This window comes from Rhizobium sp. CECT 9324 (assembly GCF_918741265.1).
GTDB lineage: Bacteria > Pseudomonadota > Alphaproteobacteria > Rhizobiales > Rhizobiaceae > Allorhizobium.
Genome location: NZ_CAKKMZ010000001.1, coordinates 3,822,129 through 3,879,799, shown reverse-complemented (window position 1 = coordinate 3,879,799; position 57,671 = coordinate 3,822,129). Strand labels below are relative to the sequence as shown.

The 57,671-nt window shown below is 60.0% G+C and carries 49 protein-coding genes, 1 pseudogene and 1 riboswitch (2 of these 51 cut by a window edge); of the genes and pseudogenes, 25 read left to right on the top strand and 25 right to left on the bottom strand.

The window, feature by feature from the left end:
- The 5 genes from LQ231_RS18810 to LQ231_RS18790 all read left to right on the top strand — a co-directional run.
- Positions 1–846: the 3' portion of an L-idonate 5-dehydrogenase gene (locus LQ231_RS18810; protein WP_230172930.1), read on the top strand. It extends 198 nt beyond the left edge of the window; 846 of the gene's 1,044 nt are visible here — the last part of the coding sequence; the start codon falls outside the window, past its left edge; it ends in the stop codon at positions 844–846.
- A gap of 11 nt (positions 847–857) precedes the next feature.
- Entirely contained in the window at positions 858–2,054 is a 1,197-nt protein-coding gene (gene uxuA / locus LQ231_RS18805) for a mannonate dehydratase (protein WP_230172929.1), read from the top strand.
- A 2-nt stretch (positions 2,055–2,056) separates the two neighbouring features.
- Positions 2,057–3,466 carry a mannitol dehydrogenase family protein gene (locus LQ231_RS18800; RefSeq protein ID WP_230172928.1) on the top strand — a complete coding sequence of 470 codons (1,410 nt, stop codon included), beginning with the start codon at positions 2,057–2,059 and terminating at the stop codon, positions 3,464–3,466.
- 220 nt (positions 3,467–3,686) lie between these two features.
- On the top strand, positions 3,687–4,163 hold the full coding sequence (locus LQ231_RS18795; protein WP_230172927.1) for a chemotaxis protein CheW: 477 nt from the start codon (positions 3,687–3,689) through the stop codon (positions 4,161–4,163).
- A gap of 223 nt (positions 4,164–4,386) precedes the next feature.
- Positions 4,387–4,596 (top strand): hypothetical protein, encoded by a 210-nt coding sequence (locus LQ231_RS18790; protein ID WP_230172926.1) that lies wholly within the window; start codon positions 4,387–4,389, stop codon positions 4,594–4,596.
- A gap of 11 nt (positions 4,597–4,607) precedes the next feature.
- Here LQ231_RS18790 and LQ231_RS18785 read toward each other — a convergent pair whose 3' ends face one another.
- From LQ231_RS18785 to LQ231_RS18725, 13 genes are all read right to left on the bottom strand, one after another.
- Positions 4,608–5,696 (bottom strand): alginate lyase family protein, encoded by a 1,089-nt coding sequence (locus LQ231_RS18785; protein WP_230172925.1) that lies wholly within the window; start codon positions 5,694–5,696, stop codon positions 4,608–4,610.
- Between the two features lie 4 nt (positions 5,697–5,700).
- A complete protein-coding gene (locus LQ231_RS18780) occupies positions 5,701–8,448 on the bottom strand; it encodes a sel1 repeat family protein (protein ID WP_230172924.1) in 2,748 nt (915 codons plus the stop codon).
- A 27-nt stretch (positions 8,449–8,475) separates the two neighbouring features.
- Positions 8,476–9,111, bottom strand: coding sequence for an alginate O-acetyltransferase AlgF (locus LQ231_RS18775; protein WP_230172919.1), 636 nt, complete (start codon positions 9,109–9,111; stop codon positions 8,476–8,478).
- Complete coding sequence (locus LQ231_RS18770; protein WP_230172917.1) at positions 9,108–10,472, bottom strand: alginate biosynthesis protein; 1,365 nt, start codon at positions 10,470–10,472, stop codon at positions 9,108–9,110. The genes LQ231_RS18775 and LQ231_RS18770 overlap by 4 nt, the downstream gene beginning before the upstream one ends.
- The gene (locus tag LQ231_RS18765; RefSeq protein ID WP_230172915.1) at positions 10,469–11,242 is read right to left on the bottom strand and encodes a hypothetical protein; all 774 of its coding nucleotides are present in this window, start codon (positions 11,240–11,242) and stop codon (positions 10,469–10,471) included. Before LQ231_RS18765 ends, LQ231_RS18770 begins: the two co-directional genes overlap by 4 nt.
- On the bottom strand, positions 11,235–12,383 hold the full coding sequence (locus LQ231_RS18760) for an alginate O-acetyltransferase (RefSeq protein ID WP_230172913.1): 1,149 nt from the start codon (positions 12,381–12,383) through the stop codon (positions 11,235–11,237). Before LQ231_RS18760 ends, LQ231_RS18765 begins: the two co-directional genes overlap by 8 nt.
- Before the next feature lie 13 nt (positions 12,384–12,396).
- A complete protein-coding gene (locus LQ231_RS18755) occupies positions 12,397–13,845 on the bottom strand; it encodes an MBOAT family protein (RefSeq protein WP_230172911.1) in 1,449 nt (482 codons plus the stop codon).
- A 4-nt stretch (positions 13,846–13,849) separates the two neighbouring features.
- Positions 13,850–15,355, bottom strand: coding sequence for a right-handed parallel beta-helix repeat-containing protein (locus tag LQ231_RS18750; protein ID WP_230172909.1), 1,506 nt, complete (start codon positions 15,353–15,355; stop codon positions 13,850–13,852).
- A 10-nt stretch (positions 15,356–15,365) separates the two neighbouring features.
- The gene (locus LQ231_RS18745) at positions 15,366–16,781 is read right to left on the bottom strand and encodes a sugar phosphate nucleotidyltransferase (RefSeq protein ID WP_230172907.1); all 1,416 of its coding nucleotides are present in this window, start codon (positions 16,779–16,781) and stop codon (positions 15,366–15,368) included.
- A gap of 59 nt (positions 16,782–16,840) precedes the next feature.
- Positions 16,841–17,962, bottom strand: coding sequence for a pilus assembly protein PilZ (locus LQ231_RS18740; protein WP_230172905.1), 1,122 nt, complete (start codon positions 17,960–17,962; stop codon positions 16,841–16,843).
- Between the two features lie 51 nt (positions 17,963–18,013).
- Positions 18,014–19,492 carry a glycosyltransferase gene (locus LQ231_RS18735; RefSeq protein WP_230172896.1) on the bottom strand — a complete coding sequence of 493 codons (1,479 nt, stop codon included), beginning with the start codon at positions 19,490–19,492 and terminating at the stop codon, positions 18,014–18,016.
- Positions 19,493–19,505: 13 nt separating this feature from the next.
- Complete coding sequence (locus LQ231_RS18730; protein WP_113142421.1) at positions 19,506–20,825, bottom strand: nucleotide sugar dehydrogenase; 1,320 nt, start codon at positions 20,823–20,825, stop codon at positions 19,506–19,508.
- Between the two features lie 241 nt (positions 20,826–21,066).
- The gene (locus LQ231_RS18725; protein WP_230172894.1) at positions 21,067–21,720 is read right to left on the bottom strand and encodes a response regulator transcription factor; all 654 of its coding nucleotides are present in this window, start codon (positions 21,718–21,720) and stop codon (positions 21,067–21,069) included.
- Positions 21,721–22,569: 849 nt separating this feature from the next.
- Between LQ231_RS18725 and LQ231_RS18720 the strand changes: the two genes are divergently transcribed.
- The gene (locus LQ231_RS18720) at positions 22,570–24,264 is read left to right on the top strand and encodes a chemotaxis protein (RefSeq protein WP_230172892.1); all 1,695 of its coding nucleotides are present in this window, start codon (positions 22,570–22,572) and stop codon (positions 24,262–24,264) included.
- A gap of 11 nt (positions 24,265–24,275) precedes the next feature.
- Here the strand turns inward: LQ231_RS18720 and LQ231_RS18715 are convergent, their stop codons facing one another.
- The 11 genes from LQ231_RS18715 to LQ231_RS18665 all read right to left on the bottom strand — a co-directional run bounded on the left by LQ231_RS18715 (position 24,276) and on the right by LQ231_RS18665 (position 35,631).
- Positions 24,276–25,001, bottom strand: coding sequence for a ParA family protein (locus LQ231_RS18715; protein WP_230172890.1), 726 nt, complete (start codon positions 24,999–25,001; stop codon positions 24,276–24,278).
- 154 nt (positions 25,002–25,155) lie between these two features.
- Complete coding sequence (locus tag LQ231_RS18710; protein ID WP_113142417.1) at positions 25,156–26,241, bottom strand: chemotaxis response regulator protein-glutamate methylesterase; 1,086 nt, start codon at positions 26,239–26,241, stop codon at positions 25,156–25,158.
- Positions 26,242–26,248: 7 nt separating this feature from the next.
- The gene (locus LQ231_RS18705; RefSeq protein ID WP_113142416.1) at positions 26,249–27,100 is read right to left on the bottom strand and encodes a CheR family methyltransferase; all 852 of its coding nucleotides are present in this window, start codon (positions 27,098–27,100) and stop codon (positions 26,249–26,251) included.
- Positions 27,101–27,111: 11 nt separating this feature from the next.
- Complete coding sequence (locus LQ231_RS18700; RefSeq protein ID WP_230172882.1) at positions 27,112–27,612, bottom strand: chemotaxis protein CheW; 501 nt, start codon at positions 27,610–27,612, stop codon at positions 27,112–27,114.
- Positions 27,609–29,420, bottom strand: a complete 1,812-nt coding sequence (locus LQ231_RS18695; protein ID WP_230172880.1) for a methyl-accepting chemotaxis protein — start codon at positions 29,418–29,420, stop codon at positions 27,609–27,611. The genes LQ231_RS18700 and LQ231_RS18695 overlap by 4 nt, the downstream gene beginning before the upstream one ends.
- Before the next feature lie 158 nt (positions 29,421–29,578).
- Complete coding sequence (locus LQ231_RS18690; RefSeq protein ID WP_230172878.1) at positions 29,579–31,279, bottom strand: methyl-accepting chemotaxis protein; 1,701 nt, start codon at positions 31,277–31,279, stop codon at positions 29,579–29,581.
- A gap of 21 nt (positions 31,280–31,300) precedes the next feature.
- Positions 31,301–31,816, bottom strand: a complete 516-nt coding sequence (locus tag LQ231_RS18685; RefSeq protein WP_113142412.1) for a chemotaxis protein CheW — start codon at positions 31,814–31,816, stop codon at positions 31,301–31,303.
- Positions 31,813–33,825: a chemotaxis protein CheA gene (locus LQ231_RS18680; RefSeq protein WP_230172877.1), complete on the bottom strand. Its 2,013-nt coding sequence runs from the start codon at positions 33,823–33,825 to the stop codon at positions 31,813–31,815. Before LQ231_RS18680 ends, LQ231_RS18685 begins: the two co-directional genes overlap by 4 nt.
- A complete protein-coding gene (locus LQ231_RS18675; RefSeq protein WP_113142410.1) occupies positions 33,822–34,190 on the bottom strand; it encodes a response regulator in 369 nt (122 codons plus the stop codon). The genes LQ231_RS18680 and LQ231_RS18675 overlap by 4 nt, the downstream gene beginning before the upstream one ends.
- Positions 34,187–34,501, bottom strand: a complete 315-nt coding sequence (locus LQ231_RS18670) for an STAS domain-containing protein (protein ID WP_230172875.1) — start codon at positions 34,499–34,501, stop codon at positions 34,187–34,189. Before LQ231_RS18670 ends, LQ231_RS18675 begins: the two co-directional genes overlap by 4 nt.
- An 8-nt stretch (positions 34,502–34,509) precedes the next feature.
- Positions 34,510–35,631 (bottom strand): HD domain-containing phosphohydrolase, encoded by a 1,122-nt coding sequence (locus LQ231_RS18665; RefSeq protein ID WP_230172874.1) that lies wholly within the window; start codon positions 35,629–35,631, stop codon positions 34,510–34,512.
- Between the two features lie 713 nt (positions 35,632–36,344).
- Between LQ231_RS18665 and LQ231_RS18660 the strand changes: the two genes are divergently transcribed.
- The 7 genes from LQ231_RS18660 (at position 36,345) to LQ231_RS18630 (ending at position 43,873) form a co-directional block, all read left to right on the top strand.
- Entirely contained in the window at positions 36,345–37,418 is a 1,074-nt protein-coding gene (locus LQ231_RS18660; RefSeq protein WP_230172872.1) for a LacI family DNA-binding transcriptional regulator, read from the top strand.
- Positions 37,418–38,440: an ABC transporter substrate-binding protein gene (locus LQ231_RS18655; protein ID WP_113142562.1), complete on the top strand. Its 1,023-nt coding sequence runs from the start codon at positions 37,418–37,420 to the stop codon at positions 38,438–38,440. Before LQ231_RS18660 ends, LQ231_RS18655 begins: the two co-directional genes overlap by 1 nt.
- A gap of 104 nt (positions 38,441–38,544) precedes the next feature.
- Positions 38,545–39,372, top strand: a complete 828-nt coding sequence (locus LQ231_RS18650; protein WP_113142407.1) for an ABC transporter permease — start codon at positions 38,545–38,547, stop codon at positions 39,370–39,372.
- Positions 39,369–40,148: an ABC transporter permease gene (locus tag LQ231_RS18645; protein ID WP_113142406.1), complete on the top strand. Its 780-nt coding sequence runs from the start codon at positions 39,369–39,371 to the stop codon at positions 40,146–40,148. Before LQ231_RS18650 ends, LQ231_RS18645 begins: the two co-directional genes overlap by 4 nt.
- Entirely contained in the window at positions 40,141–41,166 is a 1,026-nt protein-coding gene (locus LQ231_RS18640; RefSeq protein ID WP_230172870.1) for an ABC transporter ATP-binding protein, read from the top strand. The genes LQ231_RS18645 and LQ231_RS18640 overlap by 8 nt, the downstream gene beginning before the upstream one ends.
- A gap of 2 nt (positions 41,167–41,168) precedes the next feature.
- Positions 41,169–42,092: a nucleoside hydrolase gene (locus LQ231_RS18635; protein WP_230172868.1), complete on the top strand. Its 924-nt coding sequence runs from the start codon at positions 41,169–41,171 to the stop codon at positions 42,090–42,092.
- A complete protein-coding gene (locus tag LQ231_RS18630; RefSeq protein ID WP_230172866.1) occupies positions 42,089–43,873 on the top strand; it encodes an adenine deaminase C-terminal domain-containing protein in 1,785 nt (594 codons plus the stop codon). The genes LQ231_RS18635 and LQ231_RS18630 overlap by 4 nt, the downstream gene beginning before the upstream one ends.
- On the opposite strand, the gene LQ231_RS18625 is transcribed toward LQ231_RS18630, so the two are convergent.
- Positions 43,870–45,042, bottom strand: coding sequence for a M20 aminoacylase family protein (locus LQ231_RS18625; protein WP_230172864.1), 1,173 nt, complete (start codon positions 45,040–45,042; stop codon positions 43,870–43,872). The genes LQ231_RS18630 and LQ231_RS18625 overlap by 4 nt on opposite strands.
- A 164-nt stretch (positions 45,043–45,206) precedes the next feature.
- On the opposite strand from LQ231_RS18625, the gene LQ231_RS18620 reads away from it, so the two are divergent.
- From LQ231_RS18620 to LQ231_RS27305, 12 genes and pseudogenes are all read left to right on the top strand, one after another.
- Entirely contained in the window at positions 45,207–45,890 is a 684-nt protein-coding gene (locus tag LQ231_RS18620) for a phosphoribosyltransferase (RefSeq protein WP_230172862.1), read from the top strand.
- Between the two features lie 235 nt (positions 45,891–46,125).
- Positions 46,126–47,088, top strand: a complete 963-nt coding sequence (ytfQ, locus tag LQ231_RS18615; protein WP_113142401.1) for a galactofuranose ABC transporter, galactofuranose-binding protein YtfQ — start codon at positions 46,126–46,128, stop codon at positions 47,086–47,088.
- Positions 47,089–47,197: 109 nt separating this feature from the next.
- A complete protein-coding gene (locus tag LQ231_RS18610; protein WP_230172860.1) occupies positions 47,198–48,718 on the top strand; it encodes a sugar ABC transporter ATP-binding protein in 1,521 nt (506 codons plus the stop codon).
- Entirely contained in the window at positions 48,715–49,722 is a 1,008-nt protein-coding gene (locus LQ231_RS18605) for an ABC transporter permease (protein WP_113142399.1), read from the top strand. The genes LQ231_RS18610 and LQ231_RS18605 overlap by 4 nt, the downstream gene beginning before the upstream one ends.
- Positions 49,719–50,699 carry a galactofuranose ABC transporter, permease protein YjfF gene (gene yjfF, locus LQ231_RS18600; RefSeq protein WP_230172858.1) on the top strand — a complete coding sequence of 327 codons (981 nt, stop codon included), beginning with the start codon at positions 49,719–49,721 and terminating at the stop codon, positions 50,697–50,699. Before LQ231_RS18605 ends, yjfF begins: the two co-directional genes overlap by 4 nt.
- Positions 50,696–51,430, top strand: coding sequence for a FadR/GntR family transcriptional regulator (locus tag LQ231_RS18595; protein WP_230172856.1), 735 nt, complete (start codon positions 50,696–50,698; stop codon positions 51,428–51,430). The genes yjfF and LQ231_RS18595 overlap by 4 nt, the downstream gene beginning before the upstream one ends.
- A gap of 174 nt (positions 51,431–51,604) precedes the next feature.
- Positions 51,605–51,713, top strand: a riboswitch (guanidine-I (ykkC/yxkD leader).
- A 73-nt stretch (positions 51,714–51,786) separates the two neighbouring features.
- A complete protein-coding gene (locus tag LQ231_RS18590) occupies positions 51,787–52,860 on the top strand; it encodes a putative urea ABC transporter substrate-binding protein (RefSeq protein ID WP_230172849.1) in 1,074 nt (357 codons plus the stop codon).
- 61 nt (positions 52,861–52,921) lie between these two features.
- A complete protein-coding gene (locus tag LQ231_RS18585; protein WP_230172844.1) occupies positions 52,922–53,740 on the top strand; it encodes an ABC transporter permease subunit in 819 nt (272 codons plus the stop codon).
- A complete protein-coding gene (locus LQ231_RS18580; RefSeq protein ID WP_230172842.1) occupies positions 53,737–54,525 on the top strand; it encodes an ABC transporter ATP-binding protein in 789 nt (262 codons plus the stop codon). Before LQ231_RS18585 ends, LQ231_RS18580 begins: the two co-directional genes overlap by 4 nt.
- Positions 54,526–54,563: 38 nt before the next feature.
- Positions 54,564–55,391 (top strand): urea amidolyase associated protein UAAP1, encoded by an 828-nt coding sequence (locus LQ231_RS18575; RefSeq protein ID WP_230172840.1) that lies wholly within the window; start codon positions 54,564–54,566, stop codon positions 55,389–55,391.
- A 14-nt stretch (positions 55,392–55,405) separates the two neighbouring features.
- Positions 55,406–56,059, top strand: a complete 654-nt coding sequence (locus LQ231_RS18570) for an urea amidolyase associated protein UAAP2 (protein ID WP_230172838.1) — start codon at positions 55,406–55,408, stop codon at positions 56,057–56,059.
- A pseudogene (locus LQ231_RS27305) lies at positions 56,059–57,671 on the top strand (5-oxoprolinase/urea amidolyase family protein); its annotated part runs 622 nt beyond the window's last position; the annotation flags it as partial. The gene LQ231_RS18570 and the pseudogene LQ231_RS27305, both read left to right, overlap by 1 nt.

Here is a 57,671-nt window from a genome sequence, read left to right as displayed (position 1 = left end):
TCAGGCTATGTTTCTGCCCTCGGCGCCGGTGTCTCGGGTCTGGCAATCGGCGATCTGGTCGCGATCAATCCCAGCCAGCCCTGCGGCCACTGCCGCTTTTGCGCTGCGGGCACGCCCATTCACTGCCTCAACATGCAGTTCATGGGCAGTGCGATGCGCCTGCCCCATGCGCAGGGCATGTTTCGCGACTGGATGATCGTTCCGTCGCTTCAATGCTTCCCGGCAGGCTCCCTGGTCACAGCCGGAGAAGCCGCCTGCGCCGAGCCGCTTGCAGTTTGTCTGCACGCGGTGGCGCAGGCTGGCAATCTCACCGGTTGCTCGGTGCTTGTCACTGGCGCCGGCCCGATCGGAGCGCTCGTCGTGGCGGCAGTTCGTCACGCTGGCGCTGCCGAGGTGGTTGTTACCGATCTTGCCGATGCCGCGCTTGAAAGGGCAGCGGCGATGGGAGCCACCCGGACGATCAATATTCGCCAGGACCCGGGTGCGCTTGCACCCTTTGAGGTGGACAAGGGACAGTTCGATACCGTCTTCGAATGCTCGGCCGCGGAACCGGCGCTGAGAGCCGCGATTGCAACGGTGCGGCCGCGCGGGCTGATCGTGCAGGTCGGGGTCACCGGCGATATCAGGCTTCCGCTCAATGCATTGGTCGGCAAGGAACTGCGCCTCGTCGGGTCGCAACGTTTCGACACCGAGTTTGCCGAGGCCGTTCGCCTGATAGCCGATCGCCGCATCGATGTTCGGCCGATCATCTCCCACAGTTTTCCGATCGATCAGGCGGTTGCGGCCTTCGATCAGGCCGGTGACCGTTCGGTTGCCTGCAAGGTGCAGCTCAGTTTTCTTCGCTGAAGGAGTTTTCCATGCGACATACATGGCGTTGGTTCGGGCCCGTGGATAGGGTCAGCGTGCAGGATGCAGCCCAGGCCGGCGCGCTTGGCATTGTCAGCGCTCTGCATCACATCCCCACCGGCGATGTCTGGCCGGTCGAGGAGATCGCAAAGCGGCAGGCGGAGATCGCGGCCGGCGGACTGCATTGGGATGTCGTTGAGAGCATTCCGGTTTCCGAAAGCATCAAGACCCAGACCGGTGCATGGCGCGAGCACGTGGCCAACTGGCAGGAAACTTTGCGTCGCCTGTCGGCCGTGGGTATCAAGACGGTCTGCTACAATTTCATGCCGGTGCTCGACTGGACACGCACAGATCTGCGCTGGACGGCGCGCCACGGCGCCAAGGCTATGCGCTTCGACCGGATTGATTTTGTCGCCTTCGACATTCACCTGCTGGAACGGCCAGCGGCACCGGCAGACTATGACCCCGAAACGCGTGACCGGGCGTTGCAGCGCTTTCGCGCGATGAGCGATGAGCGCAAGCTCAGCCTTTCGCGCAATGTCGGCGCTGGCCTTCCGGGATCTGCCGACGGTTACAGCCTGCCGCAGCTTCGTGCGCATCTGGAAACCTATGCCGGCATCGATCGGGACAGGCTGAAGCGACACCTTTTCGATTTCCTCTCGGAGGTGACGCCTGTCGCCGAAGAGGTCGGGATCAATATCTGCGCTCATCCGGACGATCCGCCATGGGCTTTGCTTGGCCTGCCGCGTGTGCTGTCGACGGCCGACGACTATGCCGACATGCTGGCTGCTGTGGATCGTCCCGCCAATGGCATGACCTTCTGCACGGGTTCGCTCGGGGCGCTTGCTGCCAATGACTTGCCCGCCATGGTGCGCCAGTTTGGCCCCCGCATCCATTTCGTCCATCTGCGCAATGTCCGGCGCGAGGAGGATCGCACGCCATGCTCGTTCTATGAGGATGAACATCTCGAAGGGGACACCGATATGGTCGCGGTGATTGCCGGACTTGTTGCGGAAGAAAAACGCCGGAAGACCGAGGGCCGCCCGGATCACCAGATTCCGATGCGCCCCGACCACGGGCAAGAAATCCTCGATGACCTGACGCGCGGCGCCCAACCCGGCTATCCGGCAATCGGACGCCTAAAGGGTCTTGCCGAATTGCGCGGTATCGAACGTGCTTTGTCACATCTCACTTACGGATTGTCCTGATCATGCAGCTGTCTTCATCCTCCACATTGGCCGGCGGTGTTCTCATGCCGCGCTACGATCGCACCAAGCTCAAACCCGGCATCGTCCATATTGGCTTTGGCGCCTTTCACCGGGCGCACCAGGCGGTCTACACCGACAGTGCGCTCGCTGCTTCTTTCGGCGACTGGGGTATTGTCGGGGTGAGCCTGCGCTCGATCGAGCCGATCCGGGATTTGAAGATGCAGGATCATCTGTTTTCCGTGATCGCACGCGACGCATCGGGGGCCGAGCCGCGCGTCGTCGGCTCGTTCATTGGCGGCATCTCGGCTGCCAGCGACCGAGATGGGCTGCTGGATCTGCTTGCCGATCCGGCAATCCGTATCGTTTCGCTGACGGTGACGGAAAAGGCCTATGGTTTCGATCCCGCGTCGGGAGGGCTTGATCGTCACCATCCAGCCGTGGCTGTCGATCTTGTGACGCCCGGTTCACCGGTGGGTGTGATCGGTTTTCTGGTGGAAGGGCTTTCGCGGCGCAAGCAGGCTGGGGTGCCGCCCTATACCGTGTTGTGTTGCGACAACCTGCCGACCAATGGGCGGGTGGTCGAACGTCTGGTGCTGGAAATGGCCGAGGCCCATGATCCGGCACTTGCCAGCTGGATCGCGGCGGAAGGTGCGTTTCCATGCACGATGGTGGACCGCATCGTTCCGGCAGCAACGGATGAAACCCGCCAGCGCGCGGCCGATCTCCTCGGTGTCGAGGACAAGCTGGCTCTGGATACCGAACCCTTCATGCAATGGGTGATCGAGGATCGTTTCGTTTCCGGTCGACCGGAATGGGACCGTGCGGGCGCTCTGTTCGTCGCCGATGTCGAGCCGTATGAGAAGATGAAACTCCGGATGCTGAACGGCCCGCATTCGATGATTGCCTATCTCGGCCAGCTCAAGGGGCTTGAATATGTCAAGGATGTCATGGCCGTGCCGGAATATGCCGAACGCGTGCGCCGGCATATGTCAGCAGCGGCTATGACGCTGGATCCGGTGCCGGGCATCGATCTTGGACAGTACCGGGAGCAATTGATCGAGCGGTTTTCCAACCCGACAATTGCGCACCGCACGAAGCAGATTGCGATGGATGGAAGCCAGAAGCTGCCGCAGCGTATATTCGCCGCGGCTGTCGACGATCTTGCAGCCGGGCGTGACGCAGCCGCCTTTGCCGAAGCGACTGCCTTGTGGATAGCCTACGTTATGCAGACGCCCCAGATCGAGGATCCCCGGGCTCATGAATTGCGGCAAGCGTCCGGTGTTGTGGATCCTGCCGATCCATCCGCCAACTTCTTTGCTTTGCCCGGTTTGTTTCCTCCGCGGCTGATTGGCGATCGCGACTGGCGTGATCGGGTCAATGCAGCGCTGGACCTTGTGCTGGCGGGGACGTAGAGGCGCTGGAGTGCCGGTGCCCGGCGTATTCGACGCGGGCATTAATGGCTTATCAATGGATTTATCATTTACTAATCCTAATAGACCGATTCGTTCTGCGGTCTCGACTGAACAAGGGTTTCTGCCAAAGGCGGCAGAAACGATCTTGGCTCGAGAATGCTCAATGAGCCGGCATTTCGGTCGCGGCTGCAGGTCGGCAGCACCTTGGGAGGACATGCACATGAATTTGACTTCGAACTCGAACGCTGCGGACTCGCTTGAGATCATCGCGTTTCGTCTGCATGAACAAGAATTTTGCGTGAAGACGACATCCATCCGGGAAATTCGTGGCTGGGCTCCGGTCACTCCTATTCCGCATTCGCCCTATGAAGTGCTTGGCGTCATGAACCTGCGCGGCACGGTGATCCCGATCGTCGATCTGGCGGTCAAGCTCGGTATGCCGGCAGCGCAGGCGACAGAGCGGAGCGCCGTTGTCGTGACCGAAGTCAATGGCATGACCGTCGGCCTTCTGGTCGATGGCGTCTCGGATATCCTGACCGTTGCCGGCAGCACGTTGCAGCCGCTTCCGGCCGCCACGGGCCCGAGTTCGGCCTTCTCGGACGGCATTATCGCGCATGACAAGAGCATGATCTGCTTCCTCAGCCTTGAGCGCATGTTCGGTGAAGACGACCCTTCCGGCTGGGGCATGGCGGCTTAAAACGCCTTCCTTCACGTCTTTCCTGTGCCAGCTTGATGCGGCGTGCATGATCGTGTGTGCGCTGGTTAGGTTTTGTTTGCCATCTTGGCAAATATGGTTGCACACCTCCCGCGCCACTCACGAAGAATTGCGACTTTTTTAAGTGTTCAAGGCCATCGTTGGCTTCTGAACGCTGGAAAAACACCCATCTTTGGCGCATGATGTTTTCGGAGGAGCCCGAAAGGTGACGCAGTCTATTCATACCGAAGCCGAAGATCTGATTGGTCGTCTGCAAGAAGCACTTGCAGGCACCCATGGCCGTGACTTTTCAGTCGCCGCAGTACGTTCGCTCGTCTCCATGGAAGTTGGAGAGTGGAACAGCGAACGCGACCCGCAGCCGATCAAGCAGGACTTTCCGCTGATCAGCCACAAAATCCGTCTCACCTCCGAATAAACCAATTTCCCCTAGCGAATGGCTGATATCACGCAGCTAATGCGTCTGTTGCCGTATAGCTCTGTAACATTGCCGCCGAGCTTCGAGTTCGACAGCGGCCTGAGGTCGGCAAACTCGCTTTCCAACTTCTTGTCATTGCTCAACGAGACATAGGGTTCGAGCCAACCGAGCGATGACGTGTTGTCCTTCAGTCCCGGTTTCACCGTCTGCTTGATGCCGGTAATCTTATGGACGATGGTCGGATCCTTGACCGCATCGAACGAGAATTTTGCCATGGTGGCCAGTTTCGCCAGGTCGGCGCCGCCCTTTCCATAACCCGCATCGCATAGCCGCGCGATCGAGGTGACCAGTGGCGACATGGCATGCAACTGATAGTGCAGCGCATATTGCTTGCGGTTCATTTCGAGAGGAAGGCTGCCATCGACCGATGCGCCGGCGATCATGGTCCTGTTGCTCAGAATGGCCCAATCGGTCAACGGCTTGTCCTCGTTGAGGATACCAACCTCGCCGACGGCAAGGCTTGCCCAGGCGCGCAGGTTGTTGCGGGCCGCACCCTTCGTCGCGTCATTGTCGAAGAAATCAACCGTTGCACGGCCCCGCTCCAGCAGCCATTTCTCAATGACACGCTGCCTGTCGGAAACGCCGCTGACCTGATTGCGGCTTTGGGCGTAGGCAATGGCAATGCCGCCGACGCGGGAGGGAACGGAGAGCTTGGCATTGTCCGTCCTCATGTCGCTGAGTGCGTTTGCCGCAGCCCATTGATAGACGGCATCAATCACACAGCGCTGATATTCCTTGCGAGTTGCCGGATCGGTCTCTTTCCCCGCCTTGGTCACTTGTTTGGCAAGGTTTTGAATGAACTGATCGATCGGCTTCAGCGCCTTGGTCACGGCAGCATCAGACTCTTCGTCAATGTCGGACCGTGTCGCGGAGGCTGTTTCGTAGCGGCTGCCGAAACCGAGGCTGACGACAGGGGTCGGTACGGTGAAGCAGGTTTCCTCCGCGGCATTGGCGGGGGATGGCACGCTGCTCAATGCGATCAGGGTGAATATTGATATAGCAGCCAGACTGCCTATTTTTACGATGGTGAAATCGGTCAAAGGCTCAGCCCTCCGTTCCAGCTTTGGTCAACATCAAGACATGGGCGGCTTCGGGATAGCCAGCCTCGGCTGACTTCGCCATCCAGTATTGGGCGGCATCGAGCGCCGGCCTGGTCCCCGTGCCGAAGGCATAAGACTGCGACAGCAGATACATCGCTTCGGCATCGCCGGCTTCGGCGGCCTTCTTCAGCCAGACAAAGCCATCGACGACCGCCCGGCTTTCCTTCGGATCATTGCGCAGGAGCTTGCCCAGTTCCCGCATCGCGACCGGCTGACCGGTGTCGGCAGACCGCTGGTAGAGATCCCTGACATTGATCCTGAGGTTCACCTGACGCCTGATTTCGGGCTTCATGTTGGCCAGCATGAGGAGTTTTTCGGGCATGCTGTTGAGGTCCGAGCGCTGCACGAGATCGACGAAGATTTCGCTCGCCGCTTTCGGATCATAGGCGTCGCCGGCATTGTTGGCGTAATATTTCACCAGTCGGTAGAAGGCAGCCGGTTCACCGCCGCTACGAGCCTCGGCATATAAATCAAGCGCCGTCTTTTTGGTGTCCGGCGTATTCAGTTCCATATACATGTCGGCGATCTTGACCTTGCGCCATGCATCGTCAGTGGCAATGTGGCTTGCGATCGCCAGCCAGCGCTTGGCGTCTTCTCTGTTGTGACGCATGGCGAATTCGGCCAGCGACATGCTGTCGTCGTAGTCGCAGCGCTGCGAGCCTATGGCGCGCTGATAGAATAGCTGGCGGTTTTCGTCGTCAGGCGCTTTCTCGGCAAGCAATAGTTGGGCCGCCATATCGCCTTTCTGCTTCATCACGTCGCCATAGTAGCTGACGGGCGAAGAAAGCGGGTCGATGCTTTCTCCCTCCAACTCTTCCAACAACCGGATGGCACGGCCATAGCCACTTTCAGCCAGGGGCTTGAGGATTTCCTTGGCAAGCTGGACGCTATCTTGGTCATCGGCATAGTTCTCGATCAGGAACCGGGCGAAGCTCAGGCCGGCATCGACGCTCATCGCCTCACTGGTCAGTCGAATGCTCTGCTTGGCCTCCGCAATGCGCCCTTTTTCGACATTCTGTTTGAAGTCGAGCAAGACGGCCTCGACGGTTGCACCCCGGCGCACCTCGGCGCGCGCCTCCCAGAATTTGAGAACCTGATCCGAATAGCCGGCGCTCTTCAGATAGCGTTGATAAAGAGCAAGCGCGCTGGCGCGACCGTATAGCGCCTGCGTCTGGATTGCCGCGATCACCAGCGGATCCTTCAGGGCAGGCAACTGGTCGATTTGGTCGGCTTTTAGATTGAGCGTCTTGTTACCGGCGCCCGCTTCGATATCCGACCAGTATGCCGCGGCCTCAAGGTCGGGTCCTTTCGGGTCGATGCAGAGGAAGACACGCTGCAGCTTGGCGATGGCATTGATCTCGCCATTGCTCTGAATGGCTTGGCTTAGGAGGTCGGTGGAGCGTGCCAAGGTGGTGGCGCTGGGGCTCTGCCTGACAAGAAGCTCTGCGAGGTCGATACCGCCCTCGATATCACCACGCTTGACCGCCTCTTCCAGCAATGGCCTCACATTTTCTGCCGATTGCCAGATCCCTTCGCGGTCCTGGATGAGGCGCGCAAGACGTGTAAAGGCCCATGGTGGCGGGTCTGCGCGTTCGATCAGCTGACGAAGTGTGTTTTCGTATGCGGACGCGTCGGCAGGCGATGTATCCTTGCTCTGTTCATAGAGCTGGGCCTGCTTGACCAAACCCGCCTGATTGCCCGCTTTTTCCGCTATGGCGTAGTAGTGAAGCGCTTTTTCCCGATCTCGCTCGACGATTGCACCTTCGGCATATAGACGACCGATTTCGAGGATTGCGGCCATGTTACCGCCGTCTGCGGCCATCTTCAGATATTTGACCAGAACATCATTGTCCTTGACGATCTTTTCGCTGAGCAGATTGTATTCGGCCACTTCCCAGGCGGCGGCCGTGTCGCCGAGATCACCGGCAAACCGGTACCATGCGAGGCTGACATTGGGATCATTCTTGACGATCTCGCCACCATCATATTCGCGTGCGACGCGGCCGATGCGGTCGCAAATTCCTTCGTCGAGAACGCCGACAAGCGAACCGAATGCCATGTTGACGGCCAGTTCGGGTTCGATTTCCCAGTTCTCGATCTTTTCGCCGTTTTTCGTCATGCGTGCCAGATCGAGGATCGCATCGGCGTTGCCACCATAGGCGGCCTGGACCTTAAGCTTCAGACCGCTGGCGCGATCCGTTTCGACGCCTTTGCCGTCGATCAGGTAGTCGGCGAGCGTGTTCAGCGATCCCGCTGGATGGTCCTTGTTCTCCAGGAGCTTGGTGACAAGGCCCTGTTCACGGACCTTGTCACCCTCGCTCATGGCAAGCATCAGCTTGACCTTGTCGAACAAGGCATCCTTCTCGCTGTAGTCCGACTTGATGGTCGGCAGCAGCTCCTGCATGCGGGTGAGGATCGGCTCGAAACGTCGAGCATCGATATCGCGCAAACGGTTCATGTCGCGGGTGATGGAATAGGTCTCCCGCTTGGGCAGGGCCTTGCGGTCCCATGCCGTCCAATCGGCAATCATGTCTTCGTCGCGGATGCGCGGCGTGCAGACTGCTGATTTGGGGACATCGATGTCCGGCGGTAAAAACCGGACATCGATGGGCTCGCTTCGTCCCGGAGTTCCGGTGGCAACCGTCATCACACCTGCCATGAGCAGCGATTTAACCAGTTTTCCAATCGTCATGATAAACCTCCGGAGCTCTTTCAGGAATTAACGCGCAATGGTGCTGGGAACGGCGACTGCGGTGACGTCATCGCCCGTGCCGGTGACAACGATTGTCACACCGGCAAGCCGCTTGAATTCGACAGCGTCGATCTTGGCGATTTCCTTTTCGCCATCGCGGACCACGAGATCGACTTTTAGCGGAGCGCGCAGGGCAACCGACTTCGATGCACCGCTGTCGACATCCGAGACGGCATCCGACCCTGCCTGTGGAACGAAGAGGTCGAGTGCCGCCTTTTCCGTCAGGTTGTAGAGGGTCAACGTGGCCTTGGATGGATTCTTCGTCATGTCGTCTTCGACCGTGACAACGCCATCCTGGGTAATGACGGCCGAGTAGAACTTGCCGGCCGCCGCCTCGACATTTGCCTGGCGGAAGCTGGATGACACCGCAATGTCGCCGGGTGCCACCGCCACATAAGGCGAGACGCCGTCGTTCAGCTGGCTGAACGAGCTGTTCTTGACCGAGGCAATCGATGAACCCGGTGCGATGACCCTGACAAAGGCCGAGTTCGGATCGAGTGGCTTTTCATACAGACCGCCGTCGTCGGCAAGCGATGGCAGTGCGAAGGCAAGCGTTGTTGCCATCGATACCAAAGCGAGGTTGAAGTGGGTTTTCGTCATCATGACTCTTCTCCGAGTTTCGTCTTGCAGACAGAGAGGGAGGTGTCTTCGCCGACAGGAGCATCGAACGAGACGGCGACCTTGCTGAACGATCCGGCAGGAAAGCCGCCCAGCGAGAAGTAGTAGCGACCGGTGGAGCGCAGGCGGTCGCCGCGATCCATGGCGCGAGTGCGTGTCTGGCCATCCGCACCGGTGAACTTGAACGTAACGTTGCGGCTGGTGTCTGAGCCGATGTCGGCGAGCAGAACGTCATTTCCACTCAGCTTGATCTGGGCAAGATCCGCTTCGACGGTCTTGCCATCAGCCGATGCCGTCGTCAGTGGCGGGCTGCATTCGCCGAGGGACGCCGCAATGATTTCTTTCCAGGGTGCGGCGCCGAATTGGCCGAGATTGTTGTAGATCGGATTTTCCCAGATCAGGAAGCGTGGACGCTGCTCCTGGAACTCTCGCGACGTGATGTAGGAAAGGATCGAGCCGAACTGGTTGCCGCCCGAGATCGAATAATTGTCCACCGGGACTTGGGTCCAGTGTTCGAGATAACCGGAGAAATTGCTGATCGGCTTGTCGGAGTAACTTGTGCCGATCAACGCTATGGTGGCTTCATCACCGCCGCCGAAAATGTCCATGGAAGCACCGTCGGTGGACGCTTCCTCGGCGCGCACTGCACGGTAGGCATGTGCGGTGACCGTTGGAACATTCGAGATGCAGTGTTTTTGCAGAAGCTCGCGCATGCTCGAATATTCGGGATCCGGCTTGACCTCTTCCATGTTGAACTGCACGGGCGTTACATCGCCAAAGGCAGGCAATTGTTTCATGCGGTCGGCGATAGCCTTTGCCGCAACGCTCGCACCATGGGCCGTCCAGTGAAAGTCCGACTGAAAGAAGGAATGTTCGCCGAAACCGTTGATGTTGTCCTCGCGCATGGGCGAGGCAATGTCGACCGCCGCCACGCCTCTTTCGCTCAGGCGACGAATGACATCGCTGTAGATCTGCACCGCGATATCGGCATCAAATCCATAGAGTGCCGCCCTTGCGGGTACGAGCTCAGGCAGAACCTGGGATTTCGTCGGCAGTGGCACATAGATCAGTGTCGTGCCCTTCTGCTCGAGCGCCTTAGCCATGGCCGCCAGATTGTCGGCGGTCTGATCGGTAAATGCGTGCTGCAGGCGCAGATCCGCGAGAATGCGGAAGAACATGCCGTCCTTGCCCTCGATCATCTGCAGCTCTGAAATCTCTTCAAGATTGCGGCAGCCATAGGCGGATGAAGGCTCTGCGCTGGCCTGCGCCCATGCGGCCGAGGTGCTGCACAAGGTGAGTGCGGCGAGCACGCCGCCCAGATGGCCGTAGTGTTGTCGGGTGGTCATGGTTGTACCTCCGCGTGTTCTTCCGAGGGTGGGTTCTTGAGCGTCGCCAGTATGTTGCCAGCGGCGGCCTTGATGCCGATGCTGCCGCTGTTCTTGGCGATGGTGAGGTAGCGGCCCGCCTGGGCGGTCTGCTCGGGCGTGCGTTTATTGTTGGAAAGCAGCAGCACGGCGAGCTTGAACGCCGTTTGGCCGTTCTTTTCGCCTGCCCCAGACGAGAGCAGCGCCTCAAGTTCGTCGCGCTTTTCGCCGAAGGGATGGCCTTGGCTGTAGAAGCGGACAAGCGCGTCGACAGCCTTGTCATTGCCCTTTTTGGCCTGCGCGCGCAGGACGGCTTCTGCACTTTTCAGATGGGCGGGCCGGAATTGCGCGTCTGGCTTTTCCAGCAGATCGAGGATGTGACGCACCGCATAGCCGCGCCCCTCGAAAGCGGCGATGGTGAAATAATGCAGCGCATCTGTCGTGAATTTCGGGTCGCCATCCTTGGTGATCCTCTCGGCGAGCCTGAAGGCACCGATGCCGTCACCGGCATCGGCGAGCGCCTGCAATTGCCGGTAGCTGATGCGCTTGCCGGCGAGCAGGTCCTTGCGGACAGCCTGCAATTCAAGGGGCAGTTTTGACGCAGGTCCGGTTGGGGCCGGTTTTGGCACGACCACCGCGTCTTCCGCCTTCGGTCGCGGGAAGAACGGCTTGACGCGTGCGATACTCGGCTGGGCCGCCAACGCGCCGGCACACAGGACGAGAACCGCGAGCGGGTAAAGTTGCTTAGACATTGCCTTCTCCAACCGGGCCGTGATGTCCGCCTGCGCCGGAATTGTTCTTGCGCTTCCACAGGGTGTCCGTGCCGAGATAACGGACCGGGAATTCCCAGACGATCACGCTTGGCGGCGTCTCGGCCAGTACCTGACCCTCGAGCAGGTCCATCATCGGCACGCCGGGGCCAAGGCCTTCCTTGGCGACGTTGACGACATCGGAAGACAGCGTCTGTCGGAGGAAATCGGCGAAGGACCAGTTTTCGTTGGCGCTGTAGCTGGTGCCGACCAGCATGACCGGAACGGATGCCTCACCACCGAAAATGTCGCTGCCTCCTTCCGCTGGCGCTACCGAGGTTCGATAGATCGGAATGCTCTCGGGCTTCAGGCCGACGCGTGGCGCATAGTCGGGCGAGGTGATGTATTTGGTCAGGTCGCCCCAGACGTCGACCGGGGCCTGCCAGGCGGCCGTGACCTGCTCGGAGGCGAGCAGGATACCGCTCTGCTGGAATGTGCTTTGTACCGCTTCCGCTGTCACCTTGGCACCGGCAGGCGTCCAGTGAGTGTCGGACTTCAGGAACATCTCGTCCTGCGGCTTGGCTGCGAGCATGGCGGTGCGTGTATCAACGACTGTCATGCCGGCCTGTTTCAGCGCGGTCGAGAAGTCGCCATAGGCTGTCGCCATGGCGTCATTGCGCATCATGTCGGGCAGGTGTTCTGTATAGATGTCGGACTTGGCCGGCAGTGGGACCATGACCAGTTCGATCCCTGCATCGGCCAGTCTCTTGCGTACTTCAACAATCTGGCTGACAGCATCATCGATTTCCGTAGCCTTGACGCGCCGGAATTCCTCGCCGGTGAAGAACCAGCCGTCTTCGCCGACGATGACGCCCTTGCGGCCTGAGCCGAGCAAGGCAAAGCGGGCATTGCCGATAACGCCGACGGCGGCGTCGCGGTGTGGCAGTTCGTTCTTGTAGAGCGCATCGAGATCGCGGGTGGCTTCACCGTCGATGACATAGGAGAGCGAAAGGTCGTTGACCTGAGCGGCCTCCGCTTCGCTGCCAGCGGCAGCGAAGAGCATGGTTGAATTGGCATAGATCGCGTAACCGAAGAAGACGGTCGGAAGAAGCAATGTCGCGGCATGTCGGCGAATGCTGGCCATGTCTTATCTCCTGTCAGAACTGGAAGTAGAGGAAGGGCGAAACCGACTGTTCCGACAGGCGCGCCACGGTCACGACCAGCAGCAGGCTCATGGCAATCGGATAGGCGAGCGAGGGAATGGCTACGGCCGTTCCATTCGGAGAAACAGAGAAGCCATGCGCTTCGATGCCGTTCTCGGCATCGGTCAGTTTCTTGAAATAGGGTTCGGCGAAGACTGCACCGATGGCGAGTGCGAGGAAGAGCAGGTTTTCCCGCGTGACATTAGCGAGGAACTCGATGCTCGGGTTGATGCCGTTGAGGCCGATCATGCCGCCATAGACGGTGAAGGCGTCACCGACATTGGCAGCCCGGAACATGACCCAGCCGATCAGGACGAGAACGAGGGTGACGGGAAGGGCGATGGCGCGGCTCGGGACGTTCCTGGCCCAGCCGGTGTAGCGTTCGCAGGCAAGCCATGCGCCGTGCCAGGCACCCCAGAGGACATAGGTCCAGGCCGCGCCATGCCACAGGCCGCCCAGCAGCATGACGAGGAACAGGTTGATATAGGTGCGGGCCGAGCCTTTGCGGTTTCCGCCGAGCGGGATGTAGAGATAGTCACGCAGCCAGGTGGACAGGCTGATGTGCCAGCGCTGCCAGAACTCGGTGATCGACAGGCTGAGATAAGGGGTGTTGAAATTCTGCTTGAAGCGGAAGCCCATCATCAGCGCCAGGCCGATCGCCATGTCCGAATAGCCGGAGAAGTCGAAATAGAGCTGCAGCATGTAGGCGATGGCGCCGAGCCAGGATTCCACCATGGTCGGATTGGCCATGGCAAAGGTCTGGTCGGCAATCGGGGCGACGGTGTCGGCGATCAGGACCTTCTTCGACAGGCCGATGGTGAAGATATAGAGGCCGGAGGTGAAGATCGGCAGGCTGTGTTCGCGCTTGATGAACTGATCGGTCAGGTCGCGGAAACGCAGGACCGGGCCGGCGATCATGTGCGGGAAAAGGGCCATGAAGGCGGCGAAATCGACGAAGCTGCGGGTCGCGGGTGTATCCTTGCGGAAGACATCGACGATGTAGCCGATGGCATGGAAGACATAGAAAGACACGCCGATCGGCAGGATCAGCTGCCAATGATAGCCGAGATTCTCCGGCGTCGTGCCGATGAGGGCGGCGAAGCTGTCCATGAAGAAATTGAGATACTTGAAGATGCCGAGCACGATCAGGCATCCGATGATGCCGATGATCATGGTGGTCTTGGCTCTGGCTTCGCCTTCCCATCTGGCGATCAACAGGCCGCAGCCATAGGCCCAGGCGGTGACGGCGATGAACAACAGCAGGAAGTCGGCGCGCCACCAGCAGTAGAAGATGTAGGAACCGATCAGGATGGTCCAGGACCGCAGGCGATCCGGCGTCAGATAATAGGCCACCAGGAAGAGCGGTAGAAACAGGAACAGAAATGTCTCGGATGAAAAGACCATCGGTTTAGCTCCCTGACTGGCAGTCCGTCCGCGGGGACGACTGTTCATTGGCGTGGATGATGAGGGGTTGGGCAGCATGATCTGCGGTCGAGACGCGCAGGAGTTGCGGCACGTAGCTGGCAAATTCGCCGTCGAGCAGGATGGGGGACTGGCCGGCGAAATCATTGCGGGCCAGAGCCACTTCGCTTGCGGAGCCGCCGTGAAGGCCGGATTTGTTGGCAATAAAGTGATTGTCGCTGATTGTCAGTGTGGCTTGGGGACCCTGCTCGGTCACAGAGATGCCGGGTCCGGAATTGTTGATCAGCTCGTTTTGCGACAGCGCTAGCCGATCGCTGGTGCGGACCTTGATGCCGACCTGGCGATTGCCGATGACAATATTGCCGGCCAGATCGATGCAGGTGCCGCGCACGACCGAGATGCCGCCACGACCATTGCCCGAGAGCAGGTTGGCCGACACAGTGATGTCGCGCACACCGTTGGCAAGAAAGATGCCGCTGCCGCGATTGTCGAGTATGACGTTGTGCGCCACTTCGATATCAGAACTGCGATTTTGAACATTGATGCCCTGGCCCTGGCGAGAGCCAGTCACGATATTGGACAGAACACGCCCGTTGGTGACGCCTTTCATTGCAATCGCCGGGCCGGCCGCGTCACGAAACTGGTTTCCGGCGATCAGTATATTGTGCGTGTTCAGCAGGCTGACGCTGCTGACCTTGTCGAAATGGCTGTCGACAAAGAAGGATTGCATCCTGGCAGGCATAAGAGCCGCGCCGATGATCGAGATACCACTTGTCGACCCCGCGCCTTGAAAACCAAGATTGCTGAACGTGGCCTGTTTGGCCTGCAATGCGCCGCTCATTGCGGTGACGACAAATGGTTTGAAGTCGGTGAGACCGGCATTGCTTTCGGCTGAGCCGGATATTGCAGCATTGTCGAGTTGCAGGAGCCCGGCATTCAGCATGAAGGCACCAGCGCTGGTTGAGAGTTCCAGCCGGTTGCCGTCGTCAAGGATCAGACCGGAGTCCGACCAGATGATGATCGGCCAATTGGCCGTATAGGTGTCGCCGTTCTTTTCGAGTGCACCTGGAAACTGCGCTGCCGCATCCTGGGCGAGCTGTTTCAGCGTGATGGCGCCACCGCGGATGAACAGGGCGGGGGCGTTGGCGTTGGTGAGTGCCTTGCCCACGTCTGCATTGAAGCGTGCGCCTGTCTGAAGGCGAAGCTGCGCCAGCATGAAGTCGACGGGGATGGTGTGCAGGCCGGCCTTGTTTTCGATGGTGGCGAAAGCGGGCGCCTGAAGCGGAGTGGACGCCGCGATGCCGTTCAGCCTCTCCGTCAGCAGGGGTTCGAGGAACTGGACGCTCGCTCCGTCAGACTGAGCCTTGTTCTCGATGAGGCTGATCTGCCGGGTCAGCCTGGCAAGAGCCGCATGATCGAGATTTTCGGCACTTGCGCCGAAAGCGGTCGATGCGAGCAGTCCGGCGAACAGAAGGGAGAGGCTTCTTCGCATCGAGCCGTCCTCAGCTGTTCACGAGCTGGCGGCTGCCGGCCTGGGGTTCCAGTTTTGCGATGACCACTTCGCAGACGACTTCGACGAGCTGCATCTCCGCTTCCGGTCCGCAATAGATGACGGTGGCTTCACCCGGCGGCACTTCGAAATTATCACCAACATGGAGCGCGCGGGTGATCACTCCGGTTTTCAGCAGGCCGGAACCGCTGGTCACTGTCAGCATGCGGTGGGAAGTCAGATCTTCCAGCATCGGCAACATCGTGCCGACGCGCAGCGTCATCATGCGCAGTTCGTAGCCGGGGCCGCTCTGCACGCGGCGGATTTCGCCCCAGGCCATCTGGTTGCGGGCATGTTCGGCCAGTTCGCGGCGTTTGATGGTTTCGAGCTTTTTCACGATCTGCTTCACCTGTTGAGCCTGGTCGCGGGTGGTGATCAGCAGGGCATCGTCGGTATCGACGACAACCACGTCCTGCATGCCGATCACGGCGACGAGCTTGTTTGTCGAGCGGATGTAGGAGTTGGTGGTGTCTATGCTGATGACGTCACCGCTCAGCACATTGCCGTCTTCGTCCTTCTCCGCGATGTGGTGCAGTGCGTTCCAGGCGCCGACATCGCTCCAAGCGACATGCAGCGGCGCGATGACCGTGCGGGGCGAATGTTCGAAGACAATGGATTCGGTGGGAAGGTTCGACGCCGGAAACAGCGCTTCTGCATTGAGATAAAGGGCATGTTCGGTCTGCAGGCCAAGCTTGATGGCATTGCTGACCGCGTCATGGGTTATGGGATCGAGCCGCAGGAATTCTGAGATCAGCACATCGGCGCGAAACAGGCTGATGCCTGAAGCCCAGTATGCATTGCCGGCCTTGATCAGGGATGTCGCAATTTCGACCGGGGGTTTTTCGATGAAGCTTGCAACTCTGCGGGCGCAGTCAAGCGTGTCCAATGGGCCGCCATCGACGATGTAGCCGTAGCCCGTTTCCGGATATTCCGGCGGTACACCGAAGAGTACAATATGGCCGCTTTCGGCCGCAGCACGGGCGGCAAGAACATTGCCCGTCAGGTCGCCCTTGACGATATGGTCTGACGGGATGACGCAAATCAGCGCTGCCGGATCGGTTTCCGCAAGATGCAGCGCTGCGGCAAGGACCGCAGGTCCCGTGTTGCGGGAGATCGGCTCGGCGATGATGCGGGCCGGGCAATTCAGGTCGTTCAGCTGGCGCAGGACTGTGGCGACATGCGAACTGCTGACGGCGACGACGGGATCTGCAAAGCCCGGCATGCGATGGCGTTCAACGGTTGCATGAAAAAACGTGGTCTCCGAGTTGCCGTCGATACGCTGAAACTGTTTCGGGTGCTCGGTGCGGGAAAGGGGCCAAAGGCGAGTGCCGATGCCGCCGCACAGGATGAGGGGATGAACGTTTTGCATGACTGCTCCTGTGAATCCTGTTTGTCGATTGCGCGGGATTGTCTGCCCTGCTGCGGTTCTCAGCCGGCCGTGCTGTTGTAGGACATCAGGCCGAGTTGTTGGCCGATGGCAAAAATGCGGTTGCTGATGATGCGCACGGAGACCGGCGACCCGACGGCTTCACCACCGAGGGCGGCATTCGGGGCAATGACGGCGCGCATTTCCCCTTGCGCGCCGACCGGCGTCAGGGCCAGTGCACCGGCGGTGAGCTTGCCGTAGGCCACCACGCCATCGGGGAACTTGAGCTCGGCGATATCGCCGCGAACCAGAAGCTTGGCCTGGTCGGCACTGACGGTCGCAATGACGACTGGTGCCGTTTTCCCCGTGACAACTTCGGCCACGGTGTCGCCGGCCATGACGGTTGAACCTTCCATCGCGGCGCCTGGCAGGATCTTGCAGTCGCAAGGCATGTTGACGCTGAGCGTGTCGCCGGAGACGGCCTGCAAGGTATAGAGAACTTCACCCTTGGCAGCGCCGAGGTTGAGGTAGGAGATCTGGCCGCTTGCCACTGCACGCAGTGGCTGGCCGCCGGCGGAAAGTGTGGCGAGCTGGGCGACTTCCTTGGAGAAGATGCGCTGATAGACGAGGTTTGCAGCAACGGCCGCGAGCGCCAGGCTGAGGGCAGCTGTTGCCGCGACCCGCAGGCCGCGTCCGACATAGCCGCCGAATGTCGTCGATCCGCCCTGGCTCTTGGCGTTGCTCACGCCTGCCTTTTCGCGGCGGCTGATGATGCCGTCGATTGAGGTAATGTCGCCGGCGATGTGGCTGTTGAGCAGATAACGCAGGGTCGGCAGGTGTTCTCCGGTCGGCTCGATGAAGTCGAGACGCAGTTCACCGGTTTCGGCATGGATGCGGCTGATGTGAACGTCGACCTGCAACGCGATCGTGTAGCCGTCGAAATCGAAGCGTAGAACGGCAATCCGCTGCTTGCCTTCCAATTCCGGTCCCGACAGTCCTGCAACGGTTGCCGACACGAGGGACAGGCTCTGACCGCTGAACTGTCGACCGTCGATGATCGCAGAAAACGGAATATTGGTTTTTGGGTGCTCGGTGCCGTTGTCCAGGAGGACAGGGAGGTTTTCGGCCTGGGCGGCCTGAGCCTTTAAAGCGGTGTCTCGGGCGGGCTTCTTCTCGATGTCCATTGTCACGGTCCTTCGCTGGGGGTGTTGCGTGGCGCGGTTGGATGGGCGCGGTTAGATGAGGTTGCCGACATAAGCCACGCCAAGGATGAGCCATCCGAGGGCAAGGCCATGCATGTAGGTTGAACTGTGCGCCTTCAGCCGCTGGCCGAGAGGCAGGCTGAAACTTCCCGCTTTCGCCGATGACTGGCGGGTCCAGCGCTGGCGGTCGAGGCGAAAGAGGATGAAGCTCTTGATGATCGCGCCGCCGACCTGGCTGAAATAGAGCAGGAAGGGAAAGGTGACCGGGAAGCTGCGTTTGCGGAACGCCATGATGATCGTGCACATGCAATAACGGGTGAACATGACCCAGGCGAAATAGAGCGGCAGTATCCAGGGGCTGATGAAGAATGTCGCGAGCAGGATGCTGGCGGGGCCGGCGAGCGTGGTCCAGATCGAGATCGCCTGGTCGAGGATCGACCACCAGGTGAAGTAACCGATCTGCGAGGCGGGCAGGGCAAGCGCGCGGGCGTTGGTGCGCAGCATGTTGCCGAACCAGCGGGTCATCAGGACGGTGGCGGAGTCCATGAAGCCGGAATTGGGCTGGGTTTCGATCGAGACAGTGCACAGATCGGGCAGATAGAGCATCTTGTATCCGCGCTGCAGCAGCCAGTACCAGGTGGACTTGTCATCACCAGTCAGGAAGTGAACGCGGCCCAGGCGCCAGTGGTCGATGAAATCGTTGCGGACGAGATCGACAAAACCGCTGTCGGTGGCGAGATTGGCACGGAAGATCGACATGCGGCCGGTCAGGGTCAGTACGCGTTCGCCAAGCGACATCGACGACATCATCACATGGCGCTGGCAGAAGCGCAGGTCGAACCAGTCCCGGAACAGGCGACCGCCTTTGGTGTCACTGTATTCATCGGTGGTGACGGCGCCGACGGAAGGGTCGGTGAAGAAGGGCAGGCTACGGTCGATGACGTCGATCGGTACACAGCTGTCACCATCGACGAAGATGACGATGTCGTTGCGGCCCGGATTGAGCTTGGCGATGGAGCGCAGGGAGGTGGCGAGTGCGTCGCGCTTGCCGGTTCCGGCGATCTTGTCGATCTTCAGCGCGACCATCGCTTCCGAGCCCGGATTGCGGGAGGCGACCGAGGCCATGACCTGTCGGATCAGCCGCGCATCGGCTTCGTCGACGATCGAGGCGACGATTGTGGCACCGCCCTTGGCGTGGTAGGCCGCCTCGAAGATCGAGCGATAGACACGGGTCGAGATATCCGGGGCGATCTTGTAGGTGGTCACGAGGAAGAAGGTGTGATCCTTCAAGCCGCGGGCCTGGTAGGCCTCGACGGCGTTTTCGCGCCGGCGAGGATAGGCGAAGTTCAGGTAATAGGCGGCCCGCGCCAGGTTGATCCCCGCCCAGGCATAGCGCCATGCGCCAATCAGGCCGACGGTGATCAGGGTGCCGGAGACGGTCTGGACCGCCGGATGCGGCACGCTGAGCGCCAGGATCGTCATGATGAGGAGATAGATGACGTGGGCCAACATATCGGTGCGCTCCTTACCAGCAAATGCCTTGGTAGGTCCCGGCGGAACGAATGCCGGGCCGGATGCGCAGGAGGTCGACCATCGGGATCTTGTCACTCGAGGCATCAAGGACCGGCATTGCCTCGGCATAGTGATTGCCGACAAGGATGACGTCGGAACTGTCCACAAGGTCGTCGAGGTCGCTGACGAGCCTGTTCTTCAGGTCGATGGCGGTGTCATTGCCGCGACCGGCGCCGCTCATGCCCTCGGCATAGGCCTGATTGACGAAGGGGTCGTAGATCTTGAGATCATACCCCCGGTCGATCAAACGAGAGGCCAGACTTGCAAGCGGGCTTTCCCGCAGATCGTCGGTGCCGGTCTTGAAGCTGATGCCGACCATGCCGATCGTCTGACCGCCCATTTGCGAGACCATGGTCTCGGCGCGGTCGATCTGCGCTTCATTGGCTTCGAGCACCGCGTTGAGAAGGGCGGTCTCGACATGCTTTTCCTTGGCGAGATGACGCAGAGCACGGACATCCTTCGGCAGGCAGGAGCCGCCAAAGGCGAAACCGGGCCGCATGAAATAGGGTGAGATGTTGACCTTGAGATCCGAGCACAGGATCTTCATCACCAACTGGCCGTCGACACCGCTCGCCTTGGCGATGTTGCCAATCTCATTGGCGAAGGTGACCTTGACGGCGCGCCAGGCGTTGCTGGTGTATTTGATCATCTCTGCCGTCGACAGAGAGACCGAATGGCAGGGGCAGGGGAGCGTGTCGTTGATCTCGTGCAGGATCTTGTCGGTCTGCTCGTCGAGGGCGCCGAAGACGATCAGGCCCGGATCGTAATAGTCCTCGATCGCTGTGCTTTCACGCAGGAATTCCGGATAGTAGCCGACGCCGAAATCCTTGCCGGCGATCAGGCCCGTGCTGCGCTCGAGCGCCGGGATGCATACAGTCTCCATGCTGCCGGGCACGATGGTCGAACGAACGACAACGGAGTGGAAACTGCCCTTGGCGGCAATTGCTGTCCCGATCGCCTCGCAGGCCTTGACTACATAGGTCAGTCCGACCGAACCATCCGGTGCGCTTGGGGTGCCGACGCAGACGAAAGACACGTCGGTCGAAGCGATTGCATCCTGGATATCGAGTGTGGCGCGCAGCTTGCCGCTGGCGACAGTCTGCTCGATCAGGGGATCAAGGCCCTTCTCAACGATCGGTGCGCGTCCGTTGTTGATCGTGTCGACCTTGGCAGGGTCGATATCCACGGCCACGACCTCGTGTCCATCTTTGGCCAGGCAGGCTGCTGCCACCACGCCGACGTAGCCGATTCCAAATACGCTGATCCTAGCCATGTGCTGCCCTTGTTGTTGACCGCAGGCCTCGACGGCCGCCGGTAGTTAACAATCGTTTAAATCCGTCTTTAGGATTGGCAGCTATGTATTCTGAGTAAAAGTCAGGAAAGGCCCGACGCTTGTCAGGTAAATTCCCAATAAATATTTAATAAAAACAGCATATTAGCAATTGCGGTTTGATAAATGCAAAGCAACGCGATGGATTGTCATCCATCGCGTTGTCATTTTTTACCGATTCATGTTAGTATTGAAGCCAGCCTACACTGATTGCGTAGTTAACTATGTCTGATCGTGTTCGAAGCGATAGTTTTTTTGTTGCACGATATTTGTATGTTTCAACAGTTTTTGTGCTTAATTGAATGTCTGCTGCGATTTCTTTCATCGCCTTTCCGAGTGCGACATAACGCAGGACAAGTTCTTCCTGCGTTGAGAGTTTGCCTTGCTCGGGTTCTTGTGTCGTGTTGTTGCCATTTCCGTTGTCGGACAACGCGATCACGGATTCGTCTATGACGATGTCGCCCGCATGTATGCTCTTGATCGCACGCAATAGCTTCGGGCTGGCGACCGTTTTGGTGACTACCCCAGAATATCCCCTGGCGATGTATGTCTCTCCCGGCAATGTATCGCGTATATCACAGTAGGCGATGAGGCGCGCCAAGATGCGGAGTTCTTTCAAGTCCATCTCGCAATCGCGCAGAGAGCGATCGAGAAAACCTGGGTCGGCGACGATAACCTGTGGCGCCAATCGTTTGATTGCTTCTGCGAGGTTCGCGTCCCGCTGAGTCAGCGCCAGCGCTTCCAACTGTCTCGTCGAGTTTATCAGAAAGCTCAGGCCGTCCACCAGAACCGGGTTCTCGTCCAAAACCAGGACCCTTATCTTGCTAGTGTTTTCCATTGCAGCTCCAATCGACCGACCCTGCCACATATTCTCCCAATCGACCGATGTACTCGGGTGAACATGTTTGCAAATGCCAAGCTTTGGCTTGATCATGTTCGGAGAGAACGCAGAGGGTGTCAAGATGTTGCGGCGCGGCAGGAATCTCGCCAAAATTGCTGTTGTGCAACATAACCAATTCGTGACTGACAGTACTGATAGCGAAAATTCCTTTTTCTATCAATAATTTATGTTTTTCTTTTTCGAAGGTGACCGATGTCTCTTTCTGCAGCTGAACCGCTTCCGGTTGCTTTTCTTCGAGGTAAAACCGGGTTTTGTCTCGAAAATAGACATGACCTATAAAGAATGACAGGTGACAATTCTCCCGAATTTGATGACTTCAAGTGTAACCGACCAAGGCGAAATTGTGGTCGATCATTTTGCCTTCACGACATTCGGAATCCGCGCGCAAAGCCCCTCTGCGCGCTCTTTCGTGCGGGCCGCGAATCCTCGCGGCTGATTTGTAGTGTCATATCGTCGCTATCAGGCAAAATTGCAGCAAAGTGATTTGATGTGATCGGCGGGGCTGATCGGTCGTACCCGTCGGTGCTCCATCTTCTTGCGCGCTTACGGTCGGGGTTGGCGAGCCGCGTGACGCTTTTCCGCGACGAACACAGCTTCCCGGTCTGGAAAACCATTAACTGTAGAATCCATCACAAGTCGCATCGGGCCACTTTCGCAATTTGATGCGCTCTGAATTTACTACTCTTTTCACAGTGTCGGCTAAAGTGACCTCTACAAACGTGTGTAGGGTGTGTTGTGAAGCATAATTTCAAGCTTACGACAGTTGGTCCGGATTTGCGGACGGACTTGGTCTCAAAACTCCATCTGGCTCATTCCGCGATCGAGAAGTCATTCCTCGATGCAGGTGCGGTCCTTGTCTCGGTGATGGAAATTCTGAACGGGCTGGTCGATATCCTCGACCGCCTGACGAATACCCTCGATGGCGAGACCACAGCGTCGACGGTCAAGGGGCTGCGGAGTACCGTATCCAATTTGGCGCTGCTGCCGAAGATCGCCGAAGCGCGGCACACGAAGTTTGTCGAGATTTCCGACATCTGCCATTCAAGCAGCCTTCACCTCGACGATATGCGCGAGACCATCCGCTATCTGCGCACCTTCGCCATTACGGTGAAGATCACCGGTGCGGGGCTCGCCGAGTTCGCGGAATTTGCCGATGAAATTCGTGACCGGGTGCAGTTTGGTGCGGAAGAGGTGGACAAGTTCGTCGCGCAACTGAGCGTGATGCGCGCCCAGTTGCGGACCGCGCGTGATTTTGCCGAAGGCATCCGCAGCGATTTCGACACTACGGTTCCACGCATTGTCAGCAACCTCGATCAGAGCTCGAGCCGCATCGCGCAGCAATATGCGCAGATGTCTGCGGTTGCCAGCGATGTCAAACAGGTGACAGGCCGGGTCCAGGGCAAGATAGCCAGCGTGCTTTCGGGTTTGCAGATTGGCGACATCACCCGCCAGCGCATCGAACATGTGCAAAGCACGTTCGAACTCTTGGACGCATTTCTCGCTTCGCCGGAAGGCGGCGCGCTTTCGCCGCAAGAAGCCGACGATCTGAACACGGTCATTCTCCATCTGTGCCATGCACAGCTGGATGAAACGCTGGTCGACTTCCGCCGGCAGTGCCGTGGCATTTCGACCAATATTGCAAGCTTTTCGGCCGACGCGTCGCAGATCCTGGTTCTGCGCGACAAGGTGACTTCTGAAAGTGCCGGCGAAGATCACAATGTGCTCAAGTCGATGGAAGCGGATCTGAGGATTGGGTGCGAGCTCGCCGAGCGTGTTCGCGACCGCAGTGGTGAATCCGATTCCGTCGTCGGTTCGGTGACCGCAACAGCCCAGCATCTGCTCAAGGGGATCGAGGTCATTCGGTCGATCAAGACCGATATTCACTATATGGCTCTCAACTCCAACCTGCGCTGTTCGCGCCTGGGGGATGCGGGACGGTCGGTGAACGTGGTCAGCGGCGAGCTTCGGCTCTTTGCCGGCAAGCTCGAGACGCCAGCTGACGCGATCGTGACCGATCTTCATGCGGTTGAAGCCGCGACACAGTTCTTGTCCAACGAAGCGACAGCCGACATCGGCAATCTCGGGGAACCTCTGCGTGATGCGCTTGCGGCGGTACAGACCGTTGGCGCCGAAATGGAAAAGGGATTGCAGGAATTTGCGGTCGAAGGTCAGGCCGTCTTTGCCCGCATCAGCGCTGCCGTCACCAAGCTTGATTTCGAGAGTGAGCTTGGCGGTGTTCTGGATCAATGCCTGGGGCTTGCCTCCCATATGGCGGCCGGCGATCTACCGGACACACAGGATCTGACATCCCGAATCGAACCGCTTTCATCGGGGATTTTCCGGATCTACACGATGGCGCAGGAAAGAGACATCCATCTGCGGTATCTGGACGTAAATTCCGGTGGCTCGGCTTCCCAGATTGAATCGCCCAAGACCGAGATCATGGACGACGACGATCTTTTTGCCGACGCCCTGTTCTGATCAAACAGGCTCTAAGCTGCGTGTTCAAGCCGCCCGAGTGTTCGGGCGGCGAGCAGCACCTGCTCGGTTGTCTGCGCCAGCGGCACGAGCGTCAACACTTCATCCGCATAACGTTCGGCGTTCAGGATTGCCTTGGCGAGATTGCTGACCTTGGCCGGATCCATGCGGTGCAGGTAGGCGTGGAAATCGAACATGTCGCGATAGGCGGAGCGCTCGATAATCGGCGTGTCGAGCACATGCACGCGCTGTTCGGAAAGAAGATGCTTCACGGCCTGAAGCGCGCGCGTGGTGACAAACGAATTTACCCGCGACAAGACGACTGAATGGGCGATGCGGATGCCGGCCTTGCGATCAAGGTAACGGAGCAGATCCAGAACCTGCGCGCCACCCTGGGCATCCATGCTGCTTCCCTGCACGGGAATCATCACATGATCGGACAGGCCAATGGCGGTTGCCAGCAGGGGGGACTGAATTCCGGGAAGGTCTATGATCACATAGTCCCAGTTTCGCTGGCATTCGGTCACGGTCTTCTGGATGGTCGCCATGGACACGAAGGTTTCGACAGTCAGGTTTGCCCGTTTCTCGGCTGTTTCAAACCATCTTGAGATCCAGCGCTGCGGGTCGGTGTCCAGAATGCAGACCCTGAAATTGCGCCGCACGAGTTCCGTTGCGAGGAGAAGCACGGCAGTGGTCTTGCCGGCGCCACCCTTGGAATTGGCGAAAGTGATCACGGCCATGGTCTGCTCCTCGTCTGAACGCGTGAGCCAGAATCGCTCGCCAGGGCACAACCATCGTGCAGTCTCCACTCTTGCCAAACATGGTTAACAAAGGGCAAAGATGCGGGGGCACAAGTTTGCAGATGTTCCTGAAATACCGGGAAAATTCGCCGAACTATCTGTGCTTGTCGGCTGTCAGGATTTCTCTTGCGATGAGATCGAGAGAGACGACCTTGTCGACGCCGCCACGAGCAATCGCTTCCTTGGGCATTCCGAACACGATGGAACTTGCCTCATCCTGAGCAACGGTGAAGGCGCCTGCCTGGTGCATCTCCTCCATGCCGCGCGCGCCATCATCACCCATGCCTGTCATGATGACGCCCATGGCATTGGAGCCCGCAGCGCGTGCCGCCGAGCGGAAGAGCACATCCACCGAGGGACGATGGCGTGAGACGAGGGGTCCGCCACGGACAGAGACATGGTAGCGGGCGCCTTGCCGCTCGAGGAGGATATGCTTGTCGCCGGGTGCGATCAGAACATGACCGCGCAGGACGGGATCCCCGTCGACCGCTTCCTTGACCTCGACCTCACAGAGACTGTTGAGACGTTTGGCGAAGGCTGCGGTGAAGCGTTCCGGCATGTGCTGGACGATGACAATTCCAGGCGCATTGGCCGGCAGCCGCTCCAGCATTTCGCGCAGGGCCTCGGTGCCGCCGGTCGAGGCGCCGACGCAGACGACCATTTCAGTCGTGCGCGCCATGGCCTTGCCCGTCGGTGGCGGCAGGACTGCGTCGGCTGTCAGCTTTGCGGTCGGGCCGCTGGCGGCTGCCGAGCGCATGCGCCTCGTCGATCCCAGTCTCGCCTGGGCAGCGCTTTTTACCACGTCGCAGATGCGCAATGCTTGCTCGGAGAGATAGTCGGCTGCACCGATCTTCGGTTTCAGGATGACATCCACGGCACCTGCCTCCAATGCCTGAAGCAAGGTTTCCGACCCGGATTCCGTCAGTGAAGAACACATCACCACCGGGATCGGCCGCTGCGACATGAGTTTGCGAAGGAAGGTGATGCCGTCCATGCGCGGCATCTCGACATCCAGGGTGATAACGTCCGGTATCTCCTCCTGAATGCGTTTCGCCGCGATGAACGGATCCGAAGCCGCGCCGATGACTTCGATGGCAGGGTCAGATTCAAGGACTGCTGTCAGTGTCTGGCGCACAGACGCGGAGTCATCAATGATCAGGACGCGGATCTTGTTACTCATGAGGTCTTCAGATCCTTTTGAAGATCGTGTTCGCCACCTGGCGGACAGGGAGATCGAGGCCTGTCACGGATTCGGAATGGCCGATGAAGAGATAACCGTCTGGAACGAGATTGGCGCAGAGCTGCGACAGGACGTGTTCCTGGGTCTTCTTGTCGAAGTAGATCAATACGTTGCGGCAGAAGATCATGTGGAAGGGATCGCCAACCGGGTAGGTCTTGTCCATGAAGTTCAACCGACCGAAGCCGATTTTCGACCGTAGCGCCGGTGTTATCCTGACGTTGGTTTGTCTTTTGTCCTTTGGCAGCATGACGTATTTCGCCATCATGTGTGGCGGAACCGGGTCCAACTGGTCGGCGGGATAGATTCCCGCCTTTGCTGTCTTCAGCACATCCGTGGACAGATCTGTTGCGAGGATGCTGAAATCGCAGCCGGCATTGTTCTGGGCCGCTTCGGCCATGACCATGGCCATCGTGTAGGGCTCGGCACCGTTGGAGCAGGCGGCACTCCAGGCCCGCATGCGGCGGACGCCTTGTTCCTTCAGTTCCGGCAGGACGACCTCTTCGAGATAGGCGAAATGGTTCGGCTCGCGAAAGAAGTCGGTCTTGTTGGTGGTGACCGCATCAATCAGGAATATGCTCTCGTTCTGCAAACCGCCATGCTTGAAGAGGAAATCGCAGTAGTCGTTGAAGGTGGACAGGCCCGTGGCACGCAGCCGCCGGCGCAGTCTTCCCTCGAGCATTGTCACCTTGTTGGGCGGCATCTTGATGCCGCTATAGTCATAGATGAATTTCGCCAATAATTGATAATTGCGAGGACCCAGTGTGTCCTCGCCCCGTACCTGGGCTACGCCTGCATTCACCGGGTCACTCCTTAGCCAAAGGCCACTTGTTTTTCATCGCTGCCCAGCATGTTGACGTCCGCATGTGAGAACAGGCGCGCCAGATCGATGATCACGACAAAATCCGTCTCGCGTCGAACGACACCGGCGATGTAGTCCGAGCGCCAGCGAACGCCGATATCCGGGGCAGCTTCGATCTGGTCACGCCGGAATGGCGTGACCTCGTAGACCTTGTCTGCCACCAGGCCGATTGCGAGCGTCTTGCCTTCAATCGGAATGTCGAGCACCAGGATGCGGGTATCATTGGTGCGGACCGTCTTGGACATGCCAAGCCTTACTCTCAGATCGATGACCGGAACACCCTGGCCGCGCACGTCGCGCAGCCCGAGTAGATAGTCCGGACCATGGGGGATCTTGAAAGGGTCCTCATGGTCCAGGATTTCCCGGACCACGGTGACAGGCACGGCGAAGATCTCCGCGCCAAGGCTGAACGTGACGAATTGGGATTCGGATGAGGCTGTGCTCATGGTCATGCGCTTTCCCGGAAATCGGCGTCGTGGGCGTCAGGTCCACCCATCGAAAGATCGAGGGCAAATCCCTTGGCACGCGCCTGCTGGCTGGCGATTGAGTGGTCGGTTGTCGACGGTTTGCGCTGGGGAGCGGCGGAGCTGCGGGCCTGCGGTCCACTGGGTCGTGCCGCGGTCTTGGCCACTGCAATTTCCCGGGCATTTCGTTCAACCCGGAAGAACGAAATCGAAGTTTGCAGCTCTTCCGACTGGGCAGCCAGCTCTTCGGAGGTCGCGGCCATCTGTTCGGATGCCGAGGCATTCTGCTGGGTGACCTTGTCGAGCTGCTGGATCGCTTCGTTGATCTGCGAGGCACCGACGTCCTGCTCACGGCAGGCTGCCGAGATTTCCGAGACCAGTTCGGCAGTCTTGCGGATATCGGGCACCAGACGGCCGAGCATTTCGCCAGCTTCCTGGGCGGCCTTCACTGTCTCCCCGGACATTGCGCCGATTTCGGCTGCTGCCGACTGCGATCGTTCGGCAAGCTTGCGGACTTCGGAAGCGACGACGGCAAACCCCTTGCCATGTTCGCCGGCACGGGCTGCTTCAACGGCAGCATTCAACGCGAGCAAGTCGGTCTGGCGGGCGATTTCCTGCACGATCGAGATCTTCTCGGCAATCGTGCGCATGGCACCGACGGCGCGATTGACAGCGTCGCCGGATGCTTCGGCATCCTTGGCCGACTGGCGGGCAATCTTTTCGGTCTGGGCGGCGTTGTCGGCATTCTGCTTGATATTGGCGGCCATCTCTTCCATCGAGGCAGATGCTTCTTCTGCAGACGCTGCCTGTTCGGTGGCGCCCTGCGACAGCTGTTCGGAGCTTGCCGACAATTCCTGGCTGCCGGACGAGACATTGGCCGCTGCCGAAAGCGCGTCAGCGACAACACCACGCAGGCGCTCAACCATGCTTTCCAGCGACAGGCCCAGCGTATCCTTGTCAGACAAAGGCTTGGGCGTGACGACAAGGTCACCATTGGCGATTAGGTCGGCGATGCGGGCGGTTTCGCGCAGGTTGCCGGTCATCACATTGATGGTATCGACCAGGTCCTTGATTTCGTCATTCGTTTTGATCTCGACATTCTGGTTGAGATCGCCGATGGCGACAGCGTCCGCAACGGACTTGATCTTGCGCAGGCCGGAACCGATGCTCATGGCGATCCAGACGGCCGCGGTCAAACCAGTCAAGAGCGCGATCACGGAAATCGCGATTATGATATTGCGGGTGGCGGCATATTGGACATTGGTGGCTTCGTCAGCTTCCGTCATCCGCTGCTTGTTCGCATCCTTGCGGGCTTCGATCGTTTCCTCGATTTGATCCATGATCGGGCGACCTTCGGTGGTCGCCAGCCGGACGGCCTCGACGGAATTTCCACTTCGCGCCGCATTTCTGATAGCGTCATCGACTGTAAACAGCTTCTCAGCTGCAACAGAAACATCGCGCCATTGCTGCTTGCCTTCTGCCGTTGTCGCGCTCTCGACCAAAATAGCGACAGTATCCGTGAACGACTTTTTGTTGCGGTCGCTGGCTTCGGCATAACGTGTGACGTCCGCCGGAGTTTGTGCAGTCGCCATGTTCATCTGCGCACGTGCGATGCGGAGCTGGTAGTTGCCAAGTGTCTGGGCATGTTCAAGGCGTGCGGCTGGACCGGCGATCAGGTCGGTGATGGCCTGGTTCAGGTTGCTTAAGCTGTAGATGCCGTAACCGGCCGTAATGCTCAATAGGATAAGTAAAAAGCCAAATGCCATGGCAAGCTTGAGTTTGATGGTAAAGCGCATCGTCGGCGTCCCCAGTAAATTGTGTCGATAATTGAAGTCGTGGATGGGACATTCCGGGCTGGCGTCTTAGCCTACCGGACAGGAGCCGCCGCTCCTCACATTCAGCGCGTGATACGCTGTCATCAGGGCGGATCTCCTGATCCGCCCTGGCTCGCAACTTATGCGCTCTGCTTGAAATGCACGTCGTCTGCGTCCGGGCCGCCCATGGACAGGTCAAGGGCAAAGCCGTTGGCCCGTGCCTGCTGGCCGGAAACGCTGTGATCACTGGTCATTGGCTTGCGAGCCATTGCCGCTGCGGCCGGACGGGCAGCGGGTGCTGCCGGGCGGGCGGCCGGTTTGCGAATGGCGGCAGGGGCGCGTTCGCCAGTCCGGTCGACCCGGAAGAAGGCGATCGAGGTCTGCAGTTCCTCGGACTGGGCAGCCAGTTCTTCAGAGGTCGCGGCCATCTGTTCGGAGGCCGAGGCGTTCTGCTGGGTGACCTGGTCGAGCTGCTGGATCGCTTCGTTGATCTGCGAGGCGCCGATGTCCTGCTCGCGGCAGGCTGCCGAGATTTCCGAGACCAGTTCGGCAGTCTTGCGGATATCGGGCACCAGGCGGCCGAGCATTTCGCCGGCTTCCTGAGCGGCCTTAACCGTGTCGCTCGACATTGCACCGATTTCGGCGGCTGCCGATTGCGAACGTTCGGCAAGCTTGCGGACTTCGGAAGCGACGACGGCAAAGCCCTTGCCATGTTCACCGGCGCGGGCTGCTTCAACGGCAGCGTTCAGCGCGAGCAAGTCGGTCTGGCGGGCGATTTCCTGGACGATCGAGATCTTCTCGGCGATCGTGCGCATGGCACCGACGGCGCGGTTGACCGCATCGCCCGATGCTTCGGCATCCTTGGCCGACTGGCGGGCGATCTTTTCGGTCTGAGCGGCGTTGTCGGCGTTCTGCTTGATGTTGGCGGCCATTTCTTCCATCGAGGCAGATGCCTCTTCGGCAGCGGCAGCCTGTTCGGTGGCGCCCTGCGATAGCTGCTCGGAGCTTGCCGAAAGTTCCTGGCTGCCCGAAGAAACGTTCGAGGAGGCGGAGAGGGCGTCGCCGACCACGCCGCGCAATCGTTCGATCATGGCGTTTACATATGACAGTAGGTCGCCGATCTCGTCGTTGGACTTGATCAAGGCCAGTTTGGTCAGGTCGCCATCGGCAACGCTCTGGACCGAGTTGACTGCGTTGCGGAGGCCGCGATTGATCGAAACGGCGATCCAGACGGCGGCGGCGAGAGCAATCAGCAATGCGATGGCGGCGACGGCGAGCATGACGTTGCGGGTCTGGACGTAGTCGGCGCCCGCTGTCTCGTTGGCTTCGGCCAAGCGGCTGGTTTCGAGTGCAACGACCTCCTCGAGCAGCGCGTCGATCTCGCCGACCGTCTCGCGGTTTTCGTTTGTCGAGATGGCCAGGGCACCATCACGGTTGCCGGCCATCATCATCGCCTGGATCTGGTCATCCTGCTTGCGATAATCGGTGGCGAACCCGTTCAGCTTGCCCCACAGCACTTTACCCTGTTCCGTGGCCAGCAGCATAACGCTGTCGAAGGCCTTGTCGAAATCCTGGCGCTGCTGGGTGATCTTTGCCGAATATTCCCGCATGCTTGCGATATCAGCGGCGAGCAGCATGTTCTTCTGCTGGCGCAGCTGCTGAAGCTGGGTGATGTTGAGTTCCTGAGCCAGTCTCAGGCGTGTTGCGGGGCCCTCAACCACATTTTCGAGCGTGGTGTTGAGCTCGCTGAGGCTCATGATGGCGATGGTCGCCGTGGCCATGAGCATGATGATGACAAAGCCGAAAGCTATGGTGAGCTTGAGTTTGATCGAGGCGCGCATGTGGTTGTTCCTTTGCTGCGACTAGTTCTTCGACGGGTCTGCCGCATGGCGCTCATGGCCGACGGAGAAGATCGTTTGAAGGTTGGGAATAATGATGAATTCGCCGCCGCGACGGACGAGGCAGTCAATGAAATCGGAGCGCCAACGCATGCCGATACTGGGTGGCGGTTCGCTGGCGGCTTTCAACAGCGATGTCACTTCGTGGACCTTGTCGGTGCGGATGCCGGTGAGCGTCGGCTCGCCGTCCACATCCAGCTCGATGACAATGATACGGCTGTCGATCGTCGGTTTGGTTGCCTCCATGCCGAAGGCAAGGCGGATGTCGGCGAGCGGAATGACCTTGCCGCGAAAATTGATGACGCTGCCGACGAATGGCTTGGCACCGGGAACGGTGGTTTCCGGTAGTAGATCGAGAATTTCCTGCACCATGACGGCTTCGAGGGCGAACATTTCGCCCGCGATGTCGAAGGTCAGGACTTCGAGTTCCTCGCTGGCGCCCCAAAGGTGATCGGGAATCTTACGTGCTGCTTCGCTCATCCTGCTACGCGCAAATGCGCCTCCTGTTTCTGGCCTTCCAAGACGAGGTGACCAACGTCGAGGATGAGGGCGACATCGCCGTCACCGAGGATCGTGGCGCCGGAGAAGGTCGCTACGTCATGATGCAGCTTGGACATTGACTTGATGACGGTCTGGTGGTCGCCGATGATCTGGTCGACGACGAGGCCGACGCGTTCCGATCCGGTCGAAATGACCACGACCTTCTGGAACGGATCGGGTTTGGTTCCGGTGCGGAACAGTTCGCGCAGGCGAAGGTATGGCACCAGGCTGTCGCGCAGCGAAATGAAGCTTCGGCCACGCGAGCGCATGTCGTCCTCGACCGAAAGTTCGAGGCATTCCTCGACGGCCGAAAGCGGAATGACATAGCGACCATTGCCGACGCGAACGAGAAGACCATCGATGATGGCCAGCGTCAGCGGGATCGACAGTGAGACTTCCGAGCCCTCGCCGGGATGGCTGACCACGTTGATGGTGCCGCGCAGCGCGTCGATCGTGCGCTTGACGACGTCCATGCCGACGCCGCGACCGGACAGGTTGGTGACTTCCTGGGCCGTCGAGAAGCCCGGCTGGAAGATCAGCTGAAGGAGTTCCTGGTCCGAGAGTGCCGCATTCGGCTGGATCAGGCCCGAGGCTTCCGCCTTGGCCCGGACGCGATCGCGGTTGATGCCGCGACCGTCGTCCTTGATGGTGATGATGACCTCGCCGGCCTGCTGGCGGGCCGACAGCAGGATGCGGCCTTGCGAAGATTTGCCGGCAGCCCGGCGTTCCTCCGGCGGTTCAAGCCCATGGTCGCAGGAGTTGCGAACCAGATGCACCAGGGGATCAGCCAATCGTTCGATGACGGTCTTGTCGACTTCGGTTGTCTCGCCCTCGGTTTCCAGCTCGATCGTCTTGCCGGTCTCGCGCGCAAGGTCGTGAACGAGACGGCGAAAGCGGCCAAACAGGCTGCCGACCGGCACCATGCGCAGCACCATCATCGTGTCGCGCAGTTCGCCGGACAGGCGCTCGACGTCTTCGGATACCGAGCGAAGCTGGATGTTGGCGCTGATATTGGCCAGCTGCGACAGGCGCGACTGGGCGATCACCAGTTCGCCGACGCGATCCATCAATTCGTCCAGGCGCTCGGCCGGAACGCGGACATTCTCGGCCGATTTGTTGGCCTTGGCGTCGGAGGGACCATTGCTCGCCGCCGCCTGCTTTTTCTCCGCGACAGCCTCGACAATCGGCTCAGGTGCTACGTGCTGCGGCTCGAACGCGGTCGCCGTTGCCACCGCGATCTCTGCGATTTCAAGCTGCATGTCGTCCATGACGAAGATAAAGACATCCTCGATCGCCGACCGAGGCTGCTCGGTGGTCAAGGCAATCGTCCATCCCAGATAGAGTGTTGTCGGCTCGATCGTGGCAAGGTCCGGGATGGTGCTCGCGTCGGCCACGATCGTGCAATCGCCAAGCTCGCGCAATTCGTCCAGCAGACCCAACGGGTTGGTGCCATTGGCCATGGCGTTGTCGGGAAGACGAAACTTGATGACCCAGCTGGTTGCGGTGTTCGGGGCTGGTTTTTTGGGCGCAGCAGGTGCAGCTGAGGCGGGTTGCGAAGCCGCTGAATGACCTGTCTTTCCGCCGACTGCGGCATGCAGCTTGGCGAGAAGCGTCTGGCTCATGTCGTCATGGTCGCCATTCGGCTTGTCGACCAGGGCCTTCATGTGGTCCTGGGCTTCGAGCACGGCGGCAATCAGTTCGCTGGTTGCCTGGACCTCACCCTTGCGGACGCGGTCGAAGGCGGATTCGCAGTGATGCGTGAAGGCGGCGAGTGCCTCGAAGCCAAACATGGCTCCGGAGCCTTTCAGCGTGTGCAGTCCGCGGAAGACAGCGTCAATCTGGTCCTGGTCGGACAGGTCATGGAGGAGATCAAGCAGACCGCTTTCGATCTGTTCGAAGAGCTCCGCCGCTTCCGTCCTGAAGACCTGGATGGGGTCCATTGTGTTCATTTGCCCAATACTTTCCTGGCGATCTTGACGAGCTGTTCAGGGTCGAAAGGCTTTGTGATCCAACCGGTGGCACCGGCTGCCTTGGCACGGCTTTTCATGTCCGCGTCGGATTCGGTGGTGAGAAAGATGATCGGGATGCCGGTATGTGCGGGCGACTGACGCAGCGCTTCGATCATCGCCAGACCATTCATGTTGGGCATGTTGAGGTCGGTCACGATCAGGTCGAAGCTGGCGCTTTTGGCCTTGTTCAAGCCGTCAAGGCCGTCCACGGCTTCCGTCACCTTGTAGCCGGCATTGGTCAGCGCGATCTTCGTTGTCATCCGGATGCTGGCCGAATCGTCAACCGTCAGAATGTTCGCACTCATTGTATTTCCTTCCGATGTAACCAAAATTGAGAAAAGGCGGGAGCCATGTCCGCGAGAAAGCCGCCGCGCTCAAGTACGTCGAACACACGCCCATTGGCCGCCGCTTTCAGGGTAAGACGCTTGCCGTGGCTATCGGCATGACGGCGGGCAGCCTCGATCAGCTGGATGAGACTAAGGTCGGCTTCGCAGCCATCGGGAAACTCGACTTCAACCGCGTCATGCTGTGCAAGCGCGGCCAAAAGCTGGTCGCGAACGGCGCTCGCATGGCGGATCGAGAGTGTGCTTGGCAATGTGAGTGGGTGGCTCGGCATGTCTCTTCCTAGGCTCGGTGAGGGGTGGTTGTTCTGGCTTCTGGTTCGCGTGGCGTTGCAGCCGACACATGAGCGGTCTTGGCACTGCGGGCCTCAGTCACTTCATCGCTGCCGGTCATGAGGGCTTCAATCGCCGTCCATTGACGCTCGAAAGCCGCGATACAGGCCGGATCGAAATGCCTGCCGCTTTCGGTGCGGAGATAGCCGCGCGCCTGAACTGGAGACCAGGCCGACTTGTAGGAACGCTCGCTGCACAGCGCTTCGAACACGTCCGCGACGGCGACAATGCGGGCTTCAATCGGGATTGCGTCTCCGACAAGGCCATTCGGATAGCCGCTGCCATCCCATTTTTCGTGATGGCCACCGGCAATCTTTTCAGCGGTGCGCACCAGATCGGAAGAGCCGTTTTCCAGGATACGGACACCTATCTCGACATGCTGTCGCATCTCGGCGATTTCAGCTTCGGTCAGTCGGCCAGGCTTTGACAGGATGTTGTCGGCGATGCCGATCTTGCCGACATCGTGCAGCGGCGCGGCTAGGTAAATCATCCGGCAGTAGGTCTGATCGAAACCAAGCTCTTCCGCGATTAGCCTGCAAATATGCGCGACGCGGGAGACGTGTTCCCCGGTGGAACCGTCGCGATATTCTATCGCACGGGCCAGGCGCCAGATGATTTCCTCTTCACGGACGGCGAGCTTCGCCGTTGCGCTGTTCACCAGCCGCTCCAAGGATTTTGCCTGATCAGCCAGATCCAGCTGGGCCTGCCGCAATGTCAGCAGGTTGGCGACGCGCGCCCGCAGTTCGACACCGTCGAATGGCTTGCGCAGAAACTCGGTTGCACCCGCTTCGATGGCCTCGATCCGGATACTGCGCTCAGTCTCGGAGGTAACCATGATGATCGGCACATGTTGGTAGGACGGACAGCTGCGCAGATGACGGATGACCTCGACGCCGTTCATTCGCGGCATGGTGTAGTCGACGAGAACCAGGTCGAACGGCGTCGATTTGCATGCTTCCAACGCCAGCACAGGGTCCAGGAAGGCTTCGACATGCAGATCCGCCAGCCCCCAAAGGGATGTCTGGATCGCTGCGAGTACAGACTTGCTGTCATCTATCAGAATAACACGCACGGGTTCTCCGGCCGGCCGAAAGCAGGCAAAAAATTGGGCACGCTTCAGCGTATTGCGAAGAGCCACAAGGGCACGCCGCCTGGCGAAGGGCTAATTGAATAGATTGTGAGGATCGAGTGCGTCATGCAGCCGCTGGAACCGGAGCGTGTAGTTTCGCGCTGTTTAAGACCGGTCCCTTGGCATAATTTTGACTAGCATCGTTAAAAGAGACTTAAAGTCGGACACGAATAGTCATGCAGCTCCATTGCAAGCTCTTTGAGAGTCCAAGTTCTCACAGAGGTTGTTCTTTCAACAATAGCGAGAACGCCAATTTCCACATTCCGCCTGCGTCTGACTTGATTTTGACGCGGGTGAACCGTGTTATCGACCTGTAATTGCTGAATTATATTCGAATCTTCCGAATCGATTGGGTTCACTGCCGTGTCGCCTGGTGCAACCGAGCGAGATCTGTTTCGCCCCTTTGGGAAAGCCGTCGCCACCTCATTTTTGAGGTGGGGCATGAATGCGTTCACGCTGGACTTGGTGCCGTCAAGTGTTGGATCGCAGCCCAAAAAAAATCGCAATCTCAATTGGGCGCGTTGCTTATCTCTGGTTGCGCCTCTGCCAATCCAATTCGGCATACCCTTTATTTAGGGTAGGGCAATCTTCGCATGGACAAGCAGTGCCATCTACGCTACCGTGGTTAAACGTTTAATCAGTGGGTTGGAAATCCCTTGGCCATAGCCCGTCCCGGATCGAGCCTTGCAAGTATCGCCGAAGCCCTCGGCGTATCTGTCGCGACGGTATCCAACGCGCTGTCGGGCAAAGGGAGGGTGTCGCCCGAGCTGATCGAGCGTGTACGTTCGAAAGCCATGGAGCTGGGATATGTGCCGAGCCAGGCTGGCCGAGCCCTCCGCACCGGGCGCACCGGCGTTCTTGGTCTTGTCCTCCCGGATATCGCCAACCCGCTGTTTCCGCAGATTGCTCAGGCGATCGATTTTGCTGCGAGCGAAGCCGGCTATGGTGTGCTGATCGCTGACTCCCGTGGGGATGTCGCGATGCAGACCGAAGCGATCAATCGTCTGATCGAACGCGGGGTCGACGGTATCGTCATCGTGCCTCGGCGCGGTACGCGCATCGCCGATGTCGGCTGCCCGATCGCGGTCATCGACAGCCCATCGACGCCGGGCAATACCGTTTCTGCGGATCACTGGCAGGGTGGGCAGATCCTGGTCGACCATCTGGCCGCGCTGGGGCATCGCAGGTTTCTTCTGATCGGCAACAACCCGGCATCCATCGTGCAGAACGACCGCATCGGCGGCATGAAGTCCCGCGTTCCTGCCGGCGGCAGCGCCGAGGTGATCTGGATCGAGAAACTGGAAGAGAGGAATGGCAAGGGCTGCATGCTCGGGCTCGCCGACATGGTCGCCAGTGGCGTGACCGCCATCGCTTCCGTCTCCGACCTGCATGCCTTGCGTGCGCTCACCGAATTGCAGCGGGCCGGCGTCAAGGTGCCGGAGGATGTCAGCGTCGCCGGCTTTGATGATCTGGTCTGGTCGTCGGTTGTCACTCCGAGTCTCACCAGTATCCGGATGGACATGGCGACAATCGCCGACATCGCCGTCGGGGCGCTTGCGCGTGCCATTCTTGGTGAACCGACAACAGCTTCCAGCCTCGACACCATGAACGGCAGCGTGGTTTCGGCGGATATCAAAAAGGTGCCGATGCAATTGGTGATGCGACAGACGACCGCTCCGGTGGAAGAGCGCGTTGCATCATCACCCCCCCCAGAAGGAGAACACAGATGATCAATAAGACAATGCTGGCATCGGCGACTGCGCTGATGCTGACCATGGGCGCTGCCCAGGCTCAGGAAAAGACGCTGACCATTTCGGTCTATGCGCTGGCGCAGGACGAATTCAAGGCGATCGTCTACGATCCCTTCGAAGCCAAATGCGGTTGCAAGCTGGTAGTCGAGACCGGCAACAGCGTCGAACGGCTGGCCAAGATGGAGGCCAACAAAGCCAATCCGGTCGTCGATATGGCCGTCGTCTCGATGGCCGACGCTCTGTCTGCCACCCGCAAGGACCTGATCGAAAAGATCGATACCACGAAGCTGTCGAACTACGGCAAGCTCTACGACATCGCCAAGGATCCGAACGGCGACGGCATGAGCGTCGGCTACACCTTCTATGCCACGTCGATCGTTTATCGCACCGACAAGATGAAGATCGACAGCTGGGCCGACTTGCTGAAGCCGGAAAATGTCGGCCATGTCGCCTTCCCGAACGTCACCACCAATCAGGGTCCGCCATCCCTGTTCATGCTCGGCAAGGCGCTGGGCAATGATGCTGCCGATTTGAAGACCCCGATCGCTGCCGTTGGCGAAAAGAAGGACGAACTGGTCACCTTCTACGTCAAGTCCTCTCAGCTGGTGCAACTGATGCAGCAGGAGGAAATCTGGGCAGCGCCGATCGGCCGTTTCACCTGGGCACCGTTCAACAAGCTGGATCTGCCGCTCGCCTGGGCGACGCCGAAAGAAGGCCAGACCGGTGGCATGAACGTCATGGTTCTGGCCAAGGGTTCGAAGAACCAGGATTTGGCGCTTGAATTCATGGATTTCTGGCTCTCGACCGAAATCCAGACCAAGCTTGCCGAGCAGTTGGTCGACAGCCCGGCCAATGCGGAAGTGAAGGTTTCGGACGAGATCGCCGAAAACCTGACCTATGGTGAAGAGACAGCCAAGAGCCTGACGCTCATTCCGTCGGCTGCCGCCCTCGACAACCGTGATGCCTGGCTTTCGGAATGGAATGCCAAGGTCGGACAGTAATATCCGGCCCCTATGGATGCCTCCCAAGGCAAGGGGTGCGGTGGCGGAGCTTCGGCTCGCCATCGCACCTCGCTTGATCATTCTTCGCGCTGAAAGCTCAGTCTATGTTTCACAACCGTATGGAAGCCCTGGCGCTTGCTCTGCCCGCTGCGATCTTCGCAGCGGTGGTGTTCCTGGTGCCGGTCGTTCTGTTGTTGTCGGAAGGGTTCCGCAATGCTGACGGATGGACCCTGTCCGCCTTCACCGGTTTCTTCTCCGAGCCGCTCAATCGCACGGTCTTCCTGCGCACTTTGCGTCTCGGGGCCATCCTGACCGTCGTGTCCGCAATCATCGGTTATGCTGCAGCCTATGCGATCGTCAGCCTTCCGCCGCAAGGCAAGGGCCGCATGGTCGGCCTCGTCGTGCTGCCGCTGATGATCTCGCCGGTGGCGCGCACCTATGCCTGGATCGTCATTCTGGGCCGTACGGGCATCGTCAACGAGTTCATCACCGGGCTTGGCCTGTCCGAGACGCCGATCCGGCTGCTGTTTACCGAGACGGCCGTGTTCATCGGTCTGCTTCAGCTTTTTCTGCCATTGATGATCCTGTCCCTGGTCAGCGCGCTTGAAAACATGCCGCGTGACGCGGTACCTGCGGCCCGCGTGCTCGGGGCCAACTGGTTCCAGGTCTTCTGGAAAATCATCCTGCCGCTGACGAAGGAAGGCCTCGTGATCGGCGGAACGCTGGTCTTCACCGGATCGATGACTGCTTACATCACGCCCGCAATCCTTGGCGGCTCCAAGGTGCTCATGCTTGAAACTCTGCTCTACCAGCGCGTGACGGTCGCCAATGATTTCGTCGCCGCCAGTGTCATCGCCTTCATCCTAATCGTCATGAGTTTTGCCGCGAACCTGCTGCTGAAGCGCCTGGCAACCGCGAGGAACCGCGCATGACCCAGCGCCTGTTTACCTGGGTCACGCTCGGCCTGCTGATGCTGTTCCTGATCGGGCCGTTCCTGATCATCGTTGCCGCATCGTTTTCAGCCGGCGATACACTCGCATTTCCACCGCAGGGCTTTTCGCTCAAGTGGATCGTGAAAGTGTTCACGGTCGAGAGTTTTCGCGAGAGCTTCGTCACCTCGATGTTTCTTGCGATCGGTGGCACCGGCGCCGCGCTGATCCTCGGCATTCCGGCCGCCTATGCGATGTCGCGCTACCAGTTGCCATTTTCCGAGACGGTCAAGACCGTCGTCTCCGCGCCGATCATCGTGCCGGGCATCATCGTCGGTCTGGCGCTTCTGCGCTACTTCGTCGTGCCGTTCCAGATCAACATCACACTGGCCCTGTTTCTTGCGCATACGGCACTGGTTCTGCCCTATGCGGTGCGCGTTGTCTCCGCCAGCCTGAACAATCTGCGCTCCGATATCGAGGAGGCGGCCGTCTTGCTCGGCTCGACACGGCTCGGCGCCTTCTTCCGCGTCGTCATGCCGAATATCCGGGGCGGCATCCTTTCGGCCTTCATCCTCGGCTTCGTCACAAGTTTCAATCAGGTACCGGTCTCGCTGTTCCTGTCGGGGCCGGGCGTGCGCACCCTGCCGATCGATATGCTCGGCTATATGGAAATCGTTTTCGACCCATCCATCGCAGCGCTGTCGTCGCTGCTTGCCTTCCTCTCCATCGGCATCGTTTTCCTCGCCGAGCGTTTTCTGGGGTTCTCCCGCTATGTCTGACCAAGATTTTCTGACACTCGACAAGCTGACGTTGCGTTATGGCAAGACGCCTGCGGTCAAGGATCTCGACCTCAATATCCGCAAGGGTGAGCTGCTGGCGCTCTTGGGACCCTCCGGTTGCGGCAAGACGACGACAATGCGATCGATCGCGGGCCTGCTGAACCCGAGTAGCGGCCGCATCATGCTGGACGGCGTCGATATCACCCGGGTTCCGGCGAACAAGCGGGCTGTCGGGCTGGTTTTCCAGTCTTATGCGCTGTTCCCGCATCTGACGGTGTTCGAGAATGTCGCCTTTGGTCTGAAGCTGAAGGGCATGCGCGGCGCAGAGCTTGACGACAAGGTTCGCGGCGGCCTGAAGTCGGTCGGGCTTGCCGACTTTGCCGGCCGAAAGCCTCCCGAGCTTTCCGGTGGCCAGCAGCAACGGGTTGCGCTGGCGCGCTCGATGGTCATGGAGCCGAAGGTGCTGTTGCTCGATGAGCCACTTTCGAACCTTGATGCCCGGCTGCGGCTTGAAATGCGCACCGAATTGCAGCGCGTACAGCGTGAGACCGGTGTGACGATGATCTTCGTCACCCATGATCAGGTCGAGGCCTTGGCATTGGCCGACCGCATCGTGGTGATGAAGAATGGGGCGATCGAGCAGATCGGCACGCCGGAGGAGATCTACAATGCGCCGGTTTCGCGCTTTGTCGCCGATTTCGTCGGTTTCGAGAACATCTTCGAACTGCGCAGTGGCAAGTTGATGGCGGGCGACAGCGAGATCGCGCTCGGACAGGCGGCTCCAGATGCCGCAGGTCTGGCCTGGAGGCCGGCGGCCGTGCCGCTTGGTGTTGGGCCGTTCGTCGGAACGGTGCGCGGAACCTCCTTTGCCGGCAGCAGCCGGGAATATGTGCTTGAAACGCCGATCGGCTGGATCAAGGCCGAGACCGATGCCGCCCGGCAGGCATTCCTGCCGGGACAGCAAATCGCCTTCGACCTGCCGGTCGACAAGGCGGCCCGGCTGGGGCGGTTCGCCTGACCATGGGGATCTGGATCGATACCGACATGGGCTTCGACGACATTGCCGCCATTCTGACGGTGGCGCGGTCGGGGCTTGAGATCGACGGCATTTCGCTGGTGTTCGGCAACACACCGCTGGAACAGGTCTGCCGCAACACCGCGGCCGCAAATGCCGTGTTCGGCTGGCAATATCCGGTTTCGATCGGACGCGATCGACCGGTGCTGACAGCGATAGAAACGGCGCAGGCGATCCTTGGCGATACCGGCATCCCGACGCTTGGTCGCGCCTTGCCCGTCATGGACCCTGTTCAGGGCGATCGAGCCTTTGATGCGCTGGTGCGCTGGCTTGAGGCGGGTATCGAGCCGCGCCGGATCCTGGCGCTCGGGCCCTTGAGCAATATCGCGGCAGTTGTTCTGGCACGCCCCGATCTGGTGGCGAAGATCGGCGACCTGACCTGGATGGGCGGCGGCGCCACCCGTGGCAACCATACGGCGTCCGCCGAATTCAACGCGCTTGCCGATCCAGAAGCCGTGGCTATCGTGCTCGCCCATGGCCTGCCGCTCAACATGGTTGATCTTGACTTCTGCCGTCAGATTCTCAGCGCTCCGCATGAGGCGGAGCAACTTCGTGGGTTGGAGGGTCGCAATGCGCCGCTGCTGGCGGACCTGTTCGGTGGCTTCATTGCCATCGCAACAAGCAGAGGCCGAAAGGCCATGGCACTTTACGACCCTGCGGCGGCGGCCGCGTTTGTCCGGCCGGATCTCGTGACATGGCAACCCGTAGGCTTGCAGATCGAACTTTCCGGAACCTTGACGCGCGGCCGCACGGTCGTCGAAAACCGCGCCAGTCACGCGACCTTCAACGCGCGCCTGGCCGTCGAGAGCGACGGCGACCGGTTGAAGTCGCTGATCCTTGACGCCCTTGCCTTCGAGGCACGCCGATGACCGTTACGACGCTGGAGCCTGGCGATCTGAATGATGCCACCCTGCGCAGCCGTGCGGTTGCGGCGGCGCGCGGCGCGCAGGCCTTCGATCGCCTGATCGTCGGCGGCATCGTCGTCGACATGGTCACCGGGGAGCTGCGCGCAGCCGACATCGGCCTTGTCGGGCCGTTGATCGCCAGCGTGCATGCGCCGGGGTCGCGCAGCGACGCGGACGCGTTGATCGATGCGTCCGGGCTCTATGTCTCACCGGGACTGATCGACATGCACATGCATATCGAAAGCTCGATGGTGACGCCGGCGACCTATGCCGGCGCGGTGGTGCCGCGTGGGGTGACAACCATCGTCTGGGATCCCCATGAGTTCGGCAATGTTCTCGGACTGAAAGGCGTGGAATGGGCGCTGCAGGCATCAAGGGATCTGCCGCTTCGCGTGGTGATGCTGGCACCGTCCTGCGTGCCTTCAGCGCCAGGGCTGGAACAGGCCGGTGCCGATTTCGACGGTGGGATCATCACCGACCTGCTGGCCGATCCTGCCGTTGGCGGGATTGCGGAAATGATGAATATGCGCGGCGTGATCGAGCGTGACCCGCGCATGAGCTCCATTATCCAGGCGGGCCTTGACGCGGGAAAGCCGGTTTTCGGCCATGCACGCGGTCTTGCCGGTGCAGACCTCAATGCCTTCATGGCGGCCGGTGTCAGCTCCGACCATGAGATGACATCGGCGGATGATTTTTTTGCGAAACTGCGGGCGGGGCTGGCGATCGAGATGCGCGGGTCGCATGATCATCTGCTGCCGGAATTCGTCCAGGCATTGAATGCGCTTGGTCATCTGCCGCAGACGGTGACGCTCTGCACCGATGACGTCTTTCCCGATGATCTCGAGCAGGGCGGCGGGCTTGATGATGTCGTGCGCCGCCTCGTGCGGTACGGCTTGAAGCCGGAATGGGCGCTGAGGGCGGCGACGCTGAATGCGGCGCAAAGGCTTGGACGCAGCGATCTCGGCCTGATCGCGGCCGGTCGCCGCGCCGATATCGTGCTGTTCGACGATCTGAAGGCGTTTCGTGCACGTCAGGTTATCGCCAACGGTGAACCTGTTGCGCGTGAAGGCCGCTTGCTCCAGCCGCCAAAGACATTGCCGGTGGTGGCCCTGGCGAACACGATGAAACTCGAACCGTTGACGGCGGACGATTTCCGCATTCCGAGCATGGCCAAGAAGGTCAGGGTTGCAACCATCGACCGGCCGAGGTTCACACAATGGTCCGAGCGGGAAACCGTGGTGCGCGATGGTTTTGTCGTGCCGCCGGATGATGCGACGCTGATTGCCGTTGCGCATCGGCATGGCCTTGCGGACAGCCCGCCGCGCGTCGGCTTCCTGACCGGCTGGGGACAATGGCGCGGTGCTTTCGCCACGACCGTTTCGCATGACAGCCACAATCTGACGGTCTTCGGTTCCAATCCCGAGGATATGGCAATCGCGGCCAATGCCCTGATCGCCGCGGGCGGCGGCATGATCGTGGTGTCGAAGGGCTGGATCGATGCGCTCGTGCCGCTGCCCTTGGCTGGGCTCGTGTCTGACGCGCCGCTTAACGACGTGGCCCGCGAATTCTCCGCATTGCGCACGGCCATGGACCGCATCGTCACGTGGCAGCCGCCCTATCTCGTCTTCAAGGCCTGCTTCGGGGCGACGCTTGCCTGCAATATTGGTCCGCATCAGACGGATCGCGGTATTGCGGACGTGCTGACCAGCACACTTCTGGAAAGCCCGGTTCTGGAGGAACTCTAACCGACACTCAGTTCTTGCTCGACCAGCGTTGACCAATAGGCGACGCCATAAGGAATAGCGCCGTCGTTGAAGTCATACGCCGTGTTGTGGTGAAGGGCGCCATCTACCGCGGGACCGTTGCCGAGCCAGACATAGCAACCGGGGACAGTCGCGCCGAAGAAGGCGAAATCGTCTCCCGCCGTCGACGGCGGGAAGGACGTGCGGGTCTTTTCTCCGAAGACCGATTTCGCTGCATGGAGCGCTCTGGCGGTCGGATCGGCGTGGTTGACGACTGGCGGAATGCGGCGCTCGAAATGGTAGTCGGCGGCAATGCCGTACATTTCCGCCGTGCCGCGGGCCAGTCGGCCGATCTCGGTTTCGAGCTGGTCGCGTACTTCGGGTGTGTAGGCGCGGGCGGTACCGCCGATCTCGACGATATCCGGGATGACGTTCAATGCCTTGGGGTCGCCGGCGCGGATCGAGCAAGCGCTGACGACCGAGGGCTGCAGCGGATCGACGACGCGGCCGGGAATGGTCTGCAGGGCACTGAGGAATGTGCCCATGGCGGTAATCGGGTCGCGCCCGAGATGTGGCTTGGCGCCATGGGTTCCTGTGCCGCGCAGGGTCACGCGCCAACTGTCGGAGGATGCAAGCTGCGGTCCCTCGACAACGGCGATCTCATCGACATCAAGGCCCGGCATGTTGTGCAGTCCGTAGACAGCATCGCAGGGGAATAGCTCGAAAAGGCCGTCCTCGACCATGCGCCTGGCGCCGCCGCGCCCTTCTTCTGCCGGCTGGAAGATGAAATGAACTGTGCCGGAGAATGTGCGGCTGCGGGCAAGATGAAGGGCTGCGCCAAGCAGCATGACCGTGTGTCCATCATGGCCGCATGCATGCATTTGGCCGGGCACGGTCGATTTATACGGGCGCTCCGCGGTCTCCGGCATGGCAAGTGCATCCAAGTCTGCGCGAAGACCGATGCGTCTTGTGCCGTTGCCGATCTGAAGCGTGCCGACCACGCCGGTCTTGCCGAGACCGCGATGGATGCTGATGCCTGCCTCTTCCAGAATACGGGCGACGATGTCGCTGGTACGCTGTTCCTCGAAGCCCAGTTCCGGATAGGCATGCAGATCGTGCCGCAGGTCGGTCAGTTGGGCGAGGTCAGTGGTGAATTTCGGATCGAGCGACATGAAGCTGGGCATATCCCTTTGAAATGGCATGAGACGGATGGTTGTCCACCACTCCAACCTGCATAAAGGAAATGTCCGAAAAGTTGAACGAAAACCGCACGGTTGGCAGGCCGTATTCACGGGATTCGACTGATGCTCGACAGGTGCCAAGATGGAGACGATAGATGCAGCCTCATGATTTCTGGCAGGCTTTGCAGCCGGCCGGTTCTTTTCCCGGCGACGGCCCTTTCACCGAATTCTTCCCGGCATCGCTCGGTGACGGTCGGAAGCTTCGTCTGCCGATCCGCGCGCTGGCCGATGGTCGGCATGGGCTTGCGTCGCTGATCATCAATCAGGCAAGTTTTGCCGTGCAGGATGCCCTGGCAGCGGCGCTGGCTGAAAAGCTGGAGAACCTGAAACCGGATGTGATCGTCGGGCTTCCGACCTTGGGTTTGACACTTGCGGCGGCTGTGTCCCGCGCCCTGGGCCATTCCCGCTACGTGCCGCTCGGCACCTCGCGCAAGTTCTGGTATGTCGATGACCTGTCCGTGTCTCTGACATCGATCACAACCCCCGATCAGGTCAAGCGCCTCTATGTCGATCCCCGCATGCTGCCGTTGATCGAAGGCAAGCGCGTGGTGCTGATCGACGACGTGGTCTCGAGCGGCAGTTCCATGCGTGCCGGACTTCAACTTCTCATCGCCTGCGGCGTGGAGCCGGTGGCGCTCGGCGTAGCCATGGCGCAGACCTTGCGCTGGCGGGATAACCTGACCCTTGCCGGTCGCGATTGGTCCGATGCCGTGGTCAGCGTCTTTCAAACGCCGCGGCTGGTGCGGGGCGATCATGGCGGCTGGTTGCCGGAAGGCTGACGTTGCGCCTTAAACGAGAAAACATTGCGCATCAGATCGTCTCGTGTAGACTAACAGCTTGTTGCGGCACAATATTATGCTGCGGTGCGGCCAATGCGATTCAATGTTGCACTGCAGCGCTTTATGCTGCAGTGCATGTCATATAATAGTACTTTTTCACTTTACAGATGCTTTTGTCTTGCCTAAGCATAATGGCAGACACCGTGGAGGCGGTGTCTTTCTCAGGGAGGACATCATGAACATTCTTCGTAAGCTTGCGCTCAGCGCAAGCGTGATTGCACTCGGCTGCTCGTCGGCCATGGCTGCCGATCTGACCGTTGGCTTTTCCCAGATCGGTTCGGAATCCGGCTGGCGCGCTGCCGAAACGTCGGTGACCAAGCAGGAAGCCGAAAAGCGTGGCATCACGCTGAAATTCGCCGATGCGCAGCAGAAGCAGGAAAACCAGATCAAGGCGCTTCGTGGCTTCATCGCTCAAGGCGTTGACGCGATCCTGGTTGCTCCGGTTGTTGCAACCGGTTGGGAAGACGTGCTGACCGAAGCCAAGGAAGCAAACATTCCGGTTATCCTGCTCGACCGTGGCGTCGATGCACCGCAGGATCTCTACCTGACGTCGGTTGCATCAGACCAGGTCAAGGAAGGCCGTGTTGCTGGTGAATGGCTGGTCAAGACCGTCGGCGACAAGCCGTGCAAGGTCGTCGAGCTTCAGGGCACAGTGGGCTCGACGCCGGCGATCAACCGCAAGAAGGGCTTCGAAGAAGCGCTTGCCGGTCATGCCAACATCACGATCGCACGCAGCCAGACCGGCGACTTTACCCGCGCCAAGGGCAAGGAAGTCATGGAAGGCTTCATCAAGGCTGAAAATGGCGGCAAGGATATCTGCGCCATGTACGCCCATAACGATGACATGGCGGTTGGTGGCATCCAGGCCATCAAGGATGCGGGCCTGAAGCCGGGCACCGATATCCTCGTCGCCTCGATCGACGCCGTTCCGGATATCTTTGCCGCGATGGTTGCCGGCGAAGCCAATGCGACGGTTGAACTGACCCCGAACATGGCCGGTCCGGCCTTCGACGCGCTGGATGCCTTCCTCAAGGACGGCAAGGCGCCTGAGAAGTTCATCATCACGGAATCGAAGCTCTACACGCCTGCCGACAATCCGCAGGGCGAGTACGACAGCCGCAAGGGTCTGGGCTACTAAGCTCCTCCTGGAACGGCCCTGTCTGCCGAAAAGGCAGCGGGGCCGTCTCCGCTTTCACCCGAGTGCAATCGGGGTTAGCCTGCCTGCATTCGAGGGGTGACGGAATCACATGACAGCAGTATCGGGGGTCGTGCTCGAAGCCCAGGGCATCACCAAGACGTTTGGCAATCACACCGCCTTGAGCGGCGTGGACATCGCATTCCACAAAGGCGAAGTTCATGCATTGCTCGGCGAAAACGGCGCGGGCAAGTCCACGCTGATCAAGATTTTGACCGGGGCTTACATCCCGGATTCTGGCGTCATCACCGTCGATGGCGAAACCGTCAGTTTCTCGACGCCGCAGCAGGCGCAAGTGCTGGGCATCGGCACGGTTTACCAGGAAGTGAACCTGTTGCCGAACATGACGGTGGTCGACAATCTCTTTATCGGGCGTCAGCCCCGGCGTTTCGGTCTGGTCGACCGGCGCCGGATGGAACGCGACGCGCGCGAGATCCTGACGACCTATGGTCTGGATATCGACGTGCGTGCGGAGCTTTCAACCTTCTCCGTTGCCATCCAACAGATCATCGCGATTGCACGTGCCGTCGAACTCTCCGGCAAGGTGCTGATCCTCGATGAGCCAACGGCAAGCCTTGACCGTTCGGAAGTCGAAAAGCTGTTCAGCATCATTCGGCAATTGCGCGACCGCGGGCTTGCCATCGTCTTTATCACCCATTTCCTCGATCAGGTCTTCGAACTCTCCGACCGGGTCACGGTTTTGCGCAATGGTCGCCTGATCGGCACGGAATCGATCAAGGCGCTCGATCGCGCCAGCCTTGTTCGAATGATGCTCGGCAAGGATCTGGCCTTTCATCACGCCGAGCTTCTCGGCGAAGAGGCTGCAGCCGGCGAAACGCTGATGACCTTCGAAAACTTCGGTCTTGCCGGCAAGGTGCAGCCGTTCGATCTCAAGATCCACCGGGGCGAAGTCGTCGGCGTCGCGGGGCTACTCGGTTCCGGTCGAACCGAAATGGCGAGACTGATGTTCGGTATCGATCACGCCGATAGCGGAAAGCTCCACATAGACGGCAAATCCAGACAAGTCAGAAATCCGCGCGAGGCCGTTGAACTCGGCTTCGGCTTCTGCCCCGAGGACCGCAAGATCGATGGGATCTTCGGCGAACTGTCGGTGCGCGAAAACATCGTGATCGCCATGCAGGCCCGTCTCGGCTGGTTCCGCGCGTTGAACCATGACGAGCAGATCGAGATCGCCGGCAATTTCATCGAGGCGCTCGACATTCGTACGGCCTCTGCCGAACTGCCGGTCAAACTGCTGTCAGGCGGTAACCAGCAGAAGGTGATCCTCGCCCGCTGGCTGGCGACCGATCCGCGTTTCTTGATCCTCGATGAGCCGACCCGCGGCATCGATGTCGGTGCACATGCCGAAATCGTGCGGATGATCACGCGCCTGCGCGAAGACGGGCTGGCACTCGTTGTCATCTCATCCGAACTCGACGAAATCGTCAGCTATTCCTCGCGCGTGGTGGTCATGCGTGACCGCAAAATGGTTGCCGAACTGCATGGCGCTGACATTACGCCGGGCGTGATCGTCCAGACAATTGCCGCCCAGCCGGCGGAGGCCGACGCATGAAGAGATTTCAACTTTCCCGTATCGTTTCGCCTCAGCTTCTAGCGCTTGCCGGTGTGCTGCTGTTCAACTGGCTTGTCTTTCCCGGGTTCTTCGACGTCACCTGGCAGGATGGCCGCCTGTTTGGCAGCATGATCGACGTGATCAATCGCGGTGCGCCGGTTGCCATCCTCGCCATTGGCATGACGGCGATCATCGCGACCAAGGGCGTTGACCTCTCGGTCGGTGCGGTCATGGCCGTTGCCGGTGCCGTGGCCGCCACCTGCGCCGTGGCCGGGCAGCCGCTGATCGTCACGCTGATTGCAGCATTGGTCTGCGGACTGATCTGCGGCCTGTGGAACGGAGCGCTGGTTGCCTATCTCGGCATTCAGCCGTTTGTCGCGACGCTGGTGCTGATGGTCGCCGGTCGCGGGGTGGCGCAGCTGATTACGGAGGGGTCCATCGTTACGTTCTCCGATCCGGCCTTGATCTTTGTTGGAACCGGTTCGGTGCTCGGCCTGCCGATGCCGGCGGTCATTGCCATCGTGCTGATGATCGTTGCGCATCTTGTCATGCGGCGAACAGCAATCGGGCTGTTCATCGAGGCCATCGGGACCAATCTTTCCGCGGCCAATTATACCGGCTTGCGCAGCCGGGCACTGATGATGTGCATCTATGCCTTCGGTGGTTTCTGTGCGGCGATCGCCGGCGTTATCGCGGCGGCAGACATCCGCGGCGCCGATGCCAACAATGCCGGCCTCTGGCTCGAGCTTGATGCGATCCTTGCGGTTGTCATCGGCGGGACCTCATTGCTCGGCGGACGCTTCTCGATCCCGATGTCGGTGCTCGGCGCTGTGATCATCCAGGCGATGAACACCGGTGTTCTCGTTTCCGGTTTCCCGCCTGAGTTCAACCTGATCGTCAAGGCCGGCATGATCATCATTATCCTCGTCCTGCAGTCGGCGCGCATTGCCCAGGCCCTCGGTCGCAAGTTCGGCCCCAGACAGACTTCGGAACAGACACGATGAACCCGCGCTATCGCCCGCTCGCCGCCACCACCCTTATCTTCATCGTCGCCTATGCGCTGTGCATTTTCCAGTATCCGGGCATGTGGTCGACCCGGGTGTTCGGAAACTTCCTCACCGACAATGCCTTTCTCGGCATTGCCGCCGTCGGCGCCACGTTTGTCATCCTGTCCGGGGGTATAGACCTTTCGGTCGGAGCCGTGATCGGGCTGACCGGCGTGGTAACAGCGATCCTAATTTCCTGGTTCGGCATACATCCGCTGCTGGTGTTTGCCATCGTGCTCGGACTTGCGGCCTGTTATGGCGCGGCGATGGGCTCGGTGATCCATTTCCTGCAAGTGCCGCCTTTCATCGTGACACTGGCGGGCATGTTCCTGGCGCGCGGCCTTGCTTCGGTGCTGACGCAGGATTCGATCCCGATCAACCACGAGTTTTACCGGACGATCTCGACCCTCTATTTCAAGCTTCCGGGGGGCGGGCGTCTGAGCTCGATCGGGATGCTGATGCTGGCGGTCTTCCTGATCTGCGGCCTGATCGCGCACAAGACCCGGTTCGGTTCCTATGTCTATGCGATCGGCGGCAATGCGACTTCCGCCTCGCTGATGGGTGTGCCAACCGGACGTGTGACGATCGCCATCTATGCGCTGTCGTCCTTCCTTGGCGGTCTCGCGGGCATCGTCTACTCGCTCTACACCTCGGCCGGCTATCCGCTGGCAGCGGTCGGCATCGAACTTGACTCGATTGCAGCCGTGGTGATAGGCGGCACCCTGTTGACGGGCGGCTACGGGTTCATCTTCGGAACGCTCATTGGGGTCATGCTGCAGGGCCTTGTCCAGACCTATATCGTCTTTGACGGCACGCTCTCCAGTTGGTGGACCAAAATTGCCATCGGGTTCCTGCTGTTTATGTTCATCCTGCTTCAGAAACTTGTTTTCAATGCGCAATCCGGACGTTCGCGCTTGAAGAAAGGCCCCGCATGAGCGAGCCGGGGAGCCTTCTTCGCTCCCTGTTCGGGCGGTCGACGGCACGTAATTTCCATTCGCATGTAATCAATGAAATCGGCGCCGGCGTCATCTCCGGTCGCTATCCGATCGGCACAACCCTGCCGAACGATGCCGAGCTGATGGCCGAATTCGAGGTCTCCCGCACCGTCTTGCGCGAGGCCTTGAAGACGCTCGAGGCCAAAGGTCTGCTGGAGGCGCGACCGAAGGTCGGGACCAAGGTTGCCAAGAAGAATCGCTGGAGCCTCTATGATCCCCAGGTGCTTGCGTGGCATCTCGATGCGCCAACGGACGATGAGTTTCTCACCGGGATGCATGAAGTGCGTCGTTCGCTCGAACCGCTTGCCGCCGGGCAGGCAGCCAAGCGCCGATCCGCCGACCAGATCCGTCTGATGGTGTACTGGATCCGGCAGATGGAGACCTCACTGTCGTCACCACAGAATTTCGTTCTGGCCGACTTCGAATTGCACCGCATTATCGCGGACGCCGCCCACAACCCGTTTTTGCGCTCGCTCTACGGAGTGATCGAACTTTCGCATGCCTTCGCCTATCAGCAACTGGTTCAGCAGCCGAACGAAGATGCATTGCTGCCCTTTCTCGACAAGCACAGGGCTCTGGTCACGCGTATAGAATATGGCGACGAGGCCGGTGCCCGAGATGCCATGCTGGATACGATTGCGCATGATTGCGCCATGGCGTTGAAAAGCTAGAAGATGGTCCTGCCTGTCACTCCGCATCGCTCGTGCGCGTTCGAGCAACTGCATAAAAACTGTGCTTGATGGACTTTTCTCACCACAAATGTATGCACATTGAAAACCCAATCCGGTCGGACTGTTGATTTTCCGGGCTTTTCAGAGCTGGCACGCTGCTTGCTTTGTTATGTCCGAGTTGGTGGCTAGGGTTCCGGTGCGGTTGCGCATGCTGGTCCGAGAGCTGCCACCGGCAGGGGAGACATCCTTGTCGGATGCACGGCGGGATAAAAGCCCGGGAGACCTCGTTAGCCAAGGGATTGGCGGCGCTGGTCTATGCCGATCCCTTTTTGGACAAAACAAAAAGGGGAATTTCAATGCAGACTTTTTCGAAGATTCTTTCCATCGCCGCGTTGACATCAGCGATCGCGCTGTCCGGTCTTGGTCCGGCACAGGCCGAAGCCAAGAAGGACTTCAAGGTCGCCTGGTCGATCTATGTCGGCTGGATGCCGTGGGGCTATGCCAGCGATACGGGCATCGTGAAGAAGTGGGCCGACAAATACGGCATCACTATCGAGGTGACGCAGTTCAACGACTATGTTGAGTCGATGAACCAGTACACTGCCGGCGCCTTCGACGCGGTAACGCTGACCAATATGGACGGCCTGTCGATCCCGGCCGCCGGTGGTGTCGATACGACCGCCGTCATCGTCGGCGACTTCTCAAGTGGCAATGATGCGATCATCCTCAAAGACAAGGACAAACTCGAGGACATCAAGGGCTCGAACGTCAACCTGGTCGAATTTTCCGTGTCGCACTATCTCCTGGCGCGTGCGCTCGAGACGATCGGTTCGTCGGAACGCGATGTGAAGGTGGTCAATACGTCGGATGCCGACATGGTCGGTGCCTACAAGGCCGATGACGTCACCGCTGTCGTGACCTGGAACCCGCTGGTTGCCAGCATCATGGAGGAGCCGTCGGCCAAGAAGGTGTTCGACAGTTCGCAGATCCCCGGCGAAATCATCGACCTGATGGTCGCCAATTCCGACGTACTCAAGGATAACCCCGACTTCGGCAAGGCGCTTGCGGGCATCTGGTATGACACGATGGCCGTGATGACCGCCGACACGGATGAAGGCAAGGCGGCGCGCACGGCAATGGGTGCTGCCTCCGGCACCGACCTTGCCGGCTTCGAGAGCCAGATGGCGGCGACAAAACTGTTCGACAAGGCCGCCGACGCGGTTGCCTTCACCACATCGCCGGACCTGTCGAAGACGATGGACCTGGTGCGTACCTTCCTGTTCGAGAAGGGGTTGCTCGGCAGCGGTGCCGCATCCGCTGACGTGATCGGCATCGAGATGCCGGATGGCTCGGTTCTTGGTGACAAGGGCAACGTCAAGTTCCGCTTCACCGCCACCTACATGGATGCAGCCGCCAAGGGCGCGCTCTGAGTTCAGCGCGGCCGGGTATGATTGACCCGGCCTCCTGGCTGTCTTCGATGGAGGTTTCCCGATGCGCTGGATCAATGCGCGACCGAGCAATGGTGCCCGCCTGGCGCTGACGCTTGCGCCTTTCGCCCTTGTGCTGATCGCCTATGCCATGGGCTCGGCAGCGCGGCTTGCCGACAATGCCAATGACAAGCTTCTGCCGGGTTTTGCCGGCTTTGCCGAGGCGATCAATCGGCTGGCCTTTGTCGCCGATCCGCGCACAGGCGATTACATTCTCTGGGCCGATACCGTGGCGAGCCTGCTGCGCCTTTCTGCCGGGCTCGGCATCTCGACGCTGATTGCGCTGATCATCGGCATGCTGATCGGCATGCTGCCTTATGTGCGTTCGCTGCTGGCGCCATTTGTCGCTGCGGTCTCGATGGTGCCGCCTTTGGCGCTGCTGCCGATCCTGTTCATCGTGATGGGCCTTGGCGAAGCGTCCAAGGTGACGTTGATCGTCATCGGGGTGGCGCCGATCATGATCCGCGATCTGGCGCTGAAAGCCCTGGAACTGCCACGCGAGCAGATCATCAAGGCGGAGACGCTGGGCGGCAATTCCTGGCAGATCGCCTTGCGTGTCGTGTTGCCGCAGGTCCTGCCGCGTTTGATTACCTGCCTGCGGTTGCAGCTTGGGCCCGCATGGCTGTTCCTGATCGCAGCAGAAGCGATTTCGTCCGATAGCGGTCTCGGTTACCGCATCTTCCTGGTCCGTCGCTATCTGGCGATGGATGTGATCTTTCCCTACGTGCTGTGGATCACGCTGCTTGCCGTCTTGACCGACTACCTGCTCGAGCGCCTAAGCGTTGCCGTCTTCCCCTGGTCGGACCTGGAGAAGCAGGCATGAGCGCGATCAGCATCAAAGATGTCTGGAAGGAATATGGCGACCAGATCGTGCTGGAGAACGTGTCGATCGACATTGCGTCGCGCGCCTTTGTGGCGCTGGTCGGTCCATCCGGCTGCGGCAAGACCACGTTCCTGCGCATGCTTCTCGGGCAGGAGCGTCCGACCCGCGGTACCATCCTTCTCGATGGCGAGCCCCTGCCGGCGGAGCCGGGGCCGGATCGCGGCGTCGTCTTTCAACGTTATTCGGTATTTCCGCACCTGACCGTGCTCGGCAATGTTCTGCTCGGCAAGGAGCTCAGGGCGGCGCGGCTGAGTGCCAGGCTGCTCGGCGCGGCACGGCGACAGGCTGTCGAAGAGGCCCGTTCGATGATTGCGTCCGTCGGCCTTTCGGGTTCCGAAGACAAATATCCGGCCCAGCTTTCTGGTGGCATGCAGCAGCGGCTTGCCCTTGCCCAGGCGCTGGTGATGCGGCCCAAGGTGCTGCTGCTCGACGAACCCTTCGGTGCGCTCGATCCGGGCATCCGGGCGGAGATCCATGTGCTGATGAAACGCCTCTGGCATGACGCGCCGATGACCGTGGTCATGGTCACCCATGACATGCGCGAGGCCTTCACCCTGGCGACCCGTGTGGTTGCCTTCGAGCGGCCGCGCGACCGGCCGGAGGAAAAGCTGCGCTACGGCGCCAGTATCACCAAGGACATCACCATCTGGCCACCCCGCAAGGCGGGCCAGGCTTCCCTCATTCGACCAGACCGGGACGGCCCGGTTCCTAGCCAAGGTCACTAGCCGGGACGACCCGGCCATCCGATGATAGGAGACGAACCGTGCATATCAGACGTTCACCCGAGGAAATCGCCGCCAATCGGGCGCGCTACGAAGAGCATCAGAAGAAGGGGCTGGAATTTGCCCCGAAGTCCCTGCCGGCCAAGAGCGAGAAACCGGCGCCTGCGATCGCGGACAACACAATCTTGCACCGCGAGGTCATTCCTGGCGGCTGGTACTGGTCGACCCGCGTGAGGACCAACGAGGTGCTGCGCGTTTCGCTCGACCAGGGTCTCTCGACCGTCTCTGTCGTCGCCTGGAACGCTGCCGACACCACCGAGCGCATGAACCTGCCGGATACGGTCAAGGTGCAATGGACGACCGGGCTCGGCAAGGGCCGGGTGATCTTCTCCGACATGGGCAAGGTGATGTTCTCGATCGTCGAGGATTCGTCGGGCGCGCATGACTGCCTGATGGGCGGCTCGACGGCCGCGTCGAATGCGAAGAAATATGCCGGTGCCAATGGTCCGGCATTGCGCAATACGCGCGACAATCTCGTTCTGCTGACGACCAAGGCCGGCCTCGACAAACGCGACATCCCGGCGGCCCTGGCGCTGTTTGCGCCGGTGCGCGTCGACGCCGATGGCAAGTTTCACTGGAAGCCCGAGTTGGTCGGCGAGGGTGACTATGTCGAGCTGCGCGCCGAGATGGATATGATCGTCGGCTTTTCCAACTGCCCGCATCCACTCGATCCGAACCCGGTCTATGCGCCCAACCCGGTGACTATCACCCGCATTGCGGCCACAGAGCCGAAGGCAGACGACCTGTGCCGGACTGCCACGGCCGAGGCTGTCCGCGGCTTTGAAAACAACGCGTTTGCGGCGATCTGAGAGGGAGCGGAACCATGAAGAGTTTTATCCAGACTTCCCCCGATCGGACGCTCTCCAACGCGGTGCAGGATCATTACATCGCCGCCGAGGCGCCGTTCTCGACGGTGATCAAGGCAGGGCAGACCGTGCGCATCGAAGACAGCTATGGCCAGCAGGCGATCGACACGCTGTTCTACAATGCCGATGACTTCTCCGAGCGCTATTCCAGCCAGGACACGATGCGCGATCAGGGTGCAGCCTATATCTCCACTGGCACAAGGGTCATCTCCAACGAAGGCCGGGTGATGCTGACCATGACCGCCGATACCTGCGGTCGTCACGACACGTCGGCCGGCGCCTGCTCCTGCGAGAGCAATACGGTGCGCTTTGGCCATGGCGTCAAATACCTGCATGCGTGCCGCGACAACTTCGTCATCGAGGTTTCCAAGCATGGCATGAGCAAGCGCGATGTCGTGCCCAACATCAACCTCTTCATGAATGTGCCGATCGAGCCGACCGGCGAGATGACCATCGTCGACGGCATTTCGGCGCCGGGCGACTATGTCGAGCTGAAGGCCGAGATGGATGTTCTGCTGGTGATTTCCAACTGCCCGCAGATCAACAATCCCTGCAACGGCTTCGATCCGACGCCGGTGCGTGTGCTCGTCTGGGATGGTGAGGCTTCCTGATGTTCAAGAAAGTTCTCATAGCCAATCGCGGCGAAATCGCCGTGCGGGTCATTCGCACGCTGAAGACAATGGGGATCGCCTCGGTGGCGGTCTATTCCGATGCGGACCGGTTTTCCAAGGCGGTGTTGATGGCAGACGAAGCGGTGCGGCTCGGGCCGGCGCCGGCGTCGGAAAGCTATCTCAATGTCGACGCCGTCATTGCCGCCTGCAGGCAGACGGGTGCGCAAGCCGTTCATCCCGGCTATGGCTTCCTGTCGGAGAATATCGGCTTTGCCGAGCGGCTTAAATCCGAGGGCATCACCTTTATCGGGCCGAGTCCGGCCAATATTGCCGATTTCGGCCTGAAGCACACGGCGCGCGAACTGGCGCGCGATAGCGGCGTTCCGCTGTTGCCGGGATCCGACCTGCTCGACAGCGGCGACGCGGCGCTGATCGAGGCGGAGACGATCGGCTATCCGGTGATGCTGAAGTCGACCGCTGGCGGCGGTGGCATCGGCATGTCGCTCTGCCAGGATGCCGAGAGCCTGAAGGCATCGTTCGACAGCGTGCAGCGCACGGCGAAATCGAGCTTTGGTGATGCCCGCGTCTATCTCGAACGTTTTGTCGCCAAGGCACGCCATGTCGAGGTGCAGATCTTTGGCGATGGCGAGGGCCGGGTTATTGCGCTCGGTGAGCGCGACTGCTCGCTGCAGCGGCGAAACCAGAAGGTGATCGAGGAAACGCCGGCGCCGGGTCTTTCGGACGGCGTGCGCGCGCGGCTGCATGCGGCGGCTGTCGCGCTGGGCCAGAAGGTGAAATACGCCTCTGCCGGGACGGTGGAGTTCATCTACGATCCGGCGCGCGAAGAGTTTTACTTTCTTGAGGTCAATACGCGTCTGCAGGTCGAGCATCCGGTGACGGAAGCGGTCTTCGGCGTCGATCTGGTGGAATGGATGATCCGCCAGGCGGCCGGCGAGGATGTGCTGTCCGGCAATGAGGCGCTTCAGCCCAAGGGCGCGGCCATCGAAGCACGGATCTATGCGGAGATGCCGCATGCGGGCTTTCGCCCCAGTGCGGGCCTGCTGACCGAGGTGGTATTTCCGGACGGCGTGCGCGTCGATGGCTGGATCGAGACGGGTACCGAAGTGACGCCCTTCTACGATCCGATGCTGGCAAAGGTGATCGTGTCGGCCGATGATCGCGCCTTAGCGATCGCGGCATTGTCAAAGGCGCTGGACGGTACGGCGCTATCGGGTATCGAGACCAATCTGGAATATCTGAAAGCCATTGCGGCGTCTGAACTTTTCAGCAGCGGTGATGTCGCGACGACAGCGCTGAAGGATTTCGATTTCGTGCCCGATGTGATCGAGGTGATTGCGCCCGGGGCGCAGTCAAGCTTGCAGGAATTGCCGGGGCGGCTCGGTCTCTGGCATGTCGGCGTGCCGCCGAGTGGTCCGATGGACGCGCGATCCTTCCGCCATGCTAATCGGCTGGTCGGCAATGGTGACGAGACGGCAGCGCTTGAGCTGACGGTTTCCGGTCCGATGCTGAAATTCTTCTCCGATGTGGTTGTGGCACTTGCCGGCGCCGTGATGCCGATGACACTGGATGGTGATCCGGTGCCGCATGGCAC

Coding starts and splice junctions, on each gene's coding strand:
- uxuA (WP_230172929.1), top strand. CDS start 858: ATGCGACATACATGGCGTTGGTTCGGGCCCGTGGATAGGGTCAGCGTG.
- LQ231_RS18800 (WP_230172928.1), top strand. CDS start 2,057: ATGCAGCTGTCTTCATCCTCCACATTGGCCGGCGGTGTTCTCATGCCG.
- LQ231_RS18795 (WP_230172927.1), top strand. CDS start 3,687: ATGAATTTGACTTCGAACTCGAACGCTGCGGACTCGCTTGAGATCATC.
- LQ231_RS18780 (WP_230172924.1), bottom strand. CDS start 8,448: ATGACGATTGGAAAACTGGTTAAATCGCTGCTCATGGCAGGTGTGATG.
- LQ231_RS18775 (WP_230172919.1), bottom strand. CDS start 9,111: ATGATGACGAAAACCCACTTCAACCTCGCTTTGGTATCGATGGCAACA.
- LQ231_RS18770 (WP_230172917.1), bottom strand. CDS start 10,472: ATGACCACCCGACAACACTACGGCCATCTGGGCGGCGTGCTCGCCGCA.
- LQ231_RS18765 (WP_230172915.1), bottom strand. CDS start 11,242: ATGTCTAAGCAACTTTACCCGCTCGCGGTTCTCGTCCTGTGTGCCGGC.
- LQ231_RS18760 (WP_230172913.1), bottom strand. CDS start 12,383: ATGGCCAGCATTCGCCGACATGCCGCGACATTGCTTCTTCCGACCGTC.
- LQ231_RS18755 (WP_230172911.1), bottom strand. CDS start 13,845: ATGGTCTTTTCATCCGAGACATTTCTGTTCCTGTTTCTACCGCTCTTC.
- LQ231_RS18750 (WP_230172909.1), bottom strand. CDS start 15,355: ATGCGAAGAAGCCTCTCCCTTCTGTTCGCCGGACTGCTCGCATCGACC.
- LQ231_RS18745 (WP_230172907.1), bottom strand. CDS start 16,781: ATGCAAAACGTTCATCCCCTCATCCTGTGCGGCGGCATCGGCACTCGC.
- LQ231_RS18740 (WP_230172905.1), bottom strand. CDS start 17,962: ATGGACATCGAGAAGAAGCCCGCCCGAGACACCGCTTTAAAGGCTCAG.
- LQ231_RS18735 (WP_230172896.1), bottom strand. CDS start 19,492: ATGTTGGCCCACGTCATCTATCTCCTCATCATGACGATCCTGGCGCTC.
- LQ231_RS18730 (WP_113142421.1), bottom strand. CDS start 20,825: ATGGCTAGGATCAGCGTATTTGGAATCGGCTACGTCGGCGTGGTGGCA.
- LQ231_RS18725 (WP_230172894.1), bottom strand. CDS start 21,720: ATGGAAAACACTAGCAAGATAAGGGTCCTGGTTTTGGACGAGAACCCG.
- LQ231_RS18715 (WP_230172890.1), bottom strand. CDS start 25,001: ATGGCCGTGATCACTTTCGCCAATTCCAAGGGTGGCGCCGGCAAGACC.
- LQ231_RS18710 (WP_113142417.1), bottom strand. CDS start 26,241: ATGAGTAACAAGATCCGCGTCCTGATCATTGATGACTCCGCGTCTGTG.
- LQ231_RS18700 (WP_230172882.1), bottom strand. CDS start 27,612: ATGACCATGAGCACAGCCTCATCCGAATCCCAATTCGTCACGTTCAGC.
- LQ231_RS18695 (WP_230172880.1), bottom strand. CDS start 29,420: ATGCGCTTTACCATCAAACTCAAGCTTGCCATGGCATTTGGCTTTTTA.
- LQ231_RS18690 (WP_230172878.1), bottom strand. CDS start 31,279: ATGCGCGCCTCGATCAAACTCAAGCTCACCATAGCTTTCGGCTTTGTC.
- LQ231_RS18685 (WP_113142412.1), bottom strand. CDS start 31,816: ATGAGCGAAGCAGCACGTAAGATTCCCGATCACCTTTGGGGCGCCAGC.
- LQ231_RS18680 (WP_230172877.1), bottom strand. CDS start 33,825: ATGAACACAATGGACCCCATCCAGGTCTTCAGGACGGAAGCGGCGGAG.
- LQ231_RS18675 (WP_113142410.1), bottom strand. CDS start 34,190: ATGAGTGCGAACATTCTGACGGTTGACGATTCGGCCAGCATCCGGATG.
- LQ231_RS18670 (WP_230172875.1), bottom strand. CDS start 34,501: ATGCCGAGCCACCCACTCACATTGCCAAGCACACTCTCGATCCGCCAT.
- LQ231_RS18650 (WP_113142407.1), top strand. CDS start 38,545: ATGTTTCACAACCGTATGGAAGCCCTGGCGCTTGCTCTGCCCGCTGCG.
- LQ231_RS18645 (WP_113142406.1), top strand. CDS start 39,369: ATGACCCAGCGCCTGTTTACCTGGGTCACGCTCGGCCTGCTGATGCTG.
- LQ231_RS18640 (WP_230172870.1), top strand. CDS start 40,141: ATGTCTGACCAAGATTTTCTGACACTCGACAAGCTGACGTTGCGTTAT.
- LQ231_RS18635 (WP_230172868.1), top strand. CDS start 41,169: ATGGGGATCTGGATCGATACCGACATGGGCTTCGACGACATTGCCGCC.
- LQ231_RS18630 (WP_230172866.1), top strand. CDS start 42,089: ATGACCGTTACGACGCTGGAGCCTGGCGATCTGAATGATGCCACCCTG.
- LQ231_RS18625 (WP_230172864.1), bottom strand. CDS start 45,042: ATGTCGCTCGATCCGAAATTCACCACTGACCTCGCCCAACTGACCGAC.
- LQ231_RS18620 (WP_230172862.1), top strand. CDS start 45,207: ATGCAGCCTCATGATTTCTGGCAGGCTTTGCAGCCGGCCGGTTCTTTT.
- ytfQ (WP_113142401.1), top strand. CDS start 46,126: ATGAACATTCTTCGTAAGCTTGCGCTCAGCGCAAGCGTGATTGCACTC.
- LQ231_RS18610 (WP_230172860.1), top strand. CDS start 47,198: ATGACAGCAGTATCGGGGGTCGTGCTCGAAGCCCAGGGCATCACCAAG.
- LQ231_RS18605 (WP_113142399.1), top strand. CDS start 48,715: ATGAAGAGATTTCAACTTTCCCGTATCGTTTCGCCTCAGCTTCTAGCG.
- yjfF (WP_230172858.1), top strand. CDS start 49,719: ATGAACCCGCGCTATCGCCCGCTCGCCGCCACCACCCTTATCTTCATC.
- LQ231_RS18595 (WP_230172856.1), top strand. CDS start 50,696: ATGAGCGAGCCGGGGAGCCTTCTTCGCTCCCTGTTCGGGCGGTCGACG.
- LQ231_RS18590 (WP_230172849.1), top strand. CDS start 51,787: ATGCAGACTTTTTCGAAGATTCTTTCCATCGCCGCGTTGACATCAGCG.
- LQ231_RS18585 (WP_230172844.1), top strand. CDS start 52,922: ATGCGCTGGATCAATGCGCGACCGAGCAATGGTGCCCGCCTGGCGCTG.
- LQ231_RS18580 (WP_230172842.1), top strand. CDS start 53,737: ATGAGCGCGATCAGCATCAAAGATGTCTGGAAGGAATATGGCGACCAG.
- LQ231_RS18570 (WP_230172838.1), top strand. CDS start 55,406: ATGAAGAGTTTTATCCAGACTTCCCCCGATCGGACGCTCTCCAACGCG.